Annotated in this window: 52 protein-coding genes (1 of these 52 only partly in view); 29 read left to right on the top strand and 23 right to left on the bottom strand. The window is 67.7% G+C overall.

Going from position 1 to position 55,839, the window contains the following annotated elements; all coding sequences use genetic code 11:
* Positions 1–392, top strand: partial view of a class I SAM-dependent methyltransferase gene (locus B7Z76_RS05065; RefSeq protein ID WP_291342533.1) — the 3' portion only. It extends 307 nt beyond the left edge of the window; only the last 392 of its 699 coding nucleotides appear in the window; its start codon lies off the left edge, out of view; the stop codon is at positions 390–392.
* A gap of 39 nt (positions 393–431) precedes the next feature.
* Here the strand turns inward: B7Z76_RS05065 and rsmD are convergent, their stop codons facing one another.
* From rsmD to B7Z76_RS05050, 3 genes are read right to left on the bottom strand one after another with little or no spacing between them, the layout of a single operon-like run.
* Complete coding sequence (gene rsmD, locus B7Z76_RS05060; protein WP_291342531.1) at positions 432–989, bottom strand: 16S rRNA (guanine(966)-N(2))-methyltransferase RsmD; 558 nt, start codon at positions 987–989, stop codon at positions 432–434.
* On the bottom strand, positions 989–1,729 hold the full coding sequence (locus tag B7Z76_RS05055; protein ID WP_291342530.1) for a pseudouridine synthase: 741 nt from the start codon (positions 1,727–1,729) through the stop codon (positions 989–991). The genes rsmD and B7Z76_RS05055 overlap by 1 nt, the downstream gene beginning before the upstream one ends.
* Entirely contained in the window at positions 1,726–2,439 is a 714-nt protein-coding gene (locus tag B7Z76_RS05050; protein WP_174502615.1) for a gamma-glutamyl-gamma-aminobutyrate hydrolase family protein, read from the bottom strand. The genes B7Z76_RS05055 and B7Z76_RS05050 overlap by 4 nt, the downstream gene beginning before the upstream one ends.
* A 54-nt stretch (positions 2,440–2,493) precedes the next feature.
* Between B7Z76_RS05050 and B7Z76_RS05045 the strand changes: the two genes are divergently transcribed.
* The 8 genes from B7Z76_RS05045 to B7Z76_RS05010 all read left to right on the top strand — a co-directional run bounded on the left by B7Z76_RS05045 (position 2,494) and on the right by B7Z76_RS05010 (position 11,148).
* Positions 2,494–2,949: a nucleoside deaminase gene (locus B7Z76_RS05045; RefSeq protein ID WP_174504759.1), complete on the top strand. Its 456-nt coding sequence runs from the start codon at positions 2,494–2,496 to the stop codon at positions 2,947–2,949.
* A 119-nt stretch (positions 2,950–3,068) separates the two neighbouring features.
* Entirely contained in the window at positions 3,069–4,634 is a 1,566-nt protein-coding gene (gene fliF, locus B7Z76_RS05040; RefSeq protein WP_291342528.1) for a flagellar basal-body MS-ring/collar protein FliF, read from the top strand.
* Complete coding sequence (locus tag B7Z76_RS05035) at positions 4,631–5,641, top strand: flagellar motor switch protein FliG (protein ID WP_174502614.1); 1,011 nt, start codon at positions 4,631–4,633, stop codon at positions 5,639–5,641. The genes fliF and B7Z76_RS05035 overlap by 4 nt, the downstream gene beginning before the upstream one ends.
* Before the next feature lie 40 nt (positions 5,642–5,681).
* On the top strand, positions 5,682–5,993 hold the full coding sequence (fliN, locus tag B7Z76_RS05030) for a flagellar motor switch protein FliN (protein ID WP_371808643.1): 312 nt from the start codon (positions 5,682–5,684) through the stop codon (positions 5,991–5,993).
* Positions 5,994–6,000: 7 nt separating this feature from the next.
* Positions 6,001–7,356, top strand: coding sequence for a sigma-54 dependent transcriptional regulator (locus B7Z76_RS05025; RefSeq protein WP_291342525.1), 1,356 nt, complete (start codon positions 6,001–6,003; stop codon positions 7,354–7,356).
* On the top strand, positions 7,356–9,431 hold the full coding sequence (flhA, locus tag B7Z76_RS05020; RefSeq protein ID WP_291342523.1) for a flagellar biosynthesis protein FlhA: 2,076 nt from the start codon (positions 7,356–7,358) through the stop codon (positions 9,429–9,431). The genes B7Z76_RS05025 and flhA overlap by 1 nt, the downstream gene beginning before the upstream one ends.
* Before the next feature lie 30 nt (positions 9,432–9,461).
* Positions 9,462–10,313, top strand: coding sequence for a GTP-binding protein (locus tag B7Z76_RS05015; protein WP_291342521.1), 852 nt, complete (start codon positions 9,462–9,464; stop codon positions 10,311–10,313).
* Positions 10,314–10,338: 25 nt separating this feature from the next.
* Complete coding sequence (locus tag B7Z76_RS05010) at positions 10,339–11,148, top strand: AAA family ATPase (protein ID WP_291342519.1); 810 nt, start codon at positions 10,339–10,341, stop codon at positions 11,146–11,148.
* A 97-nt stretch (positions 11,149–11,245) separates the two neighbouring features.
* On the opposite strand, the gene B7Z76_RS05005 is transcribed toward B7Z76_RS05010, so the two are convergent.
* Positions 11,246–12,163 (bottom strand): site-specific tyrosine recombinase XerD, encoded by a 918-nt coding sequence (locus tag B7Z76_RS05005; RefSeq protein ID WP_291342517.1) that lies wholly within the window; start codon positions 12,161–12,163, stop codon positions 11,246–11,248.
* A gap of 27 nt (positions 12,164–12,190) precedes the next feature.
* Here B7Z76_RS05005 and aroB point away from each other — a divergent pair, with 27 nt between their 5' ends.
* Together aroB and B7Z76_RS04995 are read left to right on the top strand one after the other, a co-directional pair.
* Positions 12,191–13,849 carry a 3-dehydroquinate synthase gene (aroB, locus tag B7Z76_RS05000; protein ID WP_291342515.1) on the top strand — a complete coding sequence of 553 codons (1,659 nt, stop codon included), beginning with the start codon at positions 12,191–12,193 and terminating at the stop codon, positions 13,847–13,849.
* Positions 13,850–13,858: 9 nt separating this feature from the next.
* Positions 13,859–14,530: an FMN-binding negative transcriptional regulator gene (locus B7Z76_RS04995; protein WP_291342514.1), complete on the top strand. Its 672-nt coding sequence runs from the start codon at positions 13,859–13,861 to the stop codon at positions 14,528–14,530.
* Here B7Z76_RS04995 and B7Z76_RS04990 read toward each other — a convergent pair.
* Positions 14,463–15,428 (bottom strand): hypothetical protein, encoded by a 966-nt coding sequence (locus tag B7Z76_RS04990; RefSeq protein WP_291342512.1) that lies wholly within the window; start codon positions 15,426–15,428, stop codon positions 14,463–14,465. The two genes, B7Z76_RS04995 and B7Z76_RS04990, sit on opposite strands and share 68 nt — an antisense overlap.
* A gap of 87 nt (positions 15,429–15,515) precedes the next feature.
* Here B7Z76_RS04990 and B7Z76_RS04985 point away from each other — a divergent pair, with 87 nt between their 5' ends.
* The gene (locus B7Z76_RS04985; RefSeq protein WP_291342510.1) at positions 15,516–16,055 is read left to right on the top strand and encodes a cytochrome b; all 540 of its coding nucleotides are present in this window, start codon (positions 15,516–15,518) and stop codon (positions 16,053–16,055) included.
* Here the strand turns inward: B7Z76_RS04985 and B7Z76_RS04980 are convergent.
* The gene (locus B7Z76_RS04980) at positions 16,047–16,859 is read right to left on the bottom strand and encodes a TIGR00282 family metallophosphoesterase (RefSeq protein ID WP_174504755.1); all 813 of its coding nucleotides are present in this window, start codon (positions 16,857–16,859) and stop codon (positions 16,047–16,049) included. The two genes, B7Z76_RS04985 and B7Z76_RS04980, sit on opposite strands and share 9 nt — an antisense overlap.
* A gap of 116 nt (positions 16,860–16,975) precedes the next feature.
* On the opposite strand from B7Z76_RS04980, the gene B7Z76_RS04975 reads away from it, so the two are divergent.
* Positions 16,976–18,349: an FAD-binding oxidoreductase gene (locus tag B7Z76_RS04975; protein ID WP_291342508.1), complete on the top strand. Its 1,374-nt coding sequence runs from the start codon at positions 16,976–16,978 to the stop codon at positions 18,347–18,349.
* A 40-nt stretch (positions 18,350–18,389) separates the two neighbouring features.
* On the opposite strand, the gene B7Z76_RS04970 is transcribed toward B7Z76_RS04975, so the two are convergent.
* The gene (locus B7Z76_RS04970; protein ID WP_291342506.1) at positions 18,390–18,881 is read right to left on the bottom strand and encodes a biopolymer transporter ExbD; all 492 of its coding nucleotides are present in this window, start codon (positions 18,879–18,881) and stop codon (positions 18,390–18,392) included.
* A gap of 4 nt (positions 18,882–18,885) precedes the next feature.
* The gene (locus tag B7Z76_RS04965) at positions 18,886–19,557 is read right to left on the bottom strand and encodes a MotA/TolQ/ExbB proton channel family protein (RefSeq protein ID WP_174502603.1); all 672 of its coding nucleotides are present in this window, start codon (positions 19,555–19,557) and stop codon (positions 18,886–18,888) included.
* Positions 19,558–19,837: 280 nt separating this feature from the next.
* Between B7Z76_RS04965 and B7Z76_RS04960 the strand changes: the two genes are divergently transcribed.
* Positions 19,838–20,890 (top strand): aldo/keto reductase, encoded by a 1,053-nt coding sequence (locus B7Z76_RS04960; RefSeq protein WP_291342505.1) that lies wholly within the window; start codon positions 19,838–19,840, stop codon positions 20,888–20,890.
* Positions 20,891–20,970: 80 nt separating this feature from the next.
* On the opposite strand, the gene trxA is transcribed toward B7Z76_RS04960, so the two are convergent.
* From trxA to tsaE, 4 genes are read right to left on the bottom strand one after another with little or no spacing between them, the layout of a single operon-like run.
* Complete coding sequence (trxA, locus tag B7Z76_RS04955) at positions 20,971–21,297, bottom strand: thioredoxin (RefSeq protein WP_174502601.1); 327 nt, start codon at positions 21,295–21,297, stop codon at positions 20,971–20,973.
* Between the two features lie 58 nt (positions 21,298–21,355).
* Positions 21,356–24,829, bottom strand: a complete 3,474-nt coding sequence (gene addA / locus B7Z76_RS04950) for a double-strand break repair helicase AddA (protein ID WP_291342502.1) — start codon at positions 24,827–24,829, stop codon at positions 21,356–21,358.
* The gene (locus tag B7Z76_RS04945; RefSeq protein ID WP_291342500.1) at positions 24,826–27,786 is read right to left on the bottom strand and encodes a PD-(D/E)XK nuclease family protein; all 2,961 of its coding nucleotides are present in this window, start codon (positions 27,784–27,786) and stop codon (positions 24,826–24,828) included. Before B7Z76_RS04945 ends, addA begins: the two co-directional genes overlap by 4 nt.
* The gene (gene tsaE / locus B7Z76_RS04940; protein ID WP_174502599.1) at positions 27,783–28,232 is read right to left on the bottom strand and encodes a tRNA (adenosine(37)-N6)-threonylcarbamoyltransferase complex ATPase subunit type 1 TsaE; all 450 of its coding nucleotides are present in this window, start codon (positions 28,230–28,232) and stop codon (positions 27,783–27,785) included. Before tsaE ends, B7Z76_RS04945 begins: the two co-directional genes overlap by 4 nt.
* Positions 28,233–28,301: 69 nt before the next feature.
* Between tsaE and B7Z76_RS04935 the strand changes: the two genes are divergently transcribed.
* The 3 genes from B7Z76_RS04935 to egtD all read left to right on the top strand — a co-directional run bounded on the left by B7Z76_RS04935 (position 28,302) and on the right by egtD (position 31,533).
* A complete protein-coding gene (locus B7Z76_RS04935) occupies positions 28,302–29,321 on the top strand; it encodes an NAD(P)/FAD-dependent oxidoreductase (protein ID WP_291342497.1) in 1,020 nt (339 codons plus the stop codon).
* A gap of 82 nt (positions 29,322–29,403) precedes the next feature.
* The gene (egtB, locus tag B7Z76_RS04930; RefSeq protein ID WP_174502597.1) at positions 29,404–30,582 is read left to right on the top strand and encodes an ergothioneine biosynthesis protein EgtB; all 1,179 of its coding nucleotides are present in this window, start codon (positions 29,404–29,406) and stop codon (positions 30,580–30,582) included.
* Between the two features lie 3 nt (positions 30,583–30,585).
* On the top strand, positions 30,586–31,533 hold the full coding sequence (egtD, locus tag B7Z76_RS04925) for an L-histidine N(alpha)-methyltransferase (protein WP_291342495.1): 948 nt from the start codon (positions 30,586–30,588) through the stop codon (positions 31,531–31,533).
* 144 nt (positions 31,534–31,677) lie between these two features.
* On the opposite strand, the gene B7Z76_RS04920 is transcribed toward egtD, so the two are convergent.
* Complete coding sequence (locus B7Z76_RS04920; protein ID WP_174502595.1) at positions 31,678–32,448, bottom strand: enoyl-CoA hydratase-related protein; 771 nt, start codon at positions 32,446–32,448, stop codon at positions 31,678–31,680.
* 208 nt (positions 32,449–32,656) lie between these two features.
* Between B7Z76_RS04920 and B7Z76_RS04915 the strand changes: the two genes are divergently transcribed.
* Genes B7Z76_RS04915 through B7Z76_RS04890 form a run of 6 tightly spaced genes read left to right on the top strand, consistent with a single transcriptional unit; the run spans position 32,657 to position 38,269 of the window.
* Entirely contained in the window at positions 32,657–33,673 is a 1,017-nt protein-coding gene (locus B7Z76_RS04915; protein WP_174504754.1) for a site-specific DNA-methyltransferase, read from the top strand.
* Positions 33,670–34,578 (top strand): YicC/YloC family endoribonuclease, encoded by a 909-nt coding sequence (locus B7Z76_RS04910; protein ID WP_174502594.1) that lies wholly within the window; start codon positions 33,670–33,672, stop codon positions 34,576–34,578. The genes B7Z76_RS04915 and B7Z76_RS04910 overlap by 4 nt, the downstream gene beginning before the upstream one ends.
* Positions 34,579–34,584: 6 nt before the next feature.
* Positions 34,585–35,199, top strand: a complete 615-nt coding sequence (gmk, locus tag B7Z76_RS04905) for a guanylate kinase (RefSeq protein WP_174502593.1) — start codon at positions 34,585–34,587, stop codon at positions 35,197–35,199.
* Positions 35,200–35,249: 50 nt separating this feature from the next.
* A complete protein-coding gene (locus B7Z76_RS04900; protein WP_174502592.1) occupies positions 35,250–35,456 on the top strand; it encodes a DUF3311 domain-containing protein in 207 nt (68 codons plus the stop codon).
* A gap of 12 nt (positions 35,457–35,468) precedes the next feature.
* The gene (mctP, locus tag B7Z76_RS04895) at positions 35,469–36,998 is read left to right on the top strand and encodes a monocarboxylate uptake permease MctP (protein WP_174502591.1); all 1,530 of its coding nucleotides are present in this window, start codon (positions 35,469–35,471) and stop codon (positions 36,996–36,998) included.
* Positions 36,999–37,027: 29 nt separating this feature from the next.
* Positions 37,028–38,269 (top strand): MFS transporter, encoded by a 1,242-nt coding sequence (locus B7Z76_RS04890; protein WP_236656229.1) that lies wholly within the window; start codon positions 37,028–37,030, stop codon positions 38,267–38,269.
* Here the strand turns inward: B7Z76_RS04890 and B7Z76_RS04885 are convergent.
* Both B7Z76_RS04885 and B7Z76_RS04880 read right to left on the bottom strand, forming a co-directional pair.
* Positions 38,245–39,027, bottom strand: a complete 783-nt coding sequence (locus B7Z76_RS04885; protein WP_174504753.1) for a class III extradiol ring-cleavage dioxygenase — start codon at positions 39,025–39,027, stop codon at positions 38,245–38,247. The genes B7Z76_RS04890 and B7Z76_RS04885 overlap by 25 nt on opposite strands.
* The gene (locus B7Z76_RS04880; RefSeq protein ID WP_291342489.1) at positions 39,027–39,452 is read right to left on the bottom strand and encodes a DoxX family protein; all 426 of its coding nucleotides are present in this window, start codon (positions 39,450–39,452) and stop codon (positions 39,027–39,029) included. The genes B7Z76_RS04885 and B7Z76_RS04880 overlap by 1 nt, the downstream gene beginning before the upstream one ends.
* Positions 39,453–39,550: 98 nt before the next feature.
* Between B7Z76_RS04880 and B7Z76_RS04875 the strand changes: the two genes are divergently transcribed.
* Positions 39,551–40,519 (top strand): LysR family transcriptional regulator, encoded by a 969-nt coding sequence (locus tag B7Z76_RS04875; RefSeq protein WP_291342488.1) that lies wholly within the window; start codon positions 39,551–39,553, stop codon positions 40,517–40,519.
* Here the strand turns inward: B7Z76_RS04875 and B7Z76_RS04870 are convergent.
* The 3 genes from B7Z76_RS04870 to B7Z76_RS04860 form a co-directional block, all read right to left on the bottom strand.
* The gene (locus B7Z76_RS04870; RefSeq protein ID WP_291342486.1) at positions 40,438–41,886 is read right to left on the bottom strand and encodes a lyase family protein; all 1,449 of its coding nucleotides are present in this window, start codon (positions 41,884–41,886) and stop codon (positions 40,438–40,440) included. The genes B7Z76_RS04875 and B7Z76_RS04870 overlap by 82 nt on opposite strands.
* Before the next feature lie 62 nt (positions 41,887–41,948).
* Positions 41,949–43,268 carry an AAA-associated domain-containing protein gene (locus B7Z76_RS04865; protein WP_291342484.1) on the bottom strand — a complete coding sequence of 440 codons (1,320 nt, stop codon included), beginning with the start codon at positions 43,266–43,268 and terminating at the stop codon, positions 41,949–41,951.
* A 9-nt stretch (positions 43,269–43,277) separates the two neighbouring features.
* Positions 43,278–45,011 (bottom strand): ABC transporter permease subunit, encoded by a 1,734-nt coding sequence (locus B7Z76_RS04860; protein WP_291342482.1) that lies wholly within the window; start codon positions 45,009–45,011, stop codon positions 43,278–43,280.
* Between the two features lie 200 nt (positions 45,012–45,211).
* Here B7Z76_RS04860 and dnaN point away from each other — a divergent pair, with 200 nt between their 5' ends.
* On the top strand, positions 45,212–46,336 hold the full coding sequence (gene dnaN / locus B7Z76_RS04855) for a DNA polymerase III subunit beta (RefSeq protein WP_174502585.1): 1,125 nt from the start codon (positions 45,212–45,214) through the stop codon (positions 46,334–46,336).
* An 82-nt stretch (positions 46,337–46,418) separates the two neighbouring features.
* Here the strand turns inward: dnaN and B7Z76_RS04850 are convergent, their stop codons facing one another.
* Complete coding sequence (locus tag B7Z76_RS04850; protein WP_291342480.1) at positions 46,419–47,912, bottom strand: acetyl-CoA hydrolase/transferase family protein; 1,494 nt, start codon at positions 47,910–47,912, stop codon at positions 46,419–46,421.
* Positions 47,913–48,130: 218 nt separating this feature from the next.
* On the opposite strand from B7Z76_RS04850, the gene B7Z76_RS04845 reads away from it, so the two are divergent.
* A complete protein-coding gene (locus B7Z76_RS04845; RefSeq protein WP_236656227.1) occupies positions 48,131–48,610 on the top strand; it encodes a host attachment protein in 480 nt (159 codons plus the stop codon).
* A 10-nt stretch (positions 48,611–48,620) separates the two neighbouring features.
* Here the strand turns inward: B7Z76_RS04845 and B7Z76_RS04840 are convergent, their stop codons facing one another.
* The gene (locus B7Z76_RS04840) at positions 48,621–49,340 is read right to left on the bottom strand and encodes a tRNA1(Val) (adenine(37)-N6)-methyltransferase (protein ID WP_174502583.1); all 720 of its coding nucleotides are present in this window, start codon (positions 49,338–49,340) and stop codon (positions 48,621–48,623) included.
* Positions 49,337–49,543, bottom strand: coding sequence for a DUF2007 domain-containing protein (locus tag B7Z76_RS04835; RefSeq protein ID WP_174502582.1), 207 nt, complete (start codon positions 49,541–49,543; stop codon positions 49,337–49,339). The genes B7Z76_RS04840 and B7Z76_RS04835 overlap by 4 nt, the downstream gene beginning before the upstream one ends.
* A 109-nt stretch (positions 49,544–49,652) precedes the next feature.
* On the opposite strand from B7Z76_RS04835, the gene B7Z76_RS04830 reads away from it, so the two are divergent.
* Both B7Z76_RS04830 and B7Z76_RS04825 read left to right on the top strand, forming a co-directional pair.
* Entirely contained in the window at positions 49,653–50,687 is a 1,035-nt protein-coding gene (locus B7Z76_RS04830; protein ID WP_201712636.1) for a polyprenyl synthetase family protein, read from the top strand.
* A 24-nt stretch (positions 50,688–50,711) separates the two neighbouring features.
* Entirely contained in the window at positions 50,712–51,557 is an 846-nt protein-coding gene (locus B7Z76_RS04825) for an alpha/beta hydrolase (protein ID WP_291342479.1), read from the top strand.
* Positions 51,558–51,614: 57 nt separating this feature from the next.
* Here B7Z76_RS04825 and B7Z76_RS04820 read toward each other — a convergent pair whose 3' ends face one another.
* Positions 51,615–53,018 carry a phosphatidylserine/phosphatidylglycerophosphate/cardiolipin synthase family protein gene (locus B7Z76_RS04820; RefSeq protein WP_291342477.1) on the bottom strand — a complete coding sequence of 468 codons (1,404 nt, stop codon included), beginning with the start codon at positions 53,016–53,018 and terminating at the stop codon, positions 51,615–51,617.
* A gap of 124 nt (positions 53,019–53,142) precedes the next feature.
* On the opposite strand from B7Z76_RS04820, the gene B7Z76_RS04815 reads away from it, so the two are divergent.
* A complete protein-coding gene (locus B7Z76_RS04815) occupies positions 53,143–53,751 on the top strand; it encodes an endonuclease/exonuclease/phosphatase family protein (protein ID WP_174502579.1) in 609 nt (202 codons plus the stop codon).
* On the opposite strand, the gene ftsH is transcribed toward B7Z76_RS04815, so the two are convergent.
* The gene (ftsH, locus tag B7Z76_RS04810; protein ID WP_174502578.1) at positions 53,712–55,607 is read right to left on the bottom strand and encodes an ATP-dependent zinc metalloprotease FtsH; all 1,896 of its coding nucleotides are present in this window, start codon (positions 55,605–55,607) and stop codon (positions 53,712–53,714) included. The genes B7Z76_RS04815 and ftsH overlap by 40 nt on opposite strands.
* Between the last annotated feature and the right edge of the window lie 232 nt (positions 55,608–55,839).

The raw sequence follows: 55,839 nt of genomic DNA, 5'->3' as shown, positions 1-55,839 counted from the left end.
TCCAGGGCTTGCCGGAGGATTGGGCCGGCACCGCCTCCGCCCGCGGCGCCTTCGACCGGCGCGGCACGCTGCCGAACGTGCCCGGCAATGTGCGCCTGCATGTCGGCTGGTTCGACGCGACGCTGCCCGCATTCCTGGCGGAGACGGCGGAGCCGGTCGCGCTGCTGCATATCGACTGCGATATTTATTCCTCGACCAAAACCGTGTTCGATCTGCTGTCCGACCGCATCCGTCCCGGCACGGTCATCGTGTTCGACGAGTATTTCAACTATCCCGGCTGGCGGCAGCATGAATACAAGGCTTTCCAGGAATTCTGCACCGAGGGCGGGCGCAGCTATCGCTATCTCGGCTATGCCGGCGAGAAGGGCCATGTCGCTGTAATCATGACCTGACAGCGTTGGTATGGCCAGTGGTGGTCAAGCCGGGGGTTTTCAGGCCGGATGGCGCCAGATGACCAGCCGCGCCGGACCGTGGGCGCGCTCGGCGAGCACGGAAAGATCGGCTGGCTGCGGGTCGGCCTTGCCGAATTCGGCAGCGATCAGCGCGCCGGGGGCAAGCCATCCGGCCCCGGCGAGCGCCTGGAGCGCCTGAGGCACAAGATCCCTGCCGTAGGGCGGATCCAGCAGGATGAGGTCGTGCGGTGTGCCGCGCGGCGGGGCAAGGGCATCCGCGGCGACAATCCGGCCGCGGTCCTCCGCGCGGCATGCGACGAGATTGCGGCGAAGTGCGGCGAGCGCCGCACGGTCCCGCTCGATGAAAGTGGCACTCGCCGCGCCGCGCGACAGGGCTTCCAGCCCGAGCGCCCCCGAGCCGGCCAAGGCATCGAGCACCGCGCGCCCGACGACAGCGTCCTCCGCCCAGGGGGCATGGAGAAGAATGTCGAACAGCGCCTGCCTCACCCGACCGGCGGTTGGCCGGGTCAGTGCGCCCTCCGGCACGGCCAGCGTGCGGCCGCGCCAGGCGCCGGCGATGATCCGCGGGCCGCTCATCAGCCAGCTTTCGGCAATTGCTCGCGGAGGACCTTGGGATTGACTTCCGTGACCGCGCCGCGTGGCATGTTGCCGAGCTGGAACGGGCCATAGGCAATACGGATCAGGCGGGTCGTCTCCAGCCCGAGTGCGGCCATTACCTTGCGGATCTCACGATTTTTGCCCTCGTTGAGGCCAACCGCGAGCCAGGAATTCGATCCCTTGGTGGAGTCGATTTCAGCCGTGATCGGGCCGTATCGCACGCCGTCTACGACAATGCCGCCCTTCAGCGCCGCGAGCCGGGCCGGGTCGATCGTGCCATGCACACGCACGCGATAGCGGCGCAGCCACCCGGTCGCCGGCAATTCGAGCTGGCGGGCAAGGGCGCCATCGTTGGTGAGCAGCAGCAGCCCCTCGCTGTTCAGATCGAGCCGGCCGATGCTGACCACGCGGGGCAGTTCGGCCGGCATCCGCTCGAAGATGGTGGGCCGGCCCTCGGGATCCCGATGCGTGGTCAGCAGGCCCGCCGGCTTGTGATAGCGCCAGAGCCTGGTGCGCGCCGGAGCTGCCACCGGCGTGCCATCGACCAGTACGATGTCGCCGGCGGTGATGAAGGTTGCGGGGTGGAGAACCTTCGCGCCGTTCAGCGAGACCCTGCCGGCCTCGATCATGCGTTCGGCATCGCGGCGGCTTGCGATACCCGCCCGAGCGAGAAATTTCGCGATCCGCTCGCCGCGTTCGTCCCTCTCCGGATCGCTCATCGTGCGGCCTCGACAAAGGCCTCGAGCAGCCGCCGGTCGCCAGGATCGATCAGGAATTCCGGATGCCACTGTACGCCGAGGCAGAACCTGTGCGAGGCCGATTCCACTCCCTCGATCACGCCATCCGGCGCCAGCGCATTGACGACGAGGCGAGGGCCCGGCGCGCGCACCGCCTGGTGATGCGCCGAGTTGACCAGCATCGTGGCGGTGCCGACGATGGAAGCGAGGCGGGTTCCCGGTGTGATGGCGATCTCGTGGCCCGGCTCGTTGCGCGGGTTGGGTTGCTCGTGGGGGAGGGCATCGGGCACCGAATCCGGAATGTGCTGGATGAGCGTGCCGCCGAGGGCCACCGCCAGCAACTGCTCGCCGCCGCAAATGCCGAGAACCGGCATGTCGCGGGCGAGCGCGCCGCCGACAAGTGCTGCCTCCGCCGCGGTCCGGCCCTCTTTCAATGTCACGGTTTCATGGCGCCCGGGTTCGCCGTACAGCGCGGGATCGACGTCGAACGCGCCGCCGGTGACCACGAGGGCGGATATGGCATCCAGCATGTCGGGCGCCAGTTCCGCCCGGTGCGGCAAGGCCAGGGGCACCCCGCCGCAATCGGCGATGGCGTCCATGTAGTTGGCGCGCAGAGCATACCAGGGGAATTTCGAGTAGCCGCCAGGCTGCTCCGCATCCAGCGTCAGTCCGATCAGGGGACGGTTTTTCATGGGCAGAACTAGACCTCATCCCGCCCTCAAGGCAAGAGAGCGGACGTGACCCCGATGCGCCAAGCCCTGGAAGAGGCCGAAGCCGCCGCGCACCGCGGCGAGGTGCCGGTCGGTGCCGTCATCGTCGATGCCGCGGGTGTCGTTCTCGCCGCAGCCGGCAACGAGGTGGAGGCGCGCGCCGATCCGACCGCGCATGCCGAACTGCTCGCGCTGCGGGCGGCCGCCCGACGGCGGGGTGGGAAATTTCTGCAGGGTTGCAGGCTGTATGTGACCCTCGAACCCTGCCCGCTCTGCGCCGCGGCGATTTCCCTGTACCGCATCCAGTGCCTGATCTTCGGCGCCTATGATCCCAAATCGGGCGGAGTCGAGCACGGGCCAAGGATTTTCGCCCAGCCCTCCTGCCATCACCGGCCGGAGGTGATCGGTGGGGTCGGGGAGATTGCAGCCGCGTCATTATTGCAACAATTTTTTCGGGAGCGACGCGGCTCGGCAAATTCTGCCGAGTGTTAACCGAACAGTTACTCTGATGAGCGATGTTGATCCTGCGACAAAAAGTCGTAACCGCAGGATGGATACATGCAGTTCAACAACTGGCTGCGTCGGGACTCAAAATCGGGGTCCCACGGCCGATGAAACAGCTGATCGCGAACCTGAAGGCGCTGGGCCCGGTAAAGCTGGGTGCCATGGGGGCCGTGGCGGTTGCTGTGCTTGGGCTGATGGCGGCATTGGTGCTGACCGGTGGTCCTTCCCCGTCAGCAACGCTGTATTCGGGTCTCGGCCTCAAGGATGCCGGCCAGATCACCGCGACGCTGAAGGCTGCACACATTCCCTATTCGATCGGGGAGGGCGGGCATAGCGTCCTGGTTACGCCCGCCCAGCTCGACGAGGCGCGGCTTCTGCTGGCGCAACACAACCTTCCGGCCGGCTCGTCCGACGGCTTCGCCATCTTCGATCACAAGAACCCGCTCCTTGGCTCCAGTTTTCTGAACCGGATCGACGAAACGCGCGCCCTCGATTCCGAACTTGAGCGGACGATCGACCTGATCCATGGCGTCTCGGCGTCCCGCGTGCAGGTTGTGCTTCCCCGGCGCGACGAGTTCAGCCTCAGCACGGCGCCGGCCCAGGCCAGCGTGATGCTCTCGCTCGCTGGCGCCGCACCGCTCGATCATGAAAGTGTCGATGCGATCCTCAACCTTGTGGCTTCGGCGGTGCCGGGGCTGAAACCGACCAACATATCGATCGTCGACAACCGGGGCGATCTGCTCGCCCAGGCCGGGCGCACCGACGACTCGCTGCTCAACGCCCGCGATGCGGCGCTGAAGCGGTCGACCGAACACCAGCTGTCGGACGCTGTCCGGTCGATGCTGGCTGCCGTGGTCGGACCCAGCGCCGTGCGGGTTGTTACCGCCGTGTCGATGGATTTCGATCGCAGCGACCAGACCTCGACCACGTATGACCCGAACGGACAGGTCGTGCGCAGCCAGGAGCAGACGCGTTCGAAAAGCGCGCGCAGCAACGGGGCGAACAAGACCGTATCGGTTTCAAACAACCTGCCCGGCGCCCAGCCTAAGAGTTCGTCGCCGACGCGGCTCGATACCCAAAGCAAGTCGACGCAGACGACCAACTACGAGATCAGCCAGAGCGTGAAGCACATCGTGCACGCGACACCGCAGATTACCCGGATCAGCGTTGCCGTGATGCTCGATGAAGTGCCGTCCAAAGGGCCGAAGGGGCAGGTGGTCTGGAAGCCCCGCACGGCCGCGCAGATCACGCAGATCCGGGATCTCGTCAAAACCGCGATCGGCTACAATAAGTCGCGCGGTGATGTGGTTGATGTCCAGTCGCTGCAGTTTGCGCCGAACCAGTTGCCGGCCATGCACGCGCCCTCGCTCCTTGACCGCTTTCTTTCGAGCGGATTGCTGATGCCGCTGCTGCGCATGCTGCTGGCCGCAGGTGTCGCCATCGCGGCGCTGCTCGTGGTCTTCAAGCCAATGGTCCGCCGCATTCTCGAACCGGTGGTGGCCGCAATCGAGCCGCCTTCGACGGCGAATGGCGAGCAAACCGCAGCGATCGCGGGTCCGGCCAGTGTCGATGAGACCAATCCGGTGAAGGTCATCGCCGACCTGATCGAGCGGCATCCTGACGCAAGCGTAGCGGTGCTGCGCGACTGGATCGGCCAGGAACCGGTGCAATGAGCGAGACGGACGAGCTTCAGCTCAAGGGGCCTGCGCGGGCGGCGGCGCTGATCCTTGCCCTCGGCGAGGAAGCCGGCGGGAAGCTGATGGCGCTACTCAGTGACGACGAGCTACGCGAGGTGTCGCGCGCCATGGTCGCCCTCCGTTCGGTGCCGGCGGCGACCATCGAGGCGCTCTGCCTTGAATTTGCCGGACGGATGGGGCGGACCTCGGGCGTGTCGGGCTCGGCGGAACTGGCGGAGAGACTGCTCCGCAAGATGATCCCGCCGGGCCGGGTCGACCAGATCCTTGAGGATATCCATGGCCCGGCGGGCAAGAATATCTGGGACAAGCTCGGCAAGGTGAACGAGTCGGTGCTCTCCGATTATCTCTGCCACGAACACCCGCAAACGGCGGCAATGGTGCTGTCAAGGGTTACTGCCGAGCATGCGGCCCGTGTCATCGCGTTGCTGCCGGAACCTCTGGCGATCGAGGTTATCGAGCGGATGCTGACGATCGAAGGATTGCAGCGCGAAGCGGTCGACGATGTCGAACGGACCCTGAAGGTCGACTTCATGGTCAATCTTTCATCGAGCATTCAGCGAGATCCACACGAGAAGCTCGCGGAAATCTTCAACTCGTTCGACCGCACGGTCGAGAGCCGCATGTTCAGCGCGCTGGAAAACCGCAACCAGGAAGCCGCCAGCCGCATCCGCTCGCTGATGTTTACCTTTGAGGATCTCATCCGTCTTGCGCCGCGGGATATCCAGACCGTCCTGCGCGCGGTCGATAGCGACATCATGCCGCTTGCCCTGAAGGGGGCTTCGGAAAAGATCCGCGATCTGTTCATGAGTAACATGACCGAACGCGCCGCGAAGATGCTGCGCGAGGATATCGAGGCGCTCGGCCCCGTCAGGCTGCGGGATGTCGATGCAGCACAACTCACGATCGTGAGCACCGCCAAGGAACTCGCAGCCCAGGGCGAAATCGAGATCGGTACCGGAAAGGAAGACGACCTTGTCATCTGATATCACAGAGCCGACCCCCAACGGGCAGACCCTGTCGGATCTGCAACTCGCACCCGTTTCCCGCCGCCCCGCGGGGGATAGTGGCGACTCCCAGCGGCCGAGCCGGGATCTGGAGGCAGTTTACGATATTCCCGTGCTCGTCAGCGCCGTTCTGGGGCGCTCGACGATGCAGGTCAGCCAGTTGCTGAAGCTCGGGCGCGGCGCCGTTGTCGAGCTCGATCGCAAGGCGGGGGACCCGATCGACATCTTCGTCAATAACCGCCTGATCGCGCGCGGCGAGGTCGTGATGCTCGACGAAACCAAGCTCGGCATCACGATGACCGAAATCGTCAAATCCGACCGCAACGGATAGGACGGCCATGCGGGTTCTCATCATCGGTTCGTTGTCGGGTGAGCTTGGCGTCGCGGCGCGCATTGCGGCTTCCCGCGGTGCCACGCTTGCCCAGGCGGAAACCATCGATGCGGCCCTGCACAGCCTGCGTACGGATGCGCGAACCGACCTCATCATCTGCGATGTCAAGCATGACCTCTGCGAACTGATGAAGCGGCTTGTGGCCGAGCGGTTCACCACGATGGTTGTCGCAGCCGGTGCCGAGGACGACGAAGATGCGGCGGTGGACGCGATCCGTGCCGGGGCGCGGGAATATCTGCCCCTGCCGCCGGATTCCGACCTGATCGCGGCCATCCTGTCGGCCGTATCGGCGGAGCAGCAGGGCGAGTTCATTGCTCGCGATCCCGCCATGCGCGCGGTCCTGGCCCAGGCGGATCAGGTGGCGCAGTCCACCGCGTCGATCCTGATCATGGGCGAGAGCGGCACCGGCAAGGAGGTGCTGGCTCGCTACATTCATGGCCGCTCACGGCGTAGCAAGGGGGCCTTCGTGGCTCTCAATTGCGCAGCTATACCGGACACGCTGCTTGAGTCGGAGCTGTTCGGTCACGAAAAAGGGGCATTCTCCGGCGCGATCGCACGGCGCGCCGGCAAGTTCGAGGCGGCTGATCGTGGCACGCTTCTGCTTGACGAAATCGGCGAGATGGATGTGCGCCTGCAGGCCAAGCTGCTCCGCACGCTGCAGGAACGCACGGTCGACCGGTTGGGTGGCGACCGTCCGGTGCCGGTGGATGTGCGCATCCTCGCCGCGACGAATGCCGACCTTGGTGCCGCGATTACGGATGGACGTTTCCGCGAGGACCTGTTCTTTCGTCTCAACGTTGTCACTCTGCGGATTCCGCCGCTGCGCCAGCGCCCGGATGATATCGCGCCGCTCGCACATCATTTCGTGGCGCATTATGCCCGGTTGAACGAGGCGGGGGTAAAGCACCTGACCAGCCGGGCAGTGGAACGCCTGCTTGCCCATACCTGGCGCGGGAATGTGCGTGAGCTTGAGAACACGATGCATCGTGCGGTCCTGCTGTCGCCGGGTCCGATGATCGATGTCGAGCATATCGGCCTCTCGGGCGAAGCACGGGATCAGCCGGGCATGCTCGATGCCGGAGAAGCTCTGGCGTCGGGCGGCACGATTGGCGCGCTTGTCGGGCGGCGGGTCGAGGATGTCGAACAGGCGCTGATCCTGGAGACGTTGAATCGCTGCCTCGGCAATCGCACCCATGCGGCAACCATTCTCGGCATTTCCATCCGTGCGCTGCGCAACAAGCTGCGTGACTATGCCACCCGTGGTGCCGATGTTCCGGCACCCCATAACGGTGTTGCCGCCTGATGGCTGCTACAGATATCGCAACTCTGCGGGGGCGTCTGCAGGAAATCCGGATCGGCACCGATATCGGTCTCGCGGTCGGTGTGGTGTGCATCATCACCATCCTGATCGTGCCGCTGCCGCCTTTCCTGCTGGATACCGGCCTGTCGCTCTCCTTCACCGGCAGTATCCTTGTGCTCATGGTCGCGCTGTTCATCCGCCGGCCGATCGACTTCACGAGCTTCCCGACGGTCCTTCTGCTGACCACGCTGCTTCGCCTTTCCCTTGACATCGCCGCGACGCGCGAAATCCTGTCGCACGGCAATGAGGGAGCCGAAGCCGCCGGCCACGTGATCGCAGCCTTCGGCGGCTTTCTCATGGGCGGCGACCTGCTGATCGGGCTGATCGTTTTCGCGATCCTGATCGTCGTGAACTTCATCGTGATCACAAAGGGCTCCACCCGCGTCGCCGAGGTCGCGGCGCGGTTCACCCTGGATGGTATTCCCGGCAAGCAGATGGCGATCGATGCCGAGCTCAATTCTGGCGCGATCAACGAGGTGACGGCCCGCCGCAAGCGTGCCGACCTCGAGCAGGAAAGCGGCTTTTACGGTGCGATGGATGGTGCCGCGAAATTCGTGCGCGGTGACGCGATCGCGGCACTGATCATCACGTCCATCAACATCGTCGGCGGCTTTGCCATCGGCGTCGTGCAGCGCGGCATGTCAGTGCATGACGCCGCATCGGCGTTTACCACTCTCTCGATCGGTGAGGGACTGGTATCGCAGATTCCCGCACTGCTGGTTTCGGTGGCCGCAGGTATCGTGGTGACCAAAGGCAGCGCTGAAGGTACCGCGGATGCCGCGCTGGTGGCCCAGCTCAGCCGCTCGCACAAGCCGCTGGCGATTGCATCAGCCGGCGCCTTCGTACTCGCAATCCTGCCCGGGTTGCCGTTCATCCCGTTTCTCGCCTTGTCAGGCCTTTCGGGGTGGGGGGCATATTACCGATGGAAGAATCCGCCGCAGTCCGACCATGAGGTGGCGACACCGGAACCCGCTGGCCCGGCGGAGCCGCCGATTACCGATGCGCTGAAAATCGACCAGATCAGGCTCGAACTCGGCTATGCGCTGCTTGTTCTGGCGGGCGGCGACACGCCCCGCCTGACCGAACAGATCAAGGCGCTGCGCCGGGCGATCGCCACCGAAATGGGCTTCATCCTCCCGCCGGTGCGGATTCAGGACAACATGCAGCTGGCGGCGACGACCTATTCCGTGCGGATCAAGGAGATCGAGGCAGCATCGGGCGTTCTGCAGCCGACCCGGTTGCTGGCCATGACGCCCTCGGGGACCCGGCCGGAGCTGCCGGGCGACCCGACCACCGAGCCTGCCTTTGGCCTGCCGGCGATCTGGATCGACCAGGTAGACCGTGAAAGGGCGATCGGGCTCGGATGCACGGTGGTCGACCCGGCGAGCGTGCTGACCACGCACCTGACCGAAGTGGTCAAGGACAACATGGCTGAAATGCTTTCCTTCGCCGAAGCCCAGAAGCTGCTTGACGACCTGCCGCGTGAACAGCAGCGCCTCGTTACCGACCTCATCCCGACGCATTTCTCGGTCGGCGGGGTCCAGCGCGTGCTGCAGGCCCTGCTGGCCGAGCGCGTATCGATCCGTGATCTTCCGACAATCCTCGAGGGCATTCACGAGGCGGTCTCGATGCAATTGCGGGCGATCCCGGCCATTGCCGCGCATGTCCGCACCCGCCTCGCTCGCCAGCTGACAGATGCCCATACCGGATCGCACGGATATGTTCCGCTCGTGATCATCGGCACGGAGTGGGAAACCGAGCTCACCGAGGCGCTGGTGGGCCCCGCCGAGGCGCGGCAGCTGGCGCTTGCGCCAAACCGGCTGACCGAGTTCACGCGACGGCTCGCGCAGGTTTGCGAGGCCGCAGGTGCCGAGGGCGAGACGCCCGTGCTGCTCACCAGTCCGCAACTTCGCGCCCATGTACGGGCAATCGTCGAACGTATCCGTCCGACCACCCCAGTGCTTGCCCAGACCGAAATTTTCCCGCGTGCCCGTATCAGAACCGTTGGAGCGATTTGAATGAAAGTCAAAGTGATCAGGTCGGCCTCCATGCGCGAAGCATTCGCCGAGGCCCATCGCCTGCTCGGCCCTGATGCGCTGATCCTCGACAGCCGACGTCGGGGGCGTGAATTCGAGATCACCGTGGCGCTGGATCCCGAAGTGCCGCAGGATTCGACCAATCCCTGGCGGCAGGCGCTGTCGTTCCATGGTGTACCGGCTGAACTCGCGACCGCGTGGGCGGATCAGTCGCCGGACGAGGCCGTCGCCGGCACGTTTGCCTTTGGCAAGCTCGATTTCGACCGCCCGCTGATCATCGCCGGTCCGCCGGGTGCCGGCAAGACGATGACGACGGTGAAACTTGCCACGCGCTTCACGCTCTCGGGTATTCGGCCCACCGTGATCAATGCCGACCAGAACCGTGCGGGGGCTTCTGCCCAGCTTGCCGCGCTCTGCCGGATCCTGCGGGCCGAATTCATCGACACCGCCGCCAATACCAAGGCCATCCGGCGGCGGCCGGCCACGCTGCGGCCGACATTGATCGATCTGCCGGGCATGGATCCGTTCGACAACGCCGAGATGGATACGCTCCGCTCGATGGCGGAGGAGGTTGGCGGGACCGTGGCGCTTGTGTTGCCAGCCGGCCTTGATGCGGCCGACAGTGTCGAGATCGCCTCGCGGTTTCATGATGCGGGCGCAACCTCGCTGATCCCGACCCGGCTTGACATATCCCGCCGTCTCGGCGGCCTGGTCGCGACCGCCGGTGCCGTGCCGCTCACCTTGACCGAGGCGGGAACCTCCGGGCGCGTCAGCGATGCGCTCGAGCCCGTAACACCCGCCTTCATCGTCGAGCGCCTGCTCGCCGCCTGCACCGCCAGCGACGCTGTTGCTCATGCGGCCTGAGCCCGCCTTTCTCCGCCCCGCCGGCGTGTCCGCTCTCCATGACCGCGCGCAGCGTTCCGCGGTAACGGCCGTGCCGCGCACGCAGCCGCGACTGATTGCCATTGCATCTGGCAAGGGCGGCGTGGGCAAGACCTGGCTCACATTGTCGCTCGCGCAGGCGATGAGCGCGCGCGGCGCGCGTGTTCTGGTTCTCGATGCGGATTTCGGGCTCGCCAATGCCGATATCCAGCTCGGCCATCTTGCCGAGTCCGATATCGGGGCGGTCCTGCGCAACGAGGCGTCGCTCGCGGACAGCATCGTCAGGGTCGGCCAGGGCGGGTTCGACCTGCTGGCCGGAGAGGCGGGCTCAGGCACCTTCTCCGGCCTCGATCCAGTCGTGATCGAGCGCCTCGTGGGCAGCCTGCTGGATGCGAAGACCAGATACGACATCGTGCTGCTCGACCTCGGCACGGGGGTCGAGCCCGCATCGCGCCATCTCGCGGCGCTGGCAGATACTCTGGTTCTGATCTCCACCGGCGATCCGGCGAGCCTGACCGATGGCTATGCCGTGCTCAAGCTGCTCCAGCGGGATCGGGCTGATCGTGGAGCCGCCGTCGATGCGCGGATCGTGATCAACCAGATCGAGACCGAGCCTGCCGGCCGGAGGGCGCATGCCGCGCTGGCGCGCGCCGCCCGCGGCTTCTTGCGCCTTGATCCGCCGCTGCTCGGCATCATACAGCGGGACGACAATATCGGCGAGGCGATCCGCGGGCAGCGCCTGTTTCTCTCGGAATTCCCGCAATCCCCCACTGCAGCGGTCATTCAGTCGATTGCTCGCAGGCTGCTCGCTAAATAGGCGCTGGAGCACTTTCCGATCCGTTCGGATCGGATGTCGTGTTCTATCATATTGACAAAATTAATATTTTTACCCGATCGGATGATGCTCTAGCTGTTCAGGGGATCTGTTCGGCGGGCCCGGAAGCCTCGCGGGCCATCGGGTGGTGCTCTTCCATGAGCTTTTGCAGTCGCTCCGCGAGGACATGCGTGTAGATCTGCGTTGTCGAGATATCGGCATGGCCGAGAAGCGTCTGCAGGCTGCGCAGATCAGCGCCGTGGGCGAGAAGATGGGTCGCAAAGGCATGACGCAGCGCGTGCGGTGAAAGCCGGCCGGGATCGATCCCCGCCGCGAGGGCAACCCGCTTGAGCAGGCGCGCGAAAGCCTGTCGGGTCATCGGCATGCCCTTGCGGCGGCCCGGAAAAAGGTAGCGCGCCGGCCGCTCGGGGTTGGTGTCGAGCAATGTCTTCGCCGCATCTCGCGCCGCTGCGGACAGCGGCACGATCCGCTCGCGTCCGCCCTTGCCGCGGATCAGCAGCATGTTGCCATCCAGCGGTAGCGCATGGGCGGGCAGTTCCAGCATTTCCGAAATCCGCATTCCGGTCGCATACAGGATTTCCAGCCCTGCCTCCGCAACTCGCCCCGAGGCGCCAGGGAGTGTGCCTGCCGCGGCGAGCAAAGCGCTCACCTCCGCCTCGCTGATCGTTTTCGGGAGCGTCCGCGGCTGCTTGGGCGAGGAAGTGAGGGAAGTGGGGTCGTCGTGGCGCTGGCCGTCGCGCAGCAGGAAGCGCTGGAACTGCCGCAGCGCCGAGAGACGGCGGGCCTGGGTGCGGGCGGAAAGCCCTGCGGCCGCAAGGCTGGCGAGATAGTCGGTCACGATCGTGGCATCGGCGGCAGCCGGCCCACTGCCGCGCGAGGCGCAGAACGCGGCGAAATCGGCGAGATCGGCCTGATAGGCAAGAACGGTGTTCTGCGCCGCCCCGCGCTCGGCAACCATCGATTCAAGGAAAGCTTCGATATGCCGCTCTAGTGCCATGCAGATTTTGTGGTAATCCGCGCGACGATGTCCGACAAGAGTTTTCATGCCGCCGGCGCACCCGCGGCTCATCCAGGGCGCAGCATCGTGCTGATCGGGCTGATGGGCGCGGGCAAGTCGGCGGTGGGTCGGCGGCTGGCCGCGCGGCTTCAGCTGCCATTCCACGATTCCGATGCCGAAATCGAGGCGGTTTCCCGCAAGACGGTTGCCGAGATCTTCGCGTCCGAAGGCGAGGCGGCGTTCCGCGCCCGCGAGAGGGAGGTGATCGCCGGCCTGCTCGGTGGCCCGCCCGTCGTGCTTGCGACGGGCGGCGGCGCCTTCATGGATCCGGATACCCGCGCCGTGATCGGGGAACGGGCGATTTCGGTCTGGCTGCGCGCAACCATCGGCGTCCTGCTCGGCCGGGTGCGCGGCCGGACCCACCGGCCACTGCTTAACCAGGGCGACCCTGGCGAGATCCTCGCAAGGCTTTCCGCTGTCCGCGGGCCGGTCTATGCCGGGGCGGACATTATCGTCGACAGTACCGAGGACTCACCGGACATGACCACCGAGACCGTTGCCGCCGCCCTTGCCCGCCATGCGCCGGCGCAGATCGTGCGGATCGACCTGCCCGATGCCGGGTATGACGTGGTGATCGGCCGCGGATTGCTCGATGGTGCTGGCGCCCGCCTTGCCGCGGCGCTGCCGGCACGGCGTGCCGTGGTGGTCACTGACGCGAATGTGGCGCAGACCCACCTGCCGAGGCTAGAGCGCGCGCTCGATGATGCGGGCTTCATCCATGAGCGGATCGTCGTCCCGCCAGGCGAAGGATCGAAGAGCCTCGCCCGCTTCGCCACGCTGGTCGAGGACATTCTCGCACTGAAGCCGGAGCGGCAGACCGCGATCATCGCCCTCGGCGGCGGGGTCATGGGTGATCTGGCCGGGTTTGCGGCGGCGAGTGTGCTGCGCGGATTGCCCTTTGCGCAGATTCCGACCTCCCTGCTGGCGCAGGTTGATTCCAGCGTCGGCGGCAAGACCGGGGTGAATTCACGCCATGGCAAGAACCTCGTCGGTGCGTTTCACCAGCCCCGCCTTGTGATCATTGACAGCGATACGCTGGCCACCCTGCCGCGCCGCGAGGCCGCCGCCGGCTATGCCGAGATCGTCAAGGCCGGGTTGATCGCAGATCCCGCGCTGTACGACTGGTGCGAGAGCCATGGCGCGGCACTGCTCGGCGGCGACCAGGGCTTGCAGGAAGAAGCGGTCGCCCGCGCCGTCGCCTTCAAGGGGCGGGTGGTGATGGAAGATCCGCGCGAACAGGCGAAGCAGGATGGCCGCGCGCTGCTCAATCTCGGCCACACCTTCGCCCACGCCTTCGAGGCCGAAACCGGCTATGGCGCGGCGCTGCTGCATGGCGAGGCGGTGGCGATCGGCCTGGTCTGCGCGTTTGATCTCTCGGCCCGGCTCGGCCATTGCGATGCGGCGATCGCGCCGCGCATCGCAGCACATCTGCAAGCGGTCGGCCTGCCGCACCGGATCGGCGGCTGGAGCGCCGAGGCGCTGCTCGGTCACATGCAGCGCGACAAGAAGATGCGCGATGGCAGGCTGGCCTTCGTGCTGGCCCGCGGCATCGGCGGCGCCTTCACCAGCCGCGAGGTGCCGGTGGAGGCCGTTCGGGCGACGCTGATCGCCTGCGGCGCGGGCTGATCGTCGGCGATGTATACTCCGCCGGCCTTTGCCGAGGATGATCCGGCGGTCATTGCCGGCATCATCCGCGCCTGTCGCCTGCCGATCCTGGTGACGGCCACCGCGGCAGGGCTGGAGGCGACGCATCTTCCGCTGTTCCATCGCGCCGATCCGGCCCCTCACGGCACGCTGGTCGGGCATCTTGCCCGCGCCAACCGCCAGTGTCAGGCGCTACGCGATGGCGCGCCGGCGATGGCGATTTTCCAGGCGCATGATTTCTACGTCTCGCCCGGCTGGTATGCGACCAAGCGGGAGACTGGCCGTGTCGTGCCGACCTGGAATTACGAGGCGGTGCATGCGCGCGGGCCGGTAGAGATCGTCGAGGAGCCGGCGCGGTTGCATGAGATCGTGGCGACGCTGACCGACCGCGAGGAGGCATCGCAGCCCGCCCCGTGGCATGTGGGCGATGCGCCGGATGATTTCATCGCCGGCCAGCTGAAGGGGATTGTCGGGGTCGTGATGCGGATCGACACGATGATCGCGAAGCGCAAGCTCAGCCAGAACCGGCCGCCGGCCGATCGCGCCGGCGTGATTGCCGCGCTCGCCGAATCTGGCCGCACCGAGGAGGCGGCGATCATGCGGGAGCGGGAGGCAGCGGCGGATCGACCTGTCCCAGAACCCAGCCCTCGACCGCGCGGATGATGGCCGAATCGCCCGGCAGTCCTGCCTCCGTGCCATCTGGCGCGCCATCGATCACCCGGATCAGCCCCAGCACGCCAAGCAGGGAGTCGAATGCATCCTCGCCCTCAGGTGCGGCGCCGAATCCATCCCCGATCCGGGCGATCAGCTCCGGCGCGGAATCGTGACGGCAGGCGGTGAAATGCGCGTGCAGCGCGGGGGCAAGGCGAGACCGGTCCGATTGCCGACGCTTGCTCCCGGCCAGTCTGAGCCCGGTCTGCACCATGGCCTCGGCGGGATAGGTCTCGGCAATGGCGATACGATCGGGCGCGAGCAGGTCGTGAAACGCACCGGCAAAGGGCCAGAGGCGCAGTGTGAGCCCCTGCGCCAGGGCTGGCAGCAGGCAATCCCGCCAGCCTGAAATGGCTGCCTTGCCGCATTGGTTGGCCCCCATCGTCCAGAACAGCGGCGCGCCGGCCGGCCGCCTTGCGGTCCGACAATCGACCGCGCGGCGCAGCGAAGCCGCACCGTCCATCCCCAGCGCGGCCGCGAGACGGGCCATCTGCCCGGCGCCGGCCACGGTCTTCAGCGGGTAGAACGGTCGACCAAGGCTGATTTCGGCAAGATTGGCGCAGGGGTGAAACAGGGGGGCAGCGGGATCGAGCCGTTCAAACCACGCCACGAAATCGTCGATGCCGGCGGCACGCGCATAGGCACGGGGCAGGCCGATCGGGAAGTCGACGCCGAGCGCAACAGCAGCACCGGCGGCGCGTTCGAGCAGCCGTGCGGCGAGGGTTGCGGCTTCGCCCACCTTTTCCGGCGCTTCGATGCGCCAGCGCCCAGCCTCGCGCCGGGCGACGCTCATCCAGCGCTTCGCGGGGCTCACGCTCCAGTCGGCATGAACCGCGAGAACCGGGCTCACGAAATTGTATGATTGCCGTAACGAGCCTGCCATTGCTGCGCCATTCTCCTGTGGTCAATCAATGCGAACATCATTCGAGGTCAATCCATGGACGCCCGTTATCGCCCATCCATCCAGGTCCTGCACTGGCTGATCGCCGCAACCGTCATCGGACTCGTGATTGCCGGGCTGCTGCTGCATTACGACCTGATTTCGAAATCCGTTCACCGCCCGCTCGCGGTCATCCACATGAGCTTCGGCCTTGCCATTCTCGCGCTGATGGTGGTTCGCCTCATCATCCGGCGCCGCTCTGGCGTGCCGCCGCTGCCGGAGACGATCGGGCGCCCATTCCAGATCGCGGCGCATGCGACCCAGATGCTGTTCTACGCGCTGCTGCTGGCGATGCCGATCTTTGGCATCCTGTTCGTCGAGGCGCATGGCCGCCCGGTGCCGTTCTTCGGGCTGTTCACCCTGCCTGTCATTGTCGGCAAGAATCACGGCGTGCAGGAGGTTTTCGAATTCCTCCATTTCTGGGGAGGGATCGCCATCATCCTGCTGTTCGCAGCCCATGTCGGCGGCGCCGTGCGGCATGAGATGCGCGGCGAGCATATCATCCGGCGGATGTTGCCCGGTCGCCGCTCAGCGTGAGGGCATGGCGGGGGCGAGCCGGCCGCCGAGGCGCACCGGCTCGACCGCCAGCGCCCGCCCGTCCGAGGCGATTCGGATCAGCGCGCCGCACACCGTCGCCTCACCCTCGGTCGGGTGCAGCCGCTCGCCAGGCATCTTGCGGATGAACCGGCCGATCGCCGCCTCCTTGGTCATGCCGATCACGCTGTCATAATCGCCGCACATGCCGACATCCGCCATGAAGCCGGTCCCCCCGGCCAGAACATGGTGATCGGCGGTCGGGATATGCGTATGGGTACCGAGCACGGCGGTGACCGCACCGTCGAACCGATGGGCGAAGGCCATTTTCTCGCTCGTCGCCTCGCCGTGGAAATCCACCATGATCGCCGCATGGGTAACGCCGAGCCGCACGCGCGACAGAACCCCTTCCAGCGCGCGGAACGGGCAGTCCATCGGGTCCATGAACAGCCGGCCCATCACCTGCGCGATCAGCACGCGTCGCCCATCCGGCAGGGTGATGTCGACCACGCCATCGCCCGGGGTGCCCGGGGGAAAGTTGAGCGGCCGGATCACCCGCTTCTGCTGGGCGATATAGGGGATGATCTCCTTGCGGTCCCAGGCGTGGTTGCCGAGGGTGATGGCATCCGCCCCGGCGGCGAACAGGGCGTCCGCCATGTCCGGCGCGAGGCCGAATCCGTGGGAGGCGTTCTCGCCGTTGACTACCGCGACATCGGCGCCGAGTTCCTGTTTCAGCCGTGGCAGGGCGGCGATGACGGCCTCGCGCCCGGACCGGCCCACAACGTCACCCAGATAGAGAAGCTTCATCACTGTCGTCTGCATGGCGACATGCGGTATTCGCTCCGCGCCGGTTGGGCAAGTCGGCGCTGGCGGCTTGTGGGCCGGCACATGACTTTGCCGGGAAATGACGTTAGCCTGAAGCCATGGACACGCAGAGCACGATCGACGCTGCCCGCGCCATTTTCGGCGAGCGGCTCAGCCTGAACGCCAATATCCGTGAAACCCATGCGCATGGTGAGGCCAATGCTGCCACCAGCCTGCCGGATGCGGTGGCGTTTCCCGAGTCGACCGAGGAGGTTTCGCAACTGCTGCGGCTGTGCCACGCGGCTTGCGTGCCGGTCACGCCGTTCGGCGCGGGCACCTCGCTCGAAGGCCATGTGACGCCGGTGCGCGGCGGTATCAGCCTCGACCTGACGCGGATGAACCGGGTGATCGAGGTGAATGACGCCGATCTCGACGGCCGGGTAGAGGCCGGGGTGACGCGGCGGCAGCTGAACACCTATCTGCGCGATCACGGGCTGTTCTTCCCGGTCGATCCCGGTGCCGATGCGACGATCGGCGGGATGTGTGCGACGCGCGCGTCCGGCACGACCACGGTGCGCTACGGCACGATCCGCGACAATGTGCTGGGGCTGCGCGCCGTGCTGGCCGACGGCACCGTGATCGACACCGGCGGGCGGGTCCGCAAATCGTCCACCGGCTATGACCTGACCCGCCTGTTGATCGGTTCGGAGGGCACGCTCGGCATCATCACCGAGGTGCAGCTGAAACTCTACGGCATTCCCGAGGCGATCGGTGCCGCCGTCTGCGGTTTCGCCGACGAGCACGCCGCAGTCGCCGCGGTGATCGAGATCATGCAGACGGGCATTCCCGTCGCCCGCATCGAATTCGCCGATACCGCGCAGATGGCAGCCTCGATCGCCTATTCGAAGCTCGATCATCTCACCGCCGGCCCGACGCTGATGTTCGAGTTCCACGGCAGTGCGCAGGGTGTTGCCGAGCAGGGGGCGATGGCCGAGGAGATCGCCAGGGCCCATGGCGGCAGCGGCTTCGCCTTCGCCACCGAAACCGAGGCCCGCAACCGGCTCTGGCGCGCCCGTCACGATGCCTATTGGGCAGCGCGGGCCGCCTATCCGGGCAAGGGCGCCTTTGCGACCGACACGATCGTGCCGATCTCGCGTCTGGCCGAGGCGGTTTCGCTGGCGCGCGAGGCGGTGACCCGCTCTGGTCTCGAAGCCTGCATCGTCGGCCATGTCGGCGACGGCAATTTCCACGTGCTGATCCTCTATCCCGAAGGCGAGGAAGGCCGGGCGAAAGCATGGGAGCTCGATCGTGAAATCGTCGCCCAGGCGCTGTCGTTCGGCGGGGCTGCGAGTGGGGAGCACGGGGTCGGGCTCGGCAAGCGGGAATTCCTGCCGCGCGAGCACGGGGCGGCAGCGCTTGGCGTGATGCGTGCGATCAAGCAGGCGCTCGATCCGCGCGGCATCCTCAATCCGGGAAAGATGTTTCTCGACTGAAGGTTGGCCGGGCCGCCTCGGGCCCGGCCAACCAGTCGGGTCAGTTGCCGCTGGCCGGTGCGGCAGGGGCGGCGGCCGGCGCTGCCGGCGCGGCAGCAGCAGGCGTTCCGCCGGCCGGAGAAGCTGCAGCTCCGGCAACCGGCTGCGCGGCGATGCCGATATCGGTGACACCCGCCTTTCGTGCGGCGTCCATCACCGTCACGAAATGCTGGAAGGCGACGGCCTTCGACGCGGCGATCGTCACCTCGGTCTTGGACGGATCGCCGTCGGCCTGGAACATGGCGGTGAGCTGGGCCGGCGTCAGCACCTGTTTCTTCACCTGAATACTGCCATCGGCAAGGATGTTCACGGTGAATTTCGGGTGCTTGAGATGCGTCGTCTGCGTCGAGTTCGGCAGCTGCATCGGGATTCCCGCATCCGGGATCATCTGCAGCGTGACGATGATGAAGAACACCAGCAGGAAGAGCATCACGTCGATCATCGGGATGATCTCGACGCGTGCCTTCCGGGCCTCGAAATAGCGCATGTTCATGAAATCAGGCCGCCACCGCGGTGCGGATCGCCGGGCGGCTACCGGCATGGGGCACGACCGGCGCGCCATCGGTGCGGTTCAGCACCATGGTGCGGATCGTCTCGAGCTGATGAATGATCAGGCGGACCTGGTTCTGCAGCATGTTGAAGGTGGCAAGGCCGATCATGGCGATGAAGATGCCGCAGGCGGTGGCCACCAGGGCATCGGCCACGCCGCCGGTCACCTCGGCCGGCGCATGGCCGGGTGTGGCAAGCACCGAGAAGGCGTGGAACATGCCGATGATCGTGCCGAACAGGCCGAGCAGCGGCGCGAGCGTCACGATCGTATCCAGCACCCACATCCGCCGGTCGAGCCGGGGGGCTACCAGCATGATCGCCTCGTCCATGCGGCTGTTCATCGAGGCGTGGTTGGTATCGTGCATGTGGTTCAGGGCGGTGTCGAGCAGCAGCGCCTCCGGCATCCGGCCGGCATAGTCGCGCAGCGTCGTCAGATCGTCCTCGTTGACGCGGCCCATGGCGGCCATGCGGCGGACGATCGAGCTGCCGCGAAGGATCGCGCGGCGGAGATACCACATCCGGTCGATGATCACCGCGACGGCGATGACGAAAAGACCGGCGAGAACGTAAAGTACCCCGTCGGAATAATTCGCGAGGTGAATGATATAATCCAGGGTCATGCTGACTCTCCGAGACTCCGCCCGGAGCATTCCCGGGCCGGTGACGGCGCGGGAGGACTTCGGCCGGATCGTTTTGCCCGACAAACAGAACGGGGCGAGCCCGCATCGCGGACCGCCTCCCGTCAAATCGCGTGTAGACCAGCGAGCGGCGCTGTAGTGTGAAGCCTCGATGACAGTTGTTACGATAGCGCACCGCGCGCGGCGGCGCGTGACAGGTCGCGCCCTTGTTCCGGCGGCCGCGCCGCACGACATCTGCCACAACAACGCAGGGAGCCTCCCGATGGACTATCGCCAGCTCGGCCGATCCGGCCTGAAGGTTTCGACGCTGACGCTCGGCACCATGACGATGGGCGGGCGCGGCGTGTTCGGGAAGGTCGGCAATGTCGGGCGCGCCGAGGCCCGGCGGCAGATCGACATGTGCGTCGATGCCGGTGTCAATCTCGTTGATACGGCCGATATCTATTCTACCGGGGGCGCCGAGGAGATCATCGGCGAGGCGCTGGGCGGCAAGCGGCCGCAGGGTCTGCTGATCGCGACGAAGGTGCGGTTTCCGATGGGGCAGGGGCCGAATGATCGCGGCCTGTCGCGCCACCACATCATCGCGGCCTGCGAGGCGAGCCTGACGCGGCTGCGAACCGATGTCATCGATCTCTATCAGGTTCACGAATGGGACGGGCTGACCCCGCTCGAAGAGACGACGCAGGCGCTCGACATGCTGATCCGCCACGGCAAGGTACGGTATGTCGGCTGTTCGAACTATTCCGCCTGGCATGTCATGAAGGCGCTGGCGATCGCCGATCGGACGAATCACGAACGGTTCGTCAGCCAGCAGATCCACTACACGCTCGAAGCGCGGGAGGCCGAGAACGAACTGATCCCGCTCGCGATCGATCAGGGGCTGGGCGTGCTGGTCTGGAGCCCGCTCGCCGGCGGATTGCTGTCCGGCAAGCATCGTCGCAACCAGGATACGCCGCCCGGCACACGCCAGCTTGCCGGGTGGAGCGAACCCCCGATCCACGACGAAAACCGGCTTTGGGACATTGTGGAGGCGCTGGTCGAGGTGGCCGGCGCGCATGGCGTTTCGGCGGCGCAGGTCGCGCTCGCCTGGCTGCTCGGACGGCCGGCGGTCACCTCGCTCGTCATCGGCGCACGCAACGAGGAGCAACTGGTGGACAATCTGCGCGCGGCCAGCCTGACGCTGACCAAGGAAGAGCGCTCGATGCTGGATGCGGTAAGCCAGCGCAAGCTGCACTACCCCTACTGGCACCAGGCACAGACCGCGAAGGACCGGCTCGGCCCGGCGGATCTCGCGCTATTGGGGCCGCATCTCTGAGCGGATGATGCTTTATGCGTCGGGTGCTGGGCTGGGCGGTCCGGGTGGATGCAGCACGCAGCATCCACCCGCAGGGCTGGTCAGATGTTCTTGTCGAGCCAGGCCTTCAGCACGCTTTTCGGCGCGGCGCCGACATGCTGTGCCGCCGGCTTGCCATCCTTGAATAGGATCAGGGTCGGGATGCCACGCACCCCATACTGGGTCGGGGTCATCGGGTTCTCGTCGATATTCACCTTGGCGACGGTAACCCGCCCGGCATATTCGCTGCCGAGTTCCTCAAGCGACGGTCCGATGATCTTGCAGGGACCGCACCATTCTGCCCAGAAATCGACCAGGACCGGCTCCTTCGAGTCGAGAACCGAGTTGGAAAATTCCGCGTCAGACACGGCTTTCGTGGCTGCACCCATGATAATGCTCCTTGAAGCGATGCGTTTGAGGAGAGAATGGCGTCTTGCCCCGTGACGATCAAGCGGATGGCTGGTCCTGCTTCGGCGCATGCCGGGCCAGCATCGCGGCGGGGACCGGCATGACACGGGCTTGCGATGTCCAGACCAGCACCGCATCGATCCGCCGATCGGGATATATTCCGCCGAGCACTGCGACATAGGCGGCAAGCTGCGCCGCATAGGCCTCGGGGATTCCAGCCGGATCGTCCGGCGGCCGGCGGTCGGTCTTGTAGTCGGCGACAAGTACCCGGTCGGGCAGCACGGCAAGCCGGTCGATCAGCCCGCCGATTTCGACGCCGCCGACAATGCCGGCCACGGGCGCCTCGGCGCGCGAGGCGGGGCCGAACAGCGGCGTCATCTCAGGATGGTCGAGCACTCCGAAAACCGCCTCGATCAGCGCGGATTGTTCGGCGGCGTCGAGGTCGTGAGCGGGCTGCGCCAGGTAGCGGCGTGCGGCTTCGCGCCGGTCGGCGAGCGCAAGATCGGGCAGATGCTGCAACAGCGCATGGATCAGCCGGCCGCGTGCGAGACCGGCGGCGCGGCCGGTTTCGTGGCCCGCCAGCGGCGAGGAAGCGGCCAGCCCCGCGCTTTCGCCTTCGGCGCTGCGGCTCGGCACCAGGCGGTCGATCCGGCGCTTGGGCTCGGGCGGCGGCGCCGCGCGCCAGCCGGTTTCCGGGCCGATCCAGTGCGGCAATGGCGATGCGACCGTCGTGGTGACGGCGGCGGTCCGGTCCGGCGCTGCCGTCTGCGCGGTTTCGAGGCAGAGGATGCTGCCTTCCAGCGGCACTTCCGCCGCGCGGTCGGCAACGCCGTCGAGCCGGGCGAAACCTGCGCGCACGCTCTCGTACCAGCATGAGTCCGGCAGCTTGGTCTTCGGCGCCGCGCCGCAGACGACCAGATGGTCCTCGGCGCGGGTCAGCGCCACGTAGAGCAGCCGGTTATATTCCTCGGCGGCGCGGGCCGCACTCCGGGCAAGCGCCTGTTGCACCGCGGCGCTGCGCATGTCGGCGCGGGGGCAGAAGATGGGTACCTCGCCGCCATCCTGCGGCGCTTCGAGCCAGTGGATCATCTCGCGCGCCTCTTTCCCCGGCTGTCCGGTCGTATCCGGCAGGATGACCAGCGGCGCCTGCAGGCCCTTCGCGCCGTGAACGGTCATCAGCCGCACCGCGTTGCCGGCTGCCTCCGCCTCGCGCTTGACCTCGGCCGCGGTGGCATCGAGCGCGGCGAGGAAGCCCTGCAGGCTCGGCGCCTCGCGCGCGCCATAGTCGAGCGCGGTGGCGAGCAGTTCGTCGAGCGGCTCGGCGGCTTCCGGCCCGAGCCGGGCGAGCAGCCGGGCCCGGCCGCCCATCGGCCCGAGCACTTCGGCAAAGAAGCGGTAGGGGGTGACGAAATCAGCCCGCGCCTGCGCTTCGGCGATCAGATCACGCGCCTGGGCGAAGGCGGCGCACTCGTCGGCGCGGGCGAACAGCGTATCGCGCAGCGAGGTCTTGCGGCCCAGCGCAAGCCGCATCAGCTCCTCGTCGGACAGGCCGCCAAGCGGGCTTGCCAGCACGGTCGCGAGTTCGACATCGTCCTGCGGCAGCAGCACGGCGCGGGCCAGCGCAATGAGGTCGGCCACGGCGCGGGTTTCGGTCAGCACCATGCGGTCGAGCCCGGCAACCTCGACATTGTACTCCTTCAGCGCGCGGGTGAGGGCGATGCCGAATTCGTTGCGCTGCCTGACCAGGATCAAGACATCGCCGGCGGCGAGCATGCGCCCGCGCGACTCAAGCCGCATCGTGCCGATATTGGCCTTGATCCATCCGGCCACCGCCCGGGCGAGCCGCCGCCGCGCCGAGGCCTGTTCGGCATAGGTCTCTGCCGGCGCCCAGGGCGGCAGGTCGGGATCGGGATCGGCGGCAACCAGTGGCCACAGCGACACCGAGCCGGCCTGTCCGGCGCGGCTTGCGCCATGCGCGAGCGTCTCGCCGGGCATGACCACGCCGGCGCGCGCCGGCCCGCTCTCGAACACCTTGTCCACCAAGGCGAGAACCGGCGCCGTGGACCGGAACGAGGTGGCGAGGCTGCCTTCATGCCAGCGCGCCCCGGCGGCGGATACACGGGCCCCGATGCCCGCCCGCCAGGCGTCGAAACTCGCGAGGTCGGCGCCCTGGAAGGAGTAGATCGACTGTTTCCGGTCGCCGACCGCGAAAACCGTGCGCATCCCATCGGGCCGCGTCCCCGTGCCGGCGAAAAACTCCGCCGCGATCGCGTCGATCACCGCCCATTGCGCCGGTGCGATATCCTGCACCTCATCGAGCAGGATATGATCGATCCCGCCATCGAGCTTGTAGAGCACCCAGGCGGCACCGGGATCGACCAGAAGCTGTGCGGCGCGGGCGATCAGGTCGGCATAGTCGAACCGCGCATTGAGCTGTTTCGCCCCCTGTTCTGCGGCGTGGATCGGCAGCGCGAGCCGGGCGAGGGCGGCGGAAAGATCGGCGAGGCGCCGCGCCGCGAGACGGTCCATCATCCGCAGCAGCCGTGCCTGTTCGGCCTCGATCGATGTCCGCAGTGCCGGCTCCGCGGCATCCAGCGCCTTGCTCAACAGCGTTGTTATCGCGCGCGGTGCGCCGGCGCCGGTGAAAAATCCATCCCGCCAGATATCGAGCCGGGCAACCCGCTGCGCTGGCGGCAGGTCCAGCCAGGCTAGCAGGGCGGTGGCCTTTTCCCGCGCCTTGTCCGAGCTGCGCTCGCTCATCGCGCGAAGAGTGGCGCGGATGTTGCGATCGTCGAATTCGACGATCGAGAGCAGGATCGCGTCCTCGTCGGCTTCGGGGGCATCGAGCGCCGCCGCCTGCATGGCGGCGATGCCGCCGACGGTTTCGTAGCGGGATGCGAGCTTCGCCAGCCTCGCCTGGGCGTCGGTCAGCATCCGGTCGGTCAGGCCGGCGAAATCGGTTTCCGAAATCTGCCCCGCGAGAAGCCTGAGTGCGGCTTCGGCCGTGCGGCTGTCATCGCCCAGCACGGCCTCGCGCGCGGCGCGGCGGCGGCTGGCGGCTTCGGCCTCGTCGGCGACGGCGAAATGCGGCGAGATCTGCGCCTCCAGCGGAAACCGGCGCAGCAACGACTGGCAAAAGGCGTGGACCGTGTCGATCCGCATGCCGCCCGGCAGGTCGAGCACCTGGCCGAACAGCATCCGCGCCCGCTGCCGCGTCGCCGTATCGGTCGGCATGTCGAGTGCCGCGAGATCGGTATCGAGCCGGGAATCCGTCGCAATGGCCCAGTCGCCGAGCCGCCGGCGCAGGCGGATCGCCATCTCCGCGGCCGCCGCGCGGGTGAAGGTGAGGCACAGGATGCGGCTGGGCGGTGCGCCGGAAAGCATCAGCCGCAGCAGCCGGTCGGTCAGCAGCTTGGTCTTGCCCGATCCCGCCGAGGCGCCGACGAAGGCCGAAACCGATGGGTCGGAGGCCGCGCGCTGCGCTGCCTCGGCCACTGCGATGGCGTCGCTCATGCGTCCTCCTGCCACTCGGCGCGGCGGGATATGCCGGCGTAGGGTTGATCCTTGGGTTTGCGGCCGGGATGCGGTGCGTCGAGAAACGGCGTCGCGGGATCGGCGTAATGGGCGAGCAGGGGGGGGATCTGCGTGCGCGCCGCCTCGATCACCTGATCGAGCGATTCGGCCTTGTTCCCGAACAAGGCCCTGGTCTCCCCCTCGGTCGCCCCGCCGGACAGTTTCCAATAGGCGAGTTCGGCGACCTTGCCGGCGAAACCGGGGAAGCCACCCGCTTCGGCGATCACCGCCTCGATCGGCAGCTGCGGTGCCTTGCCCTGCTCCACCGCCCGGTCGGTAGGGGGGCTGCCGGTCTTGTAGTCGATGATCGCAAGCGTATCGCCTCGCCGCTCGATGCGGTCGGCGCGGCCATCGACGGTGAACCGGCCGAACCGCCAGGCGCCGGGCCGTTCCACCTTGATATCGTCCGCCTCGCCCTTTTCGGCGAGCCGCGCGCGCTCGATCTCGACGATCCAGCCGGCGATGCGTTCCAGCCTGACCAGCCAGAACGCCTCGAGGGCCCGGCGCAGGCGCCGCGCGCGCAAGGCGGTGGCGAAGGCATGGGCGAGCCGGCGCGGTGCGTCCTCTGCCCTGGCCCAGCTCGGCGAGCATGCCACCTCCATCAGCGCATCATGCGTGATGGTGCCGAAAATCGCGGCGTCGGTCTCGGCTTGCAGCGGGTTGAGCGGGCGCAGTTTCAGCACCTCGCTGGCATAGATGGCGTAGGGATCGGCGAGCAGTGTCGTGATCTTCGAGATCGAGTAGCTGGATGGCCTTGCATGCGCCGGCGGGCGCGGCTCCGGCCGCGTGCGGCGGGGCGTCGGGCTGCCGGGCGTCGGGCTGCCGGGCGTCGGGCTGCCGGGCTGGTCCAGCCTGGCGGACCATTGGCGCGCCGGGTGTGATCGCAACACGCCGCCTTTCCCCCGCAGCCCGAGGTCGATTCGCGCCAGAAAGCGCGAGGGCACCGCCGGGGCGCGGCCGCGCCGGCGCGGCGCCGACAGCACCACCTCGTCGCACGCGCCGATCAGGATGCCGAGATCGTGTGCCGCCTCACCGATCTTCTCGGCATCGTCCGGCAGGCCGGCGGCGCGCCGCATCGGCCGGGACAGCCAGGGCCCCGGATCGGGTTCCGCGGGAAACACGCCCTCGACCATGCCGCCGAGAACCAGCGTGTCGACCCGCTGCAGCCGCGCCTCCATCATGCCCCAGATGGCGACCCGCGGGTTCGCGTCGCGCGCGCGCGGGCGCCGCAGCCGGGCACTGCCCAGCACCGCGTCGAGCAGCGGGACGAGTTCCGCCGGCTGGACGTCCGGCAGGCCGTCGAGTGCCGCGAGCTGGATGGCCAGATGCTCGGATAGCGCTGCCCCGGCCTCGCCGGACCAGAGATCGTCGGTGATGGCTTCCGCCGCCGCGATCAGCCCCGCGAGAAGGGTTGCCGGCGGCAGGCTCGCCGGGCCGGACGATATCGGCCGGAGGCGAAGCTGCAGATCGGCGAGGAAGGAAGGCAGCGGATCATCCGGCGCTGCCTCGTGCGCGGCCTCGTGATCGGCGGCGTGGCGCATGGCCGCGAAGCCGGGGCCGGGCAGGGCGCGGCGGAGCAGCAGGTCGAGCCGGCGGGCGAGGGCGCGGCACTGCCCCTGCGGCTGACCGGCCGTCACCAGCGGATGTTTCAGCAGCGCGAGCAGGGGCACGGCGTCGTAGCCGCTCTCGACGCAGGTGGCGAGCAGGCGCAGCACGATTGCCGGCGGCGTGTCGGCGAGGCGTTCGCCCGCGCTGTCTTCGGCGCGGATGCCGAGCCGTTCGAGCTCGGCGGCCACCCGCAGGGCGAGCCCGCGATCCGGTGTGACCAGCGCGGCATCGCGCCCCGGCATTTCCAGCGCATCGCGGAGGGTGAGCGCGATGGCCCGCGCTTCGTCCTGTTCATCGGCAGCATCAAGTCGCCAGAGTCCGTCATCCGCCGCCGCTACGCCCTCCGCCGCGGGCGGAATCGGCAGGAACGCATCGCGGAGCAGCGCGATCCGGCCCGCCCGGCCGGTCGTCTCCCCGGTGCCCAGGGGGGGGGGCAGGGGGGCGCCCAGGGGGGCGTGCAGGGGATGGATTTCCGCGCGCTGCACGCCGATCGCCTCGGCGAGGCGGCGGAATCCGGCCTGGGGATGGGACGGCGTGCGATCGAGCATCGACCATGCCTCGTCCGGCAGGTCGGGATCGAAGCCGGGCAGCACCACGCAGCCCTGGTCCAGACTGGCGACGACACGCGCGAGGCGCGACAGGGCGGGCGGTGCCGCGGCAAGCCCGGCGAGCCAGACCGGGTGCGACGGCGGTGCCAGGCGCCAGCGCTCGGCTTGCGCATCGAGCAGCATCCGCTGGCGCACCGCCGGATCGACCGCGCCGCGCTCGGCAAGGATCGTGGGCCATGCGCGCGTGACGATCGACAGGAAATCGAGCGTGCGCTGCCAGTGTTCGGCGAGTTCGGGTGCCACGATTCCCGGCAGCGTGTCGGCAAGCTCGATCTCGGCCTGGGCGGCGGTGTCGAGCAGGAGGGCAAGGTCGTCGGCGAGCAGCAGCGCGGCGGCGAGGGTGGTCGGCGCGCCGTCGCGCCCGCCCATGCTCAGGATCAGCCGGGCGAGGATGGTGCGGCGCTCCTCTGCGGTGATCGCCGGCGGCAGGTCGAGCCCGGCGAGGATGCCGAGGGCGGCCTCGTCCGCCGCCCCGATCGCGGCGATGCGGGGCATGATCAGGGGCCCGTCTTTCGCTTCGAGAAAGGCGGCGGCGGCGGCGCGGGCGGCGCGGCGGGTGGGCAGGAACAGCACGCCATCGGCCGGGTCGCGGCCGGCATGCGCCGCCGTCTCCAGCCAGGCGCGGGCAAGCTCAAGCAGGAACGGGCGATCGGCGCCGACGAACCGGACCTTGGGGATCATGGCAGAAATCTTTCGAGCAGGGCATCTGGGCCACGGATCGTTGCAGTGCGGTGATTGCCCTCGTCCCAGTCGAGCGCGATCGCCAGAGCCTCATGAGGCGCGAGCGGGCCGAGCCGGTCGGGCCACTCAATCAGGACAATGCCGGCTAGGGCCGCATCCAGCCCGAGTTCGGCGACATCCTCCGGGCCGCCGAGGCGCCAGAGGTCGAAATGTGACACCGGCGGATCAAGTTCATAAGTCTGCACCAGGGTGAAGCTCGGGCTCGGCACGTCGAGCGTGGCATCATTGGCGCGGGCGCGGATGAAGGCGCGGGCAAGGGTCGATTTCCCGGCGCCAAGCGGGCCCGAGAGCAGGAAAGCGTCACCGGCGCGCGCATGTGCGGCCAGTTGCCGCGCCAGCGCCGCGGTGGCGTCCTCACCGCTGAGCGATATCGTTCGAATCCCCATTGATCGATCCTGCCCGATCAGCCGGTCTTTGCAAGTTGACCCGTGCGCGGTTTCGGCTACGCATGGGGCATGGCAGAGACGATCACCACAGATGTGGCCATCATTGGCGCGGGTCCGGCGGGCCTGTTCGCTGTCTTCGAGTGCGGGATGCTGAAACTCGGCGCCGTGCTGATCGATGCGCTGGGCGAGGTGGGCGGCCAGTGCGCCGCGCTCTACCCGGAGAAACCGATCTACGACATCCCCGCCCTGCCGGCGATCGAGGCGGCGGGGCTGATCGAGAATCTGGAGCGGCAGATCGCCCCCTTTGCCGCGCCGCGCCTGCTCGGGCGGCTGGTGACGGCGATTTCCGGCGCCTGCGGCGATTTCACCATCGGCACCGACCAGGGCGATCTTGTCCGCGCCAAGGCGATCATCATCGCCGCCGGTGCCGGCGCGTTCGGCCCGAATCGCCCGCCCCTTGCCGGGCTGGCCGCCTACGAGGCGAGCGGTGCGGTGCAATATTACGTGAAGCGGCGCGAGGCGCTGCGCGGCAAGCGGGTGGTGATCGCCGGTGGCGGCGATTCGGCGGTGGATTGGGCGCTGGCCCTGCGGGGCATCGCCGCGAGCATCGCCGTGGTGCATCGGCGGGCGAAATTCCGCGCCGCGCCGGAAAGTGCGGCGCAGCTCGCCGCGGCGGCGGCCGAGGGCGAAATCGATCTCGTGATCCCCTACCAGCTGCACGCCCTGCATGGCGCCGACGGCACGCTGCACACGGTCGAGGTTGCCGATCTCGACGGGGCGACGCGGCATCTCGAGGCGGATGTCCTCCTGCCGTTTTTCGGCCTCGCCACCGATCTCGGCCCGGTCGCGACCTGGGGACTCGAACTTTCCCTCCATCACGTTCTCGTGACCCCGTCCACCTGCGAGACCAGCACGCGCGGCATTTTCGCGATCGGCGACGTCGCCGAATATCCCGGCAAGCTGAAGCTGATCCTGCAGGGATTTTCCGAGGCGGCGATGGCGGCGCACGCGATCCATCCGATCGTTCACCCCGAACAGGCGCTGCATTTCGAATATTCGACATCGAAAGGCGTGCCGGGCGTCGCGTGAACTTGCCGTGCCGGAGGCAAAAAAGCGCTGACAAACCGCCCCCGGTCGTCCATGTCTTGTGAACGGCATCGGAGGGATTGCGATGGATGGTTACACCCCGCCCGGCCTGGCCCGGTCGTATGAACGCGTACGTGCCCACACCGAAGACCTTGCCCGGGCGCTTTCAGCCGAGGATCAGTGCATCCAGTCGATGGCGGATGCGAGCCCGGCGAAATGGCACCGTGCGCACACGACCTGGTTTTTCGAGCAGTTCGTGCTGCTGCCCCACGCCCCGGGCTATGGGGTGTTCGATCCGGCCTTCCAGTTCCTGTTCAACTCCTATTACGATTCGGTCGGCGAACGGCAGCCTCGCCCTGAGCGCGGGCTGATCACCCGGCCCGATGGCGCGCGGGTGACCGCCTATCGCGCGCATGTCGACGCTGCGATGCAGGGCCTGATCGAACGCGGCGGGGCGCCGGCCGATCTGGTGGTGCTGGGCCTCAATCACGAGCAGCAGCATCAGGAACTGCTGATCACCGACATTACCCATGCCTTCGCGCAGAACCGCCTCGCCCCGGCGCCGATACCGCATTTTGCCCGGACCCCGGCGGTGCCCGGCGGCGACGGCTTCGTCGATTGTCCCGGCGGGCTCGTCGAGATCGGGTTCGCCGGGGGTGGGTTTCATTTCGACAATGAGGGGCCGCGGCACCAGGTATGGCTGGAGCCCTATCGCCTTGCCGACCGGCTGGTGCGCAACCGCGACTGGCTCGCCTTCATGGCGGATGGCGGCTACCGGACCAGCACGTTGTGGATGGCCGACGGCTGGGCAGCGGCGAGTGCCGGCGGCTGGGCGGCGCCGCTCTACTGGCGGTACGACGATGATGGCTGGTCCAGCTTCGGCCCCGAAGGCGTGCTGAGCCTCGATCCCGATGCGCCGGTGATGCATGTTTCCTGGTACGAGGCGGATGCCTATGCCCGCTGGTGCGACGCGCGACTCCCCACCGAGGCGGAATGGGAAGCCGCGGCGGCGGATCCGCGCCTCGCGGAGATGACCGGCTATGTCTGGCAATGGACCGAAAGCGCCTATCGCCCCTATCCGCGCTTCCGCCCGGTTGCCGGCGCGATCGGTGAATATAATGGGAAATTCATGATAAATCAGATGGTTCTGCGCGGATCTTCAATGGCAACGCCGGACGGGCATGCGCGGCGGAGCTATCGAAACTTCTTTCATCCGGACAAACGCTGGCAGTTCGCGGGACTTCGTCTCGCGCGGGACAGCTGAACGGTGTCGGGGCTGGCATCGCCTGAAACCGACATCGTTGCCGAGGCGCTCGCCGGGCTGACGGCACCGCGCAAGAGCCTTCCGCCCAAGCTGTTCTACGACGAGCCCGGCTGCGCGCTGTTCGGGGCGATCACAAGGCTTGCGGAATATTACCCGACGCGCACCGAGCGCGCCTTGCTGCCGCGGGTTGCGGCGGCGCTTGGCGCGTGGGTGGAGCCCGGTGCTGCGCTCGTCGAATATGGCGCCAGCGATGAAGGGAAGGCGGAATTCCTGTTCGGCCCGCTGGAGAGCGCCGCCTATGTCCCGATCGACATTGCCGCCCCCGCGCTTGCCGCACTCGCCGCGCGGATGCGGCGGCGTCATCCCGCAATCGCGGTGCATCCGGTGGCCGCCGATTTTCTCGCCCCGGTGCGCCTGCCGGCAGCGATCGCGGGGATGCCGCGTCTCGGCTTCTTTCCGGGATCGACGATCGGCAATCTCGATCACGACGAAGCAGTCGCGTTTCTCGGGCGGGCGCGGGGGGCGCTCGGGCCCGGCGCGCCGCTGCTGATCGGGGTGGATCTCGAGAAGTCGCTGGATATCCTGATCCCGGCCTATGATGACGCCGAGGGGGTGACGGCGGCGTTCAACCTCAACATTCTCAGCCGGCTGAACCGGGAAGCCGAGGCCGATTTCGACCCCGCGCTGTTCCGCCACCGGGCGGTGTGGAACGACAGGTTCCGCCGGATCGAGATGCATCTCGAAAGCCGGGTTCCGCAGAGCGTGCGCGTTGCCGGGCGCAGGATCGAATTCGCTGCCGGCGAGACGATCCATACCGAGAACAGCCACAAGTTTTCCGAGGCCCGCTTCGCCACCCTGGCCGCCGAGGCGGGCTGGCTGGTGGCCGAAAGCTGGACGGATCCGGATCGCCTGTTCTCCGTCCAGCTCCTAGAGCATCATCCGATCAGATAGAATCATCTGATCGGATAAAGATGCTCTAATTATCAATATGATAGAGCACGACATCCGATCCTTTCGGATCGGAACGTGCTCTTGTGTCCCGATCCTGAACGCGGTCGTTTCAGGCCCGGGACAGGACAGGGGTGAAACCCGGGGTCAGGAAAAATCCGGCTTGCGCTTGGCGATGAAGGCCTGCATGCCCTCACGCTGATGCGGGGTTCCGAACAGCGGCAGGAAGGCAGCGCGCTCGTATCTGATGCCTTCGGACAGGGTGGTTTCAAAGGCGGCGTTGATGCTGCGCTTGGCCTGCAGGAGTGCCACCGGAGACATGCTGGCGATCCGCTTGGCCAGTTTCGTCGCCTCCGCCATCAGCTCCGCCGCCGGCACGACGCGGGCGACGAGATTGGCGCGTTCTGCCTCTTCCGCATCCATCATCCGGCCGGTGAGGATCATTTCCATCGCCTTCGACTTGCCGATGGCGCGGGTGAGGCGCTGCGTGCCGCCCGCACCCGGGATCACCCCGATGGCGATTTCCGGCTGGCCGAACTTCGCGGTATCGGCGGCGAGGATGATGTCGCACATCATCGCCAGCTCGCAGCCGCCGCCCAGCGCATAGCCCGCGACCGCGGCGATCACCGGCTTGCGCATCGTCGTCACCACCTCCCACGACCGGCCGATGAAATCGTCGAGCCCGGTTGCCGGCCAGGTGCGGTCGGCCATCTCCTTGATGTCGGCGCCGGCGGCGAAGGCGCGTTCCGACCCGGTCAGGACGATGCAGCGGATCGCGGCATCGGCATCGAAGCCGCGCAGCGCGTCGCCCAGCTCGGTCATGAGCTGGTCGCACAGCGCGTTGAGCGCCTCGGGCCGGTTCAGCCGGATGAACGCCACGGCGCCGTCGGTTTCGGTGATGATCATTTCGTAGGGCATGAAATCCTCCGCATTGCCGGGGCAGGATGGCCCAATTCGCCGCCGATGCAACCCGCTTTGCCGGTCCGGATGCGAATCGGCCATTGACGCGACCACGGCGGGTTCGTCAGGTATAGGAGGGAGAGACAGACCGAGGCCCAAATTGCCCTTGACCGCCATTCGCGAATTGCCGCTCGATCAGCTTCTGCTCGGTGATGCCGTCGAGACGATGCGCATGCTGCCCGACGCATCGATCGACTGCGTCTTCGCCGACCCGCCCTATAACCTGCAGCTGCGCGGCGAGCTTCGCCGGCCGGATGACAGCGTGGTCGACGGTGTCGACGATGACTGGGACAAGTTCAGCGACTTCGCGGCCTATGACGCGTTTTCCCGCGGCTGGCTCGGCGAGGCGCGGCGGCTGATGCACAAGGACGCGACGATCTGGGTGATCGGCTCGTATCACAACATTTTTCGCCTCGGCGCGATCATGCAGGATCTCGGCTTCTGGATCCTCAACGACGTGATCTGGCGCAAGACCAACCCGATGCCCAATTTCCGCGGCCGGCGCTTCACCAATGCGCACGAGACGCTGATCTGGGCGGCGCGCGAGCGGACATCGCGCTACCGCTTCAACTACCAGGCCATGAAGTCGCTGAACGACGACACCCAGATGCGCAGTGACTGGACGATCCCGCTCTGCACCGGCGGCGAAAGGCTGCGCAACCAGCACGGGCTGAAGCTGCATCCCACCCAGAAGCCGGAAGCGCTGTTGCACCGGGTGATCCTGGCGGCGACCAATCCCGACGATGTGGTGCTCGATCCGTTCTCCGGCACGGCGACGACGGCGGCGGTGGCCAAGCGGCTGAACCGGCATTTCATCGGTATCGAGCGGCATCCGGCCTATGTCGAGGCCGGCTGGGCGCGGCTGCGCGAGATGCGGGCGGCGCCGGCGCATCTGACCAAGGCGATGCCGAGCCGCCGCGATGCGCCCCGCATCGCCTTCGGCGTGCTGGTCGAGCGGGGCATGGTTCCGCCGGGAACGGTGCTGCACGACCGGTTGCGCCGCGTCAGCGCCACCGTCGCAGCCGATGCCAGCATCATCGCCGGCACCCATCGCGGTTCGATCCATCAGGTTGGCGCGGCGGTGCAGAATGCGGCGAGCTGCAATGGCTGGACCTTCTGGCATGTCGAGCGCGAGGGGCGGCTTGTCGCCCTCGATCATGTGCGCGAAACGCTGCGGCCATGAAGATGTCTCTCGCCTCGATGACCGGTTTCGCCCGCCACGCGGGCACGCATGACAATGCCAGCTTCGTCTGGGAAATCCGCAGCGTGAACGGCCGCGGGCTCGATCTGCGGCTGCGCCTTCCCGCCGGGCTGGACGCGCTGGAGCCGGCGCTGCGCGATGCCGCCGGCAAGCGGCTCAAACGCGGCAATGTGTCGGCGACGCTGACGCTCCGGCGCGAGGCGCAGGCGGCGATGATGGTGGACGAGGCGGCGCTCGAAGGGTTCCTGCGCCATGCCCTCGCACTGTCGGACCGGATTCCCGGGGCGATGGTGCCGCGCGCGGAGGCGCTGCTGGCCCTGCCCGGCGTGATCCGCCCCGCCCTCGCCGACGAGGCCGCCGATGACGCGCAGTCGGCGCGGCAGGAAGCTCTCGCCGCCACCCTCGCGGCCGGGTTCGACGCTGCCCTCGCCGCCCTCGACCAGGCGCGGCGCGAGGAGGGGCAGCGGCTTGCCGTAATCGCCGGCGACCTGCTCGATGCGATCGAGCGGCTGATCGCCGCGGCAAGAGCGCATGCGCCGGAACAGGCGGCACAGCACCGCGCCCGGCTGCAGGCGGCGCTGGCCGACCTGCTCGGCGCTGCCGATCCGCTGCCGCAGGAGCGGCTCGCCCAGGAAATCGCCCTGCTCGCCACGAAATCGGATGTGCGCGAGGAACTCGACCGGCTGGACGCGCATGTCGGTGCCGCCCGCGCGCTGCTGGCCGACGCCGTGGCGGTCGGCCGCCGGCTTGACTTCCTGATGCAGGAATTCAACCGCGAGGCGAACACGCTGTGCAGCAAATCCGCTTCGCTGGAGCTGACCGCGATCGGGCTCGACCTCAAGGCGACGATCGAGCAATTGCGTGAACAGGTGCAGAACATTGAGTAGGCCGGCATGAAGCGGCGCGGCATGTGCCTCGTGCTCGCCGCCCCCTCGGGCGCGGGCAAGACCTCGCTCTCGCGCGCCCTGCTCGAGGGCGATTCATGGATGTCGCTGTCGATCAGCGCGACGACACGCGCGCCGCGGCCCGGCGAGGTCGATGGCGAACATTATTTCTTCAAATCGCCCGAAGAATTCGCCGCCATGGTCGAGACTGGCGCGTTCCTGGAGCACGCGACTGTGTTCGCGCGGCGCTACGGCACGCCACGTGCACCGGTCGAGGCGGCGCTGGCCGCTGGGCGGGACATCCTGTTCGACATCGACTGGCAGGGATTTCGCCAGCTCCGCAGCGCCTTGCCGAACGATGTGGTGGGCGTCTTCATCCGCACCCGCAGCGTCGAGGAGTTGCGGGCGCGCCTGGTCGCGCGCGGCGACGATGCCGAGACCATCGAACGCCGGATGGAGGAAGCCGAAAGCGAACTGGCCCACCAGATGGAATTCGATTTCATCATCGAAAACACGGATTTCTCCGCCGCACTGTCGGATCTGCGGGCCATCCGGCGCGCCTGCAGGCTGGCGACCTCACGGATTGTTGAGGATACCTTGCCCCGGGAGGGCAAGTCCGTCTAAAGGGCTGTAACGTTGTCGTAATCGACATTCACTTAACCCGGAGTCATTCCATGCCCGATGACAACACGGAGCGTAAGCCACGCGTTTCGTTCTGGCGGATCCTTCTCGTGGTGCCGTTCGTGGCCACGCTTTGGGTTCCATTCTTCAATCACGCCAAGCCGGAAATCGCCGGCTTTCCCTTTTTCTACTGGTACCAGCTCCTCTGGGTCGTGCTGTCGGCGATCCTGATCTGGATCGTCTGGCGCGTCGAGAGCTGAGGAGCCCGAACCATGTTTGCTGCAGGCATTGTCTTTGCCGTTCTGGTCGTTGCCGTCCTGATTCTGGGCTTCTTCGCCGCGCGCTGGCGTGGCGGCGATCTCAGCCAGCTTCATGAATGGGGCCTGGGCGGCCGCCAGTTCGGCACGCTGATCTCGTGGTTCCTGATCGGTGGCGATCTCTACACCGCCTACACCTTCATCGCCGTTCCCGCGCTGATGTTCGGCGCGGGCGCGATTGCCTTTTTCGCGGTGCCATACACGATCGTCGCCTACCCGATCCTGTATGTCGTGTTCCCGAAAATGTGGCGGGTGGCGGCGAAATACGGTTTCGTCACCGGGCCTGAATTCGTCCGCGGCCGCTATGGCAACCGCTGGCTGGCGCTGGCCGTCGGGGTCACCGGCATCATCGCGACCATGCCCTATATCGCGCTTCAGCTCGTCGGCATGCAGGTGGTGATCGGCGCGTTCAATCTCGGCATCGGGTTCGGCGGCCATCTGCCGCTCATCCTCGCCTTCCTCGTGCTCGCCGCCTTCACCTACACGTCGGGCCTGCGCGCGCCGGCGATGATCGCGGTGGTAAAGGATACGCTGATCTACCTGACGATCATCGTCGCGATCATCGCGATCCCGTCCTCCCTTGGCGGATTCGGGGGTGTCTTCGCCAAGATAGCGCATGCGAAGCTGCTGCTGCCCATCCCCGGCCCGCACACCACGGGCGTCTATTCGGGCTATGCGACCCTCGCCCTCGGCTCGGCCATGGCGCTGTTCCTCTACCCCCACGCGCTGACCGGCATTCTCTCCGCCCGGTCGAGCGAGACGGTGCGGAAGAACGCCGTCATCCTGCCGGCCTATTCGCTGATGCTCGGCCTGATCACGTTGCTCGGCGCCATGGCGATCGCCGCCGGCGTTGCCGCGCTGCCGCAATTCGCCGCCGGCTTCAAGACCTATGGTCCGAGCTTCGCCGTGCCGGCGCTGCTGATCCATACCCTGCCGGGCTGGTTCGTCGGCGTCGCCTTCGCGGCCATTGCCATCGGCGCGCTGGTGCCCGCCGCGATCATGGCGATCGCCTCGGCGAATATCTTCACCCGCGACATCTGGAAGGAGTTCGTTGCCCCCGGCATGTCGCCCAGCGCCGAATCGCAGATCGCGAAGCTGTTCTCGATCGTGATGGTGATCGGCGCGCTGATCTTCATCTTCGGCCTGCCGCAGAAATACGCGATCCAACTGCAGCTGCTCGGCGGCATGTGGATGATCCAGATCTTCCCGTCCATTGTGTTCAGCCTGTTCACCCGGTTCTACAATGGCTGGGCGCTGCTGGTGGGCTGGGCCGTCGGCATCGGGCTGGCGACGCATTTCGCGTTGCTCAACCACCTGAAGGGATCGATCTATCCGTTCCATATCGGCGGTGTGACGTTCCCCTGCTACATCGCGCTGGCGACCTTCGTCGTGAACGTGCTTTTGGCCACCGTGCTGTCGCCGGTGTTCCACGCCATCAAGTCGGACCGCACGCGCGACGTCACCAGCAGCGCCGACTACGCCTGAGGGATGGCGCGCGCCTTGCGCCATCGTCGATGAGCGGCTCCACGCCCCGCCGGCGCGGGGCCGCTTTCGGCTTCATCATGGCTACGATCCTGCTGGACATGCTGGCCATGGCGATCGTCCTGCCGGTGCTGCCAGCGCTCATCACCGGGCTCGTGGGCGGGCAGCCAGTGCTCAGCGCGCATGTCTTCGGCGCCTTTGGCGCGGCCTGGGCGGCGATGCAGTTCATCGCCTCGCCGATGCTTGGCGCGCTGTCCGACCGGTTCGGCCGGCGGCCGGTAATCCTGCTCTCCTGCCTCGGCCAGGCAGTGGATTTCACCGTGATGGCGCTGGCGCCGTCGGTCGGCTGGCTGCTCGCCGGGCGCATTCTTTCCGGCGCCTCCTCTGCCAATATCGCCGCGGCCAACGCCTATATCTCCGATGTCACGCCGCCGGAGCGCCGGGCGGCGGCTTTCGGCGTCTCGGGCGTTGCCGCGGCCATCGGCTTTGTGCTCGGGCCGGCTCTGGGCGGCCTGCTCGGCGCGGTGTCGCTGCGCCTGCCGTTCTGGTTCGCTGCCGGCCTGTCTCTTGCGAATTTCCTGTATGGCCTGGTGGCGCTGCCGGAATCGCTCGCGCCGCGCCGGCGGCGACGGATCGGCTGGCGGGGCCTCAATCCGCTCGATGCGCTGCGCTTCTATCGCCGGCCGGGCGTGGCGGCGCCGGCGACGATCTACGCGCTCGGTACGCTTGCGCTGCAGGCGGTGCCGTCGGTCATGGTGCTCTACGTGCAGGAACGGTTCGGCTGGCGCCCGCAGCTGATCGGCGCGGCCCTCGCCGCCGCCGGGGTGGGGTTTGCCGTGGTCGGCGGTGTAGTGGTCGGGCCGATGGTGCGCCGGCTCGGCGAGCCGCGGACACTCATCCTCGGCCTGATCGGCGGTGCCGCCGGGTTCGTGCTGTTCGGCTTGGCACCCGATTCGCAGATTTTCTGGATCGGTGTGCCGGTGCTTTCGGCCTGGGGGCTGGCGATGCCGGCGGTGCAGGGGATCATGGCGCACCGGATTGGCGGGCGCGAGCAGGGGCGGTTGCAGGGCCTGCTCGCCAGTCTGACCGGGCTGACCGCGCTGGTCGGTCCGCTGCTGTTCACCACGATCTATGCGGCGACGCTGGGGCCTGACGGCACGGCGGATGTGCCCCGCTCGGGCACCGCCCTCGTCGTCGCCGGGCTATTGCTGCTCGCCTCGCTGATCCCGCTGCGCTGGGCGGTGCGGTATCAGGCCGGAAGGCCGAACCCGTAGGCATCCATCCGCAGGATGGCGTGTTCGGTCGAGTTGTGCAGTCGCCGCGCCGCGTCGCCCTCTCCGGCGCCGATCGCGGTGAAGAGCGGCAGCAGATGTTCCTCGGTCGGGTGCTCGTCGCGCGCATGCGGCGCGCGGGCGCGATAGTCGAGCAGGGCGGCGATGTCGTTGCCGGCAATCGCCTCGTCCATCCAGGCGCTGAACGCCGTCACGTCCTCGGTTTCCGGCGCGTCGACCGGCTGGCCGCGGAAGCGCCGCAGGTCATGGGTGAAACTGCCGGAGCCGACGATCAGCACATCCTCGCGCCGCAGCGGGGCCAGTGCGCGGCCGATGTCGAAAGCGTGGCGCGGGCCAAGCCGGGTCTGGACCGAAAGCTGGAGCACGGGGATGTCGGCCGCCGGATAGGCCAGCAGCAGCGGCACCCAGGCACCATGATCGAGCCCGCGTTTCGGGTCGAGCCCGGTCGGGAAACCGGCCTCGCCGAGCAGGGCAGCGATGCGCTGGGCCAGCGCCGCATCGCCCGGCGCGGGATAGGCCAACTGGTAGAGCGCGCGGGGGAAGCCGAAGAAATCGTGAATAGTCCCGTTGCGCTCGACCGCATTGACCATCGGCGCGTCCGTCTCCCAATGCGCGGAGACGACGAGAATGGCGCGCGGCCGGGGCAGGGTGGCGGAAAGTCCGGCGAGGAAGCTCCTCGCCGGGGTTTCGGTCAGCGCCAGCATCGGCGAACCGTGGCTGACGAAGAGAGCGGGTTGCATCATGTCGTCCTCCGGCCGAACGGGGTCGGGACAAGCGCGTAGGGACCATCGCCGATCAGGGCAAGCACCACGAGTGCGACGGCCCAGAACGTGGGATATTCCCATCCGCCGCCCTTCGCCGTGAAATAGAACCCGTTATGGATATGCACCAGCGCGATGGCGCCGATCAGGTCGGGCACGATCAGCAGCGCGGCGAGGCGGGCCCAGATCCCCAGCACCAGCGCAACGCCGGCGGCAAGCTCCCAGAGCATGACGAACAGGCCGAACCAGCCCGGCAGGCCGAGGCTGGCGAAGAAATGCTCCGTCCCGGCGGGGGTAAAAATGGCGTATTTCAGCCAGTCATGGGCAAAGAACAGGAAGCCGAGGGTCAGGCGCAGCAGCAGCGCGCCATAGCCGGCCGTTCTTGCATCGATTTTTGGGTCCATATGCGTGATCTCCTTCACAGCCGAGATAACCATGCGAAGTCGGATGGTTAATACCCGAATTTTCGGTTATCGTCATGCGATTTTGCATGGAAACGCCGATGGATTGGGATGATCTGCGCAGCTTTCTCGCCATCGCCCGCGAGGGGACGCTGTCGGCGGCAGCGCGCCGGCTTGGCGTGCGGCAATCGACGATGGGGCGGCGGCTCGCGGCGCTGGAGGCGCGGGCCGGGGTGCGGCTGCTGGAACGCACGCCGCGCGGCTTCCGGCTGACCGTCGCCGGCGAGGCGGCGCGCGCCGAGGTGGAGCGGATGGAGGCGGCGGCGCTGGCAGCCGAGCGCGCGGTCAGCGGCCGGGATGTACGGCTGGAAGGCACGGTGCGGCTGACCACCGTCGCCGATTTCGCGGCTGCCGTGCTGATGCCCGCGCTCGGCGATCTTGCGTCCCGCTATCCGGGGATCGTGGTCGAGCTGATCGCGGACGACCGGACCTTTTCGCTGGCGGCGCGCGAAGCTGATCTGGCAATCCGCCTGGCGCGGCCGCGCGGGCAATCGCTGCTCGGCCGGCGGATCGGCACGGTATCGTTCGGTCTTTATGCGAACGAGGCCTATCTTGCCGCGCATCGCGCGCCCGCCCTGCCGGGCAGCGAGGGCGAGGGGCACCGGCTGATCCTGTCGCGCGACGAGACCGGCGCCTATCCTGAGCTCGATGCCCTGGCGGCAATGGCGCCGAAGGCATCCGTCGCCCTCAGGACCGACAGCCGGGTGAGCCAGCTCGCCGCCGCCCGCGCCGGGCTGGGCATCGCCGTGCTCGGGCACCACGTTGCCCTCGGCGCGGGGCTGACACGGATCGATTCGCCGCCGCTGCCGGAGCGGGAAATCTGGCTGGTCCAGCACGAGGATACGCGCGACGTGCCGCGGATCCGCGCCGTCGCCGATGCGCTGGCGGCGAGGATGCGCGCGGCGGAGCCGATCTTTGCCGGGCGGGGTCAGGCGCCGGCCACGCCGGAGCCGACGAGCCTCGCCGGATCGCAGAGCCGGTCGAACGTCGCGGGGTCGACGCCGCCATAGCCAGTCGCCGCCTCGCGCAGCGTCAGGCCGTGTTCCGCCGCGTGATGGGCGATGGCGGCGGCGCGGTCATAGCCGATCTCCGGGCTCAGTGCCGTCACCAGCATCAGCGAGCGGCCGAGCTGCTCGTCGATCCGCACGCGGTTCAGCTCGGTCCCCTCGACCGAGAACCGGCGGAAGGCGGTGCAGGACTCCGTCATGGTCCGGCAGGTGCGCAGCACGTTGTTGATGATCAGCGGACGCATCGCGTTCAGCTCGAAATTGCCCTGGCTGCCGGCGAAGGCGACCGCCGCGTCATCGCCGATGGTCTGGATGCAGACCATCACCAGTGCCTCGCACTGGGTCGGGTTCACCTTGCCGGGCATGATCGAGGAGCCCGGCTCGTTTTCCGGCAGCAGAAGCTCGCCGATCCCGCAGCGCGGGCCGGAGGCGAGCCAGCGCATGTCGTTGGCGATCTTCATCAGCGCTACGGCGAGGCCGCGCAGGGAGGCCATCGTCGCCACCATCGCATCGAGCGAGGCTTGGGCAGCGAACTTGTTCGGCGCGGTGACAAAGGGCTTGGAGGTGAGCGCGGCGATCCGTGCGGCGATCGCCCGGCCGAAGCCGGCGGGGGCGGCGAGGCCGGTGCCGACCGCGGTACCGCCGGCGGCGAGTTCGAGCAGCCCGCCGCGCGAGTCCCGGACCCGCGCCAGCGCGTCGCGCAGCTGGTGCGCATAGCCTGACCATTCCTGCCCCACGGTGAGCGGCACCGCATCCTGCAGATGGGTGCGGCCGGTCTTGGGAATGTCCATCCAGGCAGCGGCCCTGGCCTCTATCGCGCCGGCCAGCGCGTCGATGGCGGGGATGAGTTCGTCGTCCAGCGCCGCGAGGGTTGCGACATGCATGGCCGTGGGGAAGGTGTCGTTGGAGGATTGCGACCGGTTGACATCGTCATTCGGGTGAATCGGCGCGTGCGCGCCGGGGGCGGCGCCGAGCAACTGGTTCGCCCGCGCGGCCAACACCTCGTTGAGGTTCATGTTGGACTGCGTGCCCGAGCCGGTCTGGTAGACATGCAGCGGGAAATGATCGTCGAGCGCGCCCGCCATCGCCTCCTCCGCGGCGCGGATAATCGCCGCCACCTTCCAGCCGGGCAGCACGCCAAGCTCCTCATTCGCCTCGGCCGCCGCCTTCTTGACCAGCGCATAGGCGCGGTAGAGCGCGGTCGGCATCCGTTCGCCGATGGCGAAATGCCGCAGGCTTCGCTGGGTCTGGGCCCCCCAGTAGCGATCCGCCGGCACTTCGATCGCGCCCATCGAATCATGCTCGGTGCGGGTGCCGGTCGCATCGATGCCGACCGGCACGTCGCGCAGTCTTTCTGCTCCGGTATTCATCCAGAGCAGATGGCGTGCCGCCCCCGCCGGTTAAAGCAGGCGGGGGGCAAGGCCGGCCGGGCCTATTCCTCCTCGATATCCTCGAGGCTGAACTGCTGGGCTTCCTCGTCATAGGAATAGATCTCGGCGTAGCGACCCCAGGAGATGGCGGTGCGCAGCGTTTCCTCGGCGCGCTCGGGCGACATGTGATCCTCGAGCTCGTCGCGGAAGCGAACGGCGGAGGCGCGGTGGTTCCACCGCTCGTCGATGACCTGGCGGATCGCGGCGACGAGCTTGACATTGGCCAGCGCCGCCGCGGCGAAGATCTGCTTGCGCTCCTCGGTATCGGCATGGACGAAGTTGCGTCCCTGCTCGGTGAGGCGGATGTCGCCATCCTCAAGCTCGGCGAAGCGGAGCAGTTGCAGCGTTTCGCCGAGCGGCAGCAATTCGTCGGCCTCGTATTGCAGCACCGAGGCGAGCGCCGGCAGGTCGGCCCGTCCGTCATAGGGCGGGGCGGCGAGGGTTTCCATCAGGCCGGACATCAGGTTGGTGCCGATCGGATGCAGCGGGGTGGCGAAGCCGGTGGCCGGGCGGGTGGCCTCGGCCTTCAGGTCGGCCGGCGACTTGCGCCGCGTCATCACCGCGTAAATGTCGTCCACCATCTTGCGGAAGGCGGGGTCGAGCCGGTTGCGCGGATGCGGAAACGGCACCCGCAGCTCGTGCGCGACCCGCCCGGGATCGGATGAAAACACGAGGATACGGTCGCACATCAGCACCGCCTCCTCGATATTGTGGGTCACGATCAGGATCGATTTCACCGGCAGCTTGCCTTCCGACCACAGATCGATGAGGTCGGTGCGCAGGGTTTCGGCGGTCAGCACGTCGAGCGCCGAGAACGGCTCGTCCATCAGCAGCAGGTCGGGATGGGTGACCAGCGCGCGGGCAAGGCCGACGCGCTGGCGCATGCCACCGGAAAGCTCCTTCGGATAGGCACCGTCGTAGCCGCCGAGACCGATCAGGTCGATCGCCTCCTCGGTGCGCTCCTCGCGCTCGCGCCTCGCCACGCCCTGCGCCTCCAGCCCGAGTTCGACGTTTTCCTGCACCGTGAGCCAGGGAAACAGCGCAAAACTCTGGAACACCATGGCAACACCGCGCACCGGGCCGCTTACCGGCGTGCCCTTCCACGACACGTCGCCACGGGTCGGGCGCAGCAGGCCGGCAATGATCCGCAGCAATGTGGACTTGCCCGAGCCGGAGCGGCCAAGCAGGCCGACGATCTCGCCCTCGCGCAGCGTCACGTTGACGTCATCGAGCACGATGAGTTCGCTGTTGGCTTCCTTCGGATAGGATTGCCGGCAGTTGCGGACATCGAGCAGGATGCCGGGCGCGGTTTGCTGGTCCATCTCTCCTCCTTATCCGAAATTGGTCCGTCGGCTCGCATAGGCGTAGAGCGGCCGCCATACCAGCCGGTTGAAGCCGAGCACGAACGCCGCCATCACCGCCACCCCGAGCACGATGCGGCTGGTATCGCCTGCCACGGTCGCTTGCGCGATATAGGCGCCGAGCCCGCGCGCGACCAGCGTGGTGTGGCCCCAGGACGCCACCTCCGCGACGATCGAGGCGTTCCAGGCGGCACCCGTCGCGGTCAGCGCGCCGGTGACGAAATAGGGCAGTATCCCGGGAATGATCAGCCGGCGCCACCGCAGCAGCCCGCGCAGGCGGAAATTCGCCGCGGCCTCCCTGAGATCGCCGGGTAGGGCGGCGGCACCGGCGACCACGTTGAACAGGATGTACCACTGCGTCCCGAGGACCATCAGCGGCGTCAGCCAGATATCCGGGGCGAGGCGGAAATAGACGATGCCGGCGACCACGACCGGGAAGACCAGATTGGCCGGGAAAGCGGTGAGGAATTGCGCTGCCGGCTGAACCAGCCGGGTCGCCCAGGGCCGGAACCCGACCCAGACGCCGACGGGCACCCAGACCAGGCACGAGATTGCCAGCGCCGCGATCACGCGCGCCAGCGTGTAGAGGGCAAGAATGACGCATCGGGCAAGATCGCTCCAGTGCATCGTTCGCGCGCAGAACTCGACCACCTGCGCCGAGGCGATGCCGGCCGCGATGATCACGACGGCATAGAAGGCGGCGTCGCCGATCCGGCTGGCGCCACGGTGCCGCCCCGCGGACACGAACGTCCGTTCCGCCCGGCCGAGGCGCAGGCGGACGATGTGGGCAAACTGGTCGCTCAGCCAGTCCCCCGCCGCGCGGAGTAGAAAAGTACGGCGCAGCAGCCGCAGCACCCAAGGTTCGGTCTCGCCGGCGGAGGGCACGGTCTCGAACCGGAACTTGCCGGACCAGGCGACGAGCGGGCGGAAGAGCAGCTGGTCATAGAGCAAAATCACCACCAGCATGGCCAGCAGCGCATAGACGATCGCCGCGAAATCCCGGTGCTGCAGTGCGACCGCGACATAGGAGCCGATACCCGGCAGGGTGAAAGTGGTGTTGCCGACCGTGATCGCCTCGGAGGCAACGACGAAGAACCAGCCGCCGGACATCGACAGCATGGTGTTCCACACGAGGCCGGGCACGGCGAAAGGCACGTCGAGCCGCCAGAAGCGCTGCCAGGGGGTCAGCCCGAAACTGCGGCAGGCCTCGATCAGGTCCGCCGGCTCCGTGGTCAGCGACTGGTAGAAACTGAACGCCATGTTCCAGGCCTGGCTGGTGAAGATGACAAAGACCACGGCCAGTTCGGCGCCGAGTTCCTGCCCGGGGAACAGGTGCAGGAAGAACAGCACGGTGAACGAGATGAAGCCCAGAATGGGAATCGACTGCAGGATGTCGAGAACCGGAATGACGATGATCGCCGCGCGCCGGCTTTTCGCGGCGAGGGTGGCCACGGTGAAGGTGAAGCCGAGCGAGACCAGCAGGGCGGCGAACATGCGCATCGTGGTGCGCAGCGCGTAGCCGGGCAGCCAGGCCGGGTCGAGATGAATGTGGCCGGACTGCATCTGCGCCAGCGGCGTCAGCGTGCCCCGCGCCACATGCGCAACACCGATCAGCAAGGCGAAGACGAGGGCGATCGCCGCGGCGTCCCACGCGTTGGGCAGCCGGCGACCGTGAACGAGGGCGGGCGGGACTGGTCGTGTCATGTGCCGATCCGCTTTGAAACGAGTGCCGATTGTCGAACTGAAGCCGGGCGCTGCACCCCGCCTGCCCTGCCTTAGCCCGGCTTTCCGCTGCTGTCACCCACCGGCCGATGCGCGGGATGGTTCAATTCCCGTTCGAACTGGGCTATGCAGCAAGACCCCGGGTGCGGAAGCCGCCCGGTCAGGCTGACTGGAAGGATCGCATGAAGCTCAAGGCGGATCGGGCAACGCTGCTGAAAGCGCTGGCCCATGTTCAGAACGTTGTCGAAAAACGCAACACGATTCCCATCCTGGCCAATGTGCTGCTGGCGGTGCGGGAAGGGCGGTTGACCGTTGCCGCGACCGACCTCGAAATCGCGCTGATCGAGGAAGTCGCCGCAACGACGATGCGTGACGGATCGGTGACCGCGCCGGCCGCGACACTCTACGAGATCGTGCGCCGCCAGCCGGACAATGCCGAGATCGAACTCGACCATCCGGGCGGCGACGCACCGCTCGCGCTGCGCGCCGGGCGCTATGCGACCAAGCTCGTCGTGCTGCCGACGGATGAATTCCCGAAGCTCGATGCCGGCAAGCTGACCCATCGCTTCGCGGTGCCGGCGCAGGCGCTGCGCGGGCTGATCGACCGCACCCGCTTCGCGATCTCGACCGAGGAAACGCGGTATTATCTCAACGGCATCTACCTGCACGCCGCCGAATCGGATGGCTTGCAGGTCCTCCGCGCGGTGGCGACGGATGGGCATCGTCTTGCCCGGGTCGAGGAACCTCTGCCCGAGGGTGCGGCGGGGATGCCGGGCGTCATCGTCCCGCGCAAGACGGTGAACGAGATCCGCAAGCTGCTCGACGAGGTCTCCGGCGATGTCTCGATCGCGCTGTCGGAAACCCGCATCCAGTTCGAGCTGGACACGATGCGGATGACCAGCAAGCTGATCGATGGCACCTATCCCGACTATTCCAAGGTCATCCCGATCGGCAACGACAAGGTGCTGCGCGTCGAGACGGCGGACTTCTCTGCCGCGGTCGCGCGCGTCTCGGCCATTACCTCCGAGCGCAACAAGCCGGTCAAACTCTCGGTCGGGCGCGACCTCCTGGTGCTTTCCGCCACCAGCCCCGACCAGGGCACGGCAACGGAGGAACTCGACGAGGCGCAGGTCGAATATCATTCGACACCGCTCGAGATCGGTTTCCAGGCGCGCTACCTCAACGACGTGACGGAGCAGATCAAGGGCAAGGTGGAGTTCTGCTTCGCCGATGGCGCGGCACCGACCCTGGTGCGCGCCGCCGGCGACGAGAGCGCGATTTTCGTTCTCATGCCGATGCGGGTCTGACCAAGCGGCACCGCACCCTGGAGCACTACATCTGATCCGAACGGATCGGATGTAGTGCTCTATAATATTGGTGAACAGAGCATCATCCCTGCATCGTGCCGCTCTCGCGCAGGCGGGCGTGCCAGGAAAGCGCCTGTTCGATCAGATGCGGGGTCTGGCCGCCCCGTGTGCGGATCGCCTCATCGAAATAATCCCGCAGCGCATCGCGGTAGAGCGGGTGCGCGCAGTTGCTGATGATCAGCGCCGCCCGCTCGCGCGGGGCAAGACCCCGCAAATCGGCCAGCCCCCGCTCGGTGACGATCACGTCCACGTCGTGCTCGGTATGATCGACATGCGAGACCATCGGCACGACGCTCGAAATCCTGCCCTCCTTGGCCAGCGACTTGGTGACAAATACGGAGAGATGGCCGTTCCGGGCGAAATCGCCCGAGCCGCCGATGCCGTTCATCATGTGCGTGCCGCCGACATGGGTGGAATTGACGTTGCCGTAGATGTCCACCTCCAGCGCCGTGTTGATGCCGATGATGCCGAGGCGACGGACGATTTCGGGATGGTTGCTGATTTCCTGCGGGCGCAGCACCAGCCGGTCGCGGTAGCGGCCGATATCGCCGAGAACCCGTTCGTAGAGCGGCTTCGACAGTGTCATCGACGAGCCGGAGGCGAAGACGAGGCGGCCGCTGTCGAGCAGGGCGATCGTGCTGTCCTGCAAGACCTCGGAATACATGGTGAGGTTGCTGAACCGGCTTTCGGTGAAGCCGTGCAGCACCGCGTTGGCGATGCTGCCGATGCCGGCCTGCAACGGCATCAGCGAGGGCGACAGCCGCGCCTCGCGCACCTCGCGGTCGAGGAATTCCAGCAGATGCCCGGCGATCGCGGCGGTGTCGTCATCGGGCGGCTCGATGCGCGAGGGGCTGTCGGCCTTGCTGGTGATGACGATGCCGATGATCTTCTGCGGGTCGATCGGCACATAGGGCAGGCCGATCCGGTCGCTCGGCCGCATCACCCCGAGCGGCTCACGATAGGGGCGGCGCGAGGGGAAATAGATGTCGTGCAAGCCTTCGAGTTCCTGCGGCATCGTCATGTTGATCTCGACGATCACCTTCTCCGCCAGCACGGCGAAGCTCGCGGCGTTGCCGACCGAGGTGGTGGGCACGATGCCGCCCTTCTCGTTGATCGCCGTCGCCTCGACCACGGCGATGTCGACCGGGCGAAGCTGGCGCGCGCGCAATTGCTCAACCGTTTCTGACAGATGCTGGTCGATGAACATCACCTCGCCGTCATTGATGCGGCGGCGCAGCGCCGGATCGGCCTGGAAGGGCATGCGGCGGGCGATCACGTTGGCCTCGGCCAGCGTCTTGTCGATATCGTTGCCCAGCGAGGCGCCGGTCATCAGCGTGATCCGCAGCGGATCGTGCCGGGCGCGCTCGGCGAGGGCCACCGGAACCTCCTTGGCGTCACCCGCCCGGGTGAACCCGCTCATGCCGATCACCATTCCGTCCCTGATCGACAGCGCGGCCTCCTCGGCCGACATCACCTTGCCCCAGAGCGTCTCCAGCCTGATCCGGTCACGATACATTCCGCGTGAACTCCCTGCGTTGCCGGTGTTTCCGGCTGTGCGGTGTGCTCGCGGTTGCGAAACGTTTCAATGAGCGAAATCAAGCAAATCCGGGCTTTGCCGCTTCTGTTGCGCATGGCTGGCGTGCGGATCGCTGTTCGCTGCGTCGTCCGATCGGACAACTCCCGCCGCCGGCCCGATGGTCTAGACTTACCAGACCAATTCGCGTGGAGCCCACGATGATGACCAGCAGCGAGAATCTCCTGATCGTGATCGCCGATGGCGCGCAGGCCCGCTTCGTGCGGATCCGCCCTCCGGGCAAGCTCGAGACCGAGCGGCGTTTCGAATCCGTCACCGCGCATCTGCGATCGTCGGACCTGCGCAGCGACGGCCCCGGCGCCGCGTTTCACAGCTTCTCGACGGCGCATCACGCGGTCCAGCCGCGGCATGATCCGCATCAGGTGGAAAAATCCGATTTTGCCCGCACCATCGCCTCCGAGCTGAACGCCCTGCCGGAGGGCAGTTTCGGCGGGCTGATCCTTGTGGCTCCGGCACGCTTGCTGGCGACGCTGCGCGACGCCCTCGGCCCGCTGCCGGCGCGCAACCTGATCGGCACCCTCGCGCATGATCTGGTGAAAGTGCCCGACCCGGATCTCTGGCCGCATCTGGAGCCGGTTCTGCCGGCCGGCCTGCATCCCGCGCGGCCCGTGCGGCGATAAGGCCGCCGCCTCAGAGATCGATCGCCGCACCGTCCCGCAGTACGAGATTGGCGGCTTCGCTGAACCCTTCGCCCTCATGCAGGACAAGCCCCGGCAGCAGCACCGTCGGGCCGCGACTGCCGCGCGTAGCCTGGAGGATGAACAATTTCGCCGGCCGGCCTAGCCGCGGCCAGAGCGGCAGCAGCCGCGTGGCGCCGCAGCCGGCGGCGCGGGTGGCTTCGAGCGCTGCGTCGATCGAGGCGGCGGGCAGGATCAACGACAGGCTGCCGCGCGGGCGCAGCAGGCTTGCGAGCGCCGCCGTCCAGGCCGCCAGCAGCCCGCCTGGCGCCTCATAGGCGAGTCGCCGGCCGGGATCGGGCGATGGCGTGTCGGCAGGGGCCCGCCAGGGCGGGTTGGCGAAGGCATGGTCGAACGGTCCGGCCAAAGGCGGGCGGGTGATGTCGGCGGCGATGACGGCGAGTCCCTCCTGGCCGTTCGCCCGCAGATTGGTGCGGGCGATGGCCGCGATTGCGGGGTCGCGCTCGATACCGGCGCCAGATAGCCCCGGCACGCGATGGGCAAGGCAGAGCAGCCCGGCGCCGGCGCCGGTCCCGGCCTCGATCACCCGGTCGCCACGCCGCGCCGGCACGACGGCGGCAAGCAGCACGGGCTCGATTCCGCTGCGATGTCCGCTCGCCGGCTGGGCATAGCGGACGCGGCCGGCGAGCAGCGTGCCCTCGGTGCGGGTCATGCCTCGCCGGCTTCGTGCAGGATGCGCCGGGCTTGCGCCGCCTCGTCCGCCGCCACCGCGATCCGGCGCGGAAAGGCGCCGATATTGCCCTCGATCGCGGCGATATTCTGGTCGAGCAGAACCGGCGCCAGCCCGGCATCGCGCAGCAGGGCCATCAGGAAATTCAGCCGGATCGTGTCGTTGGACGCAATGATCGTTTCCACGCCGCTCCTCTCCCGTGCGCTGGGGTTCGTGGTCCGCCGCCTTGACCCCTCAACCTTCCGGCCGATATGCTGTCCGTATCTCAATGGAAACACAAGGTTGACACCGGCTGTGGATGGGCTGCTCACCTCGGGACAGGACGGCGGAAACCCGCGCATGCATTCGCATGACGATTCCCTGCATCGGCTTGCCTCTGTCCTGCGCGACGATCTGGACGCGACGAACCGGACGATCGTCGCCCGCATGGCGAGCGACGTCCAGCTGATCCCGCAGCTTGCGGCGCATCTGGTGGCCGCGGGCGGCAAGCGGCTGCGCCCGCTGCTCACCCTCGCGGCGGCGCGGCTCTGCGGCTATCGCGGCGAGCGGCATATCCGCCTCGCCGCCTGCGTCGAGTTCATCCACACCGCCACGCTGCTGCATGACGACGTGGTGGACGACAGCGAGCTGCGCCGCGGACTGGCCAGCGCGAATGCCGTGTTCGGCAACAAGGCCTCGGTGCTGGTGGGCGATTTCCTGTTCGCCCGCGCCTTCGAGCTGATGGTCGAGGATGGCTCGCTGGAGGTGCTGCGGATTCTCTGCAACGCGTCGGCTACTATCGCCGAGGGCGAGGTGTTGCAGCTTTCGACCCAGAACGATCTTGGCACCGACATACCGCGCTATTTCAAGGTGATCGAGGGCAAGACGGCCGCGCTCTTCGCTGCCGCCTGCGAGGTTGGCGGTGTTGTCGCCGGGTGCGACCAGGCCATCTGCGCCGCACTTTCAGCCTATGGCGCCGCCCTTGGCATGGCGTTCCAGCTGGTCGACGATGCGCTGGACTACGCGGCCGACCAGAACGAGCTTGGCAAGACCGTCGGTGACGATTTCCGCGAGGGCAAGCTGACCTATCCGGTCCTGGTCGCCCATGCCGCCGGCGACGACGCCGAGCGCGGGTTCTGGCGGCGGACGATCGAGACCGGTGAGCAGACCGAGACCGATCTGGCCACCGCACTCGAACTGATCGCCCGGCACGACGCCATCGGGCAGACCGTGCGCGAAGCCGACGCCTTCGCGCGTAAGGCGAAGGCCGCGCTGGCCGCGCTGCCGGACGATCCGCTGCGCGCGCTGATGATGGAGGCGGCGGATTATGCTGTCTCCCGCCATCGCTGACCCTGCTGCCGGGAGAGACAACGCATGACCATGCCGCCCTTGCGCGGGCTCTGTGCCGAATGGGGCCGGATGAGCCGCACCGAGCGCGACCGCGCCTATGATAACAGCTCGGCGGTGCCGGAAAGCCCGACGCTGAACGAGGCGCGGATCGCCGCCTCCCGCGAATACCGCGCCCGCCACGCCGAGGCGCTCGACCTGCGCTACGGCCCGCGAGAGCGCAATCTGTGGGACATCTACCCGGCCGGGACCGCCGATGCCCCCTGCCTCGTGTTCATTCACGGCGGATACTGGCAGCGTAACCGGCGGGAGGATTTCGCCTGCCTCGCCGAGGGCGTGCGTGCGCATGGCTGGTCCTGCGCCTTGCCCGGCTACACGCTCGCACCGGAGGCCACGCTTGCCGAGATCGTCGCCGAGATCCATCAGGCGCTGGACTGGCTCGCCGTCCACGGCGCCGCCCATGGCGTGTCCGGCAAGGTGGTGCTCTCGGGCTGGTCGGCCGGCGGGCATCTCGCGGCGATGGGGCTGAACCATCCGCGCGTGACGGCCGGGCTCGCCATTTCCGGCGTGTTCGAGCTCGGGCCGCTGCGCGATACCTATCTCGACGAGAAGCTCCACCTCACCGACGAGCAGGTGGCCGCGCTGTCGCCGCTCCGGCTGCCGGCGGTCGCCAAGCCGCTCGCCATCGCCTATGGAAGCCGGGAACTCGCGGCTCTGGTCAGCGATAGTCGCGACCTGCACGCCCTGCGCGCGGCGAGCCATGCGCCGGGGCCGCTGGTGCCGGTCGCGGGCGCCGATCATTTCACCATCCTGGATGCGCTGCGCCGCCCGGATGGCGAGCTGACCCGCACCGCGCTCGGGTTGCTGTCCTAGAGCATTATCCTGCCCCGGCCTGACTCCTGCACCGGGATCGGCCATGTGGTGGTCGCCTCAGAGATAGGGCAGGAGCAGTCTCGCCGCCGCGTCGCGCAGCGGCGCTAGACCTGCCGATACCGGCATCGGCGGCAGGGCCGCCGCGGCTGCAACCTTGGTGTCGATCAGCGCATCGATCTCGGCGCAGACCCGGGGATCGTAGCATTCGACGTCGAATTCGAAATTCAGCCGCAGGCTCCGCGTATCCCAGTTCGAACTGCCGATGAGGCACCAGGCGCCATCGATCGTGACCAGCTTGGCGTGGTTGAAGGGCGCCGCGCCGAGCCTGACATGCGGGCGGATGGCGGGGAAAAAGCGCAGATGGGCGCGCATCGCCCAGTCCATCAGTCGATGATCGCTCCGCGCCGGGATGACGATCTGCAGGTCCACCCCGCGCAGCGCCGCCTGGGCAAGGGCGAATTCCAGCCGCGTATCGGGCAGGAAATAGGGGGTGACGATCCTGATCCGGCGCGTGGCGAGGGTCAGCGCGGCGCCGAGGACCGTCTCGAGATTGAACAGGTCACCGTCCGGCCCGGAGCGAATGCCGCGCGCCGGGGTCGCACCGGCATCCGCGATCTCCGGCCACCAGGCCTCGTCCTCCAGCGCCTCGCCAGTGGTGAACAGCCAGTCCTGCGCGAAACTCGCCATCAATTGCCGGGCGAGCGGCCCGTCGATGCGCAGGTGAACATCGTCCACCCGCTTCCGGGCCTCGCCATGCGCGAGATTCTCGGCGCCGATGTTCAGCCCGCCGGTAAAGCCGGCTTCGCCGTCGATGATCAGCAGCTTCTTGTGGTTGCGCAGGTTGAGCAGCGGCATGCGCCAGGGCGCCCAGCTGTGGAGAAATTTCGCGCATGGCACGCCGGCGCGGCGCAGCGCGCGGATCGCCGGTGCGCGCAGCCAGCCGCCACCCACGCCGTCGACGAGAACGCGCACTGCGACCCCGCGCGCCTGCGCCGCCGCCAGCGCCGCGATGAAGCGGCGGCCGACATCGTCATGGCGGAAGATGTAGGAGGCGAGGGCGACGCTGTGTTGCGCCCCGCCGATCGCCTCCAGCATGGCGGGATAGGCCCTGTCCCCGCCATGCAGGATCGCGATGGCGTTGCCTTGCCGTACCGCGACGCCAGTGACGCGCTGGCCGACCCGGGCCAATGCCTGCAGCGGCGGCGGGGCGTCGGGTGGTGCTGCATCGCCGAAGCGGACGCCGCGGGTTTCCGCCTGCGCCGAAAGACGCCCCGCGCGCCGGTTGATCCGGTTGATGCCGAAGGCGAAGTAGAGCGGGCCGCCGATGATTGCCGACAGCCAGGCCACCGCGATCCAGCCGAGAGCCGCCCGCACATCCGCCTTGCGCAGCAGGGCGTGCCGCGTCACCGCGATGGCGATGCCGACATGGATCGCCAGAGCCAGGAGGATCAGCGGCGGCATCCGCGCCATCCGTCATGGGCTGCCATGCCGACATGCATACACAAGATCGGGGCGTTGCCACCATATCCCCTGAGGTAACCTGCGGCAGGCCGGTCCCGCCGCGTGGATCACGGGAGGCGTGCGGATGCGGTTGATCAGCTGGAACCTGCTTCGCCGGGTTGGCGCCGAGGCTCGCGAGGTCGCGGCGCTGATCGATGAATACAGCCCCGACCTGATGCTGATGCAGGAGGCCACCGAATCGATCGCGCAGGTGACGGATCTCTGCGGCGGCTGGTTCTATCGCGCGCCGATGCAGGGGCGGATCTACGGGCTTGCGGCATGGAGCCCGGTGAAGCTGGCCGAGCCCGGAACGGTGCGTCTGCCCGCCTCCGTGATGCCCGGCCGGGTGCCGCCGCGCCTCGCCTTGCTGGTGGAGGCGGGCGGGATCACGTTTGCCAACGTTCATCTCTCGCACGGCCAGATGCTCAACCGGCTGCAACTTCGTCACATCGCCCGCCATCTCGATGGCCCGGCGGCGATCCTTGGCGATTACAACGCGGTCGGTCCGATCCGCCTCAGGGGGTTTCGCGATGTCGGGCCGCGTCAGACCACCTGCCGCGCCGGCGAGATGGTGCCGTTCCGGCTCGACCGCTGCATGGTGCGTGGCCTGCAGGCGCACGAGACGCGGGTGCTCGCGCGCGGCAGTTCGGACCATCACCCGATCGTGGTGACGCTCGCCGCCGCCGGCGGCTGATCCGGCGCCGGCAGGAAGGGCAGGGCGGAGGGCCGGACCACCCGGGCCTCGACGAGCCTGAGCTCGGCGGCGGCGAGCGTTTCCCGGCGCAGCAGGTCGTCCGCCACCTCGTCGAGCAGGGCGCGGTTCTGCCGCAGGATCAGCCGCGCCGCCTCGAAGGCGGTATCGAGAATCTCCCGCACGGCGGCATCGATCGCATCCGCCGTCCGCTCGCCATAGCGGCGCTGCCGGAGATCGGCGGACGCCGCACCGCCGAGCCAGGCACTGCCGGAATCCGCTTCATAGGCGACCAGCCCCAGCTCGGGCACCATGCCGTAGCGCAGCACCATGCTGCGGGCGATTTCCGTGGCCTTCACGAAATCGTCCGCGGCCCCGGTCGAGACCTCGTCGAACACCAGCGATTCGGCCGCTCGCCCGGCCAGCAGCACCGTCATCCGCTGAAACAGCTCCCGCCGGTCCATCAGGTAGCGATCCTCCAGCGGGCGCTGGATCGTGTAGCCGAGGGCGGCGATCCCACGCGGGATGATCGAGATCTTCTGCACCGGATCGGCGCCCGGCAACGCCATGGCGACCAGCGCATGGCCGGTTTCGTGATGGGCGACGATATCCCGCTCATGCGGGTTGAGCAGCCGGTTGCGTTTCTCCAGCCCGGCGACGATCCGCTCGATCGCCTGATTGAAATCCTCCAGCGTCACGGCATCGGCCCGGCGGCGGGTGGCGAGCAAGGCGGCCTCGTTCACCAGATTGGCGAGATCGGCACCGGTAAAGCCCGGGGTCAGCGCCGCGACCTGTTCGATCGAGACATCCGCGGCCAGGGTGATCCGCTTCGCGTGGATGCCCAGAATGGCGATGCGTCCCGTGCGGTCGGGCCGGTCGACCAGCACCTGGCGGTCGAACCGGCCGGCGCGCAGCAGCGCCGCGTCGAGAATCTCGGGGCGGTTGGTTGCGGCGAGGAGAACCACGCCGGTGCTGCTGTCGAACCCGTCGAGTTCGGTAAGCAACTGGTTCAGCGTCTGCTCCTTCTCGTCATGCCCGCCGCCGGTGAAGATGCCGCCCCGCGCGCGGCCGAGTGCGTCAAGCTCGTCGATGAACACGATCGCCGGCGCTTGCCGCCGCGCCTGCTCGAACAGGTCGCGCACACGGGCCGCGCCGACGCCGACGAACATCTCGACGAATTCCGACCCTGAAATCGAGAAGAACGTCACCCCCGCCTCGCCGGCGACGGCGCGGGCCAGCAGCGTCTTGCCGGTGCCCGGAGGGCCGACGAGCAGAATCCCCTTCGGGACGCGGGCGCCAAGCCGCCCGTATTCCTTCGGGTTTCGCAGGAAATCGACCACCTCCTGCAACTCGGCCTTCGCCTCGTCGACCCCCGCCACGTCGGCGAACGTCACCTTGATGTCCTTCTCGACATAGATTTTCGCCCGGCTCTTGCCGATCGACATCATGCCGCCGACGCCGGAGTCCCCGGCCATGCGGCGGATCAGGAACAGCCAGATGAGCCCGAAGAGAAACACCGGCAGGATCCAGCCGAGCGCGCGCTCGATCAGCGTGGGGCCGGGTGTGGCGGCGAAGCTGATGCCCGCGGCCCCGAGCGTCGTTGCCAGTGCGGGATCGACGCGGTTGGTCTCGAAGGTTGCCGGCGTCTTGGGCGCGGGATTGGTGAAGCGGCCGGTGATCCTGTCCTGGTCGATCCGCAGGTCGGTCACCCCGCCGGACTTCACCAGCGAGAGAAACGTGCTGTACGGGATGGTGCGCACATCCGGCGGACGGGCGATGAGGGTCTGGATCAGCAGCACGCCGATCATCGCCGCGATCAGAAACCAGAAATTGATCTTGTGCTCGCGCCTGATGTCCATGTCCGTCTGGCCCTGAAGGTTGCGCCGACAGTCTAGAGCATCATCCGATCAGATGGACTCATCTGATCGGATAAAGATGCTCGGCTTATCAATATGATAGAGCACTACATCCGATCCAACCGGATCGGAAAGAGCTCTAGGCTCTGGACTCAACTGATCCAAGATGTGACGGCGAGGACGAGGCAAATACCAGCGAGGAAATTTCGTGCGGTTTTGTCATATCGTGTGGCGA

Origin of the sequence: Acidiphilium sp. 20-67-58, from assembly GCF_002255515.1 — a bacterium.
In the GTDB taxonomy this organism is placed as follows: domain Bacteria; phylum Pseudomonadota; class Alphaproteobacteria; order Acetobacterales; family Acetobacteraceae; genus Acidiphilium.
This window is presented reverse-complemented; position numbering and strand designations above follow the sequence as displayed.

Bases quoted from the DNA above. Each gene is read 5' to 3' on its own strand.
- B7Z76_RS04845 (WP_236656227.1), top strand. From the start codon at position 48,131: ATGATGACCAGCAGCGAGAATCTCCTGATCGTGATCGCCGATGGCGCG.
- B7Z76_RS04965 (WP_174502603.1), bottom strand. From the start codon at position 19,557: ATGACCCTGGATTATATCATTCACCTCGCGAATTATTCCGACGGGGTA.
- B7Z76_RS05045 (WP_174504759.1), top strand. From the start codon at position 2,494: ATGCGCCAAGCCCTGGAAGAGGCCGAAGCCGCCGCGCACCGCGGCGAG.
- B7Z76_RS04820 (WP_291342477.1), bottom strand. From the start codon at position 53,018: ATGCCGCCGCTGATCCTCCTGGCTCTGGCGATCCATGTCGGCATCGCC.
- mctP (WP_174502591.1), top strand. From the start codon at position 35,469: ATGTTTGCTGCAGGCATTGTCTTTGCCGTTCTGGTCGTTGCCGTCCTG.
- B7Z76_RS05025 (WP_291342525.1), top strand. From the start codon at position 6,001: ATGCGGGTTCTCATCATCGGTTCGTTGTCGGGTGAGCTTGGCGTCGCG.
- B7Z76_RS04935 (WP_291342497.1), top strand. From the start codon at position 28,302: ATGGCAGAGACGATCACCACAGATGTGGCCATCATTGGCGCGGGTCCG.
- B7Z76_RS05055 (WP_291342530.1), bottom strand. From the start codon at position 1,729: ATGAGCGATCCGGAGAGGGACGAACGCGGCGAGCGGATCGCGAAATTT.
- B7Z76_RS05050 (WP_174502615.1), bottom strand. From the start codon at position 2,439: ATGAAAAACCGTCCCCTGATCGGACTGACGCTGGATGCGGAGCAGCCT.
- B7Z76_RS04970 (WP_291342506.1), bottom strand. From the start codon at position 18,881: ATGAACATGCGCTATTTCGAGGCCCGGAAGGCACGCGTCGAGATCATC.
- B7Z76_RS04920 (WP_174502595.1), bottom strand. From the start codon at position 32,448: ATGCCCTACGAAATGATCATCACCGAAACCGACGGCGCCGTGGCGTTC.
- B7Z76_RS04900 (WP_174502592.1), top strand. From the start codon at position 35,250: ATGCCCGATGACAACACGGAGCGTAAGCCACGCGTTTCGTTCTGGCGG.
- gmk (WP_174502593.1), top strand. From the start codon at position 34,585: ATGAAGCGGCGCGGCATGTGCCTCGTGCTCGCCGCCCCCTCGGGCGCG.
- addA (WP_291342502.1), bottom strand. From the start codon at position 24,829: ATGAGCGACGCCATCGCAGTGGCCGAGGCAGCGCAGCGCGCGGCCTCC.
- aroB (WP_291342515.1), top strand. From the start codon at position 12,191: ATGTCCGACAAGAGTTTTCATGCCGCCGGCGCACCCGCGGCTCATCCA.
- B7Z76_RS05035 (WP_174502614.1), top strand. From the start codon at position 4,631: ATGAGCGAGACGGACGAGCTTCAGCTCAAGGGGCCTGCGCGGGCGGCG.
- B7Z76_RS04870 (WP_291342486.1), bottom strand. From the start codon at position 41,886: ATGAATACCGGAGCAGAAAGACTGCGCGACGTGCCGGTCGGCATCGAT.
- B7Z76_RS04815 (WP_174502579.1), top strand. From the start codon at position 53,143: ATGCGGTTGATCAGCTGGAACCTGCTTCGCCGGGTTGGCGCCGAGGCT.
- B7Z76_RS04865 (WP_291342484.1), bottom strand. From the start codon at position 43,268: ATGGACCAGCAAACCGCGCCCGGCATCCTGCTCGATGTCCGCAACTGC.
- B7Z76_RS04860 (WP_291342482.1), bottom strand. From the start codon at position 45,011: ATGACACGACCAGTCCCGCCCGCCCTCGTTCACGGTCGCCGGCTGCCC.
- B7Z76_RS04890 (WP_236656229.1), top strand. From the start codon at position 37,028: ATGAGCGGCTCCACGCCCCGCCGGCGCGGGGCCGCTTTCGGCTTCATC.
- B7Z76_RS04985 (WP_291342510.1), top strand. From the start codon at position 15,516: ATGGACGCCCGTTATCGCCCATCCATCCAGGTCCTGCACTGGCTGATC.
- B7Z76_RS04995 (WP_291342514.1), top strand. From the start codon at position 13,859: ATGTATACTCCGCCGGCCTTTGCCGAGGATGATCCGGCGGTCATTGCC.
- trxA (WP_174502601.1), bottom strand. From the start codon at position 21,297: ATGGGTGCAGCCACGAAAGCCGTGTCTGACGCGGAATTTTCCAACTCG.
- B7Z76_RS05005 (WP_291342517.1), bottom strand. From the start codon at position 12,163: ATGGCACTAGAGCGGCATATCGAAGCTTTCCTTGAATCGATGGTTGCC.
- B7Z76_RS04915 (WP_174504754.1), top strand. From the start codon at position 32,657: ATGCGCATGCTGCCCGACGCATCGATCGACTGCGTCTTCGCCGACCCG.
- rsmD (WP_291342531.1), bottom strand. From the start codon at position 989: ATGAGCGGCCCGCGGATCATCGCCGGCGCCTGGCGCGGCCGCACGCTG.
- B7Z76_RS04910 (WP_174502594.1), top strand. From the start codon at position 33,670: ATGAAGATGTCTCTCGCCTCGATGACCGGTTTCGCCCGCCACGCGGGC.
- B7Z76_RS04975 (WP_291342508.1), top strand. From the start codon at position 16,976: ATGGACACGCAGAGCACGATCGACGCTGCCCGCGCCATTTTCGGCGAG.
- B7Z76_RS04825 (WP_291342479.1), top strand. From the start codon at position 50,712: ATGACCATGCCGCCCTTGCGCGGGCTCTGTGCCGAATGGGGCCGGATG.
- B7Z76_RS05015 (WP_291342521.1), top strand. From the start codon at position 9,462: ATGCGCGAAGCATTCGCCGAGGCCCATCGCCTGCTCGGCCCTGATGCG.
- tsaE (WP_174502599.1), bottom strand. From the start codon at position 28,232: ATGGGGATTCGAACGATATCGCTCAGCGGTGAGGACGCCACCGCGGCG.
- B7Z76_RS04850 (WP_291342480.1), bottom strand. From the start codon at position 47,912: ATGTATCGTGACCGGATCAGGCTGGAGACGCTCTGGGGCAAGGTGATG.
- dnaN (WP_174502585.1), top strand. From the start codon at position 45,212: ATGAAGCTCAAGGCGGATCGGGCAACGCTGCTGAAAGCGCTGGCCCAT.
- egtB (WP_174502597.1), top strand. From the start codon at position 29,404: ATGGATGGTTACACCCCGCCCGGCCTGGCCCGGTCGTATGAACGCGTA.
- B7Z76_RS04840 (WP_174502583.1), bottom strand. From the start codon at position 49,340: ATGACCCGCACCGAGGGCACGCTGCTCGCCGGCCGCGTCCGCTATGCC.
- B7Z76_RS04885 (WP_174504753.1), bottom strand. From the start codon at position 39,027: ATGCAACCCGCTCTCTTCGTCAGCCACGGTTCGCCGATGCTGGCGCTG.
- B7Z76_RS04960 (WP_291342505.1), top strand. From the start codon at position 19,838: ATGGACTATCGCCAGCTCGGCCGATCCGGCCTGAAGGTTTCGACGCTG.
- B7Z76_RS04880 (WP_291342489.1), bottom strand. From the start codon at position 39,452: ATGGACCCAAAAATCGATGCAAGAACGGCCGGCTATGGCGCGCTGCTG.
- B7Z76_RS04980 (WP_174504755.1), bottom strand. From the start codon at position 16,859: ATGAAGCTTCTCTATCTGGGTGACGTTGTGGGCCGGTCCGGGCGCGAG.
- B7Z76_RS04875 (WP_291342488.1), top strand. From the start codon at position 39,551: ATGGATTGGGATGATCTGCGCAGCTTTCTCGCCATCGCCCGCGAGGGG.
- fliF (WP_291342528.1), top strand. From the start codon at position 3,069: ATGAAACAGCTGATCGCGAACCTGAAGGCGCTGGGCCCGGTAAAGCTG.
- B7Z76_RS04945 (WP_291342500.1), bottom strand. From the start codon at position 27,786: ATGATCCCCAAGGTCCGGTTCGTCGGCGCCGATCGCCCGTTCCTGCTT.
- flhA (WP_291342523.1), top strand. From the start codon at position 7,356: ATGGCTGCTACAGATATCGCAACTCTGCGGGGGCGTCTGCAGGAAATC.
- ftsH (WP_174502578.1), bottom strand. From the start codon at position 55,607: ATGGACATCAGGCGCGAGCACAAGATCAATTTCTGGTTTCTGATCGCG.